The 44,837-nt window shown below is 73.3% G+C and carries 35 protein-coding genes and 2 pseudogenes; 13 read left to right on the top strand and 24 right to left on the bottom strand.

The window, feature by feature from the left end; genetic code table 11:
• Nucleotides 1-279: 279 nt before the first annotated feature.
• A complete protein-coding gene (locus ABTY56_RS34475) occupies nucleotides 280-942 on the top strand; it encodes an NADPH-dependent F420 reductase (protein ID WP_350633322.1) in 663 nt (220 codons plus the stop codon).
• 94 nt (nucleotides 943-1,036) lie between these two features.
• On the opposite strand, the gene ABTY56_RS34470 is transcribed toward ABTY56_RS34475, so the two are convergent.
• The 7 genes from ABTY56_RS34470 to ABTY56_RS34440 all read right to left on the bottom strand — a co-directional run bounded on the left by ABTY56_RS34470 (nucleotide 1,037) and on the right by ABTY56_RS34440 (nucleotide 9,010).
• Entirely contained in the window at nucleotides 1,037-2,173 is a 1,137-nt protein-coding gene (locus ABTY56_RS34470; protein WP_350633321.1) for a LacI family DNA-binding transcriptional regulator, read from the bottom strand.
• 42 nt (nucleotides 2,174-2,215) lie between these two features.
• Nucleotides 2,216-3,934 (bottom strand): glycoside hydrolase family 36 protein, encoded by a 1,719-nt coding sequence (locus tag ABTY56_RS34465; protein WP_350633320.1) that lies wholly within the window; start codon nucleotides 3,932-3,934, stop codon nucleotides 2,216-2,218.
• 5 nt (nucleotides 3,935-3,939) lie between these two features.
• Entirely contained in the window at nucleotides 3,940-4,827 is an 888-nt protein-coding gene (locus ABTY56_RS34460; protein ID WP_350633319.1) for a carbohydrate ABC transporter permease, read from the bottom strand.
• Nucleotides 4,824-5,747: a carbohydrate ABC transporter permease gene (locus ABTY56_RS34455; RefSeq protein WP_350633318.1), complete on the bottom strand. Its 924-nt coding sequence runs from the start codon at nucleotides 5,745-5,747 to the stop codon at nucleotides 4,824-4,826. Before ABTY56_RS34455 ends, ABTY56_RS34460 begins: the two co-directional genes overlap by 4 nt.
• On the bottom strand, nucleotides 5,744-7,087 hold the full coding sequence (locus tag ABTY56_RS34450) for an extracellular solute-binding protein (RefSeq protein WP_350633317.1): 1,344 nt from the start codon (nucleotides 7,085-7,087) through the stop codon (nucleotides 5,744-5,746). The genes ABTY56_RS34455 and ABTY56_RS34450 overlap by 4 nt, the downstream gene beginning before the upstream one ends.
• A 248-nt stretch (nucleotides 7,088-7,335) precedes the next feature.
• A complete protein-coding gene (gene lysA, locus ABTY56_RS34445) occupies nucleotides 7,336-8,793 on the bottom strand; it encodes a diaminopimelate decarboxylase (RefSeq protein WP_350633316.1) in 1,458 nt (485 codons plus the stop codon).
• 37 nt (nucleotides 8,794-8,830) lie between these two features.
• Nucleotides 8,831-9,010 (bottom strand): hypothetical protein, encoded by a 180-nt coding sequence (locus tag ABTY56_RS34440; protein ID WP_350633315.1) that lies wholly within the window; start codon nucleotides 9,008-9,010, stop codon nucleotides 8,831-8,833.
• Between the two features lie 321 nt (nucleotides 9,011-9,331).
• On the opposite strand from ABTY56_RS34440, the gene kdpB reads away from it, so the two are divergent.
• From kdpB to ABTY56_RS34425, 3 genes are all read left to right on the top strand, one after another.
• Nucleotides 9,332-11,518, top strand: coding sequence for a potassium-transporting ATPase subunit KdpB (kdpB, locus tag ABTY56_RS34435; RefSeq protein ID WP_350633314.1), 2,187 nt, complete (start codon nucleotides 9,332-9,334; stop codon nucleotides 11,516-11,518).
• A gap of 262 nt (nucleotides 11,519-11,780) precedes the next feature.
• The gene (locus ABTY56_RS34430) at nucleotides 11,781-12,266 is read left to right on the top strand and encodes a universal stress protein (protein ID WP_350633313.1); all 486 of its coding nucleotides are present in this window, start codon (nucleotides 11,781-11,783) and stop codon (nucleotides 12,264-12,266) included.
• 312 nt (nucleotides 12,267-12,578) lie between these two features.
• Nucleotides 12,579-13,043 carry a hypothetical protein gene (locus ABTY56_RS34425; protein WP_350633312.1) on the top strand — a complete coding sequence of 155 codons (465 nt, stop codon included), beginning with the start codon at nucleotides 12,579-12,581 and terminating at the stop codon, nucleotides 13,041-13,043.
• Here ABTY56_RS34425 and ABTY56_RS34420 read toward each other — a convergent pair.
• From ABTY56_RS34420 to ABTY56_RS34380, 10 genes and pseudogenes are all read right to left on the bottom strand, one after another.
• The gene (locus ABTY56_RS34420; protein WP_350633311.1) at nucleotides 13,037-13,654 is read right to left on the bottom strand and encodes a hypothetical protein; all 618 of its coding nucleotides are present in this window, start codon (nucleotides 13,652-13,654) and stop codon (nucleotides 13,037-13,039) included. The two genes, ABTY56_RS34425 and ABTY56_RS34420, sit on opposite strands and share 7 nt — an antisense overlap.
• 93 nt (nucleotides 13,655-13,747) lie before the next feature.
• On the bottom strand, nucleotides 13,748-14,284 hold the full coding sequence (locus ABTY56_RS34415) for a hypothetical protein (protein ID WP_350633310.1): 537 nt from the start codon (nucleotides 14,282-14,284) through the stop codon (nucleotides 13,748-13,750).
• Between the two features lie 147 nt (nucleotides 14,285-14,431).
• A pseudogene (locus tag ABTY56_RS38910) lies at nucleotides 14,432-14,950 on the bottom strand (wHTH domain-containing protein); the annotation flags it as partial.
• Nucleotides 14,951-16,457: 1,507 nt separating this feature from the next.
• A pseudogene (locus tag ABTY56_RS38905) lies at nucleotides 16,458-17,546 on the bottom strand (HD domain-containing protein); the annotation flags it as partial.
• Between the two features lie 71 nt (nucleotides 17,547-17,617).
• Nucleotides 17,618-18,082, bottom strand: coding sequence for a hypothetical protein (locus ABTY56_RS34405; RefSeq protein ID WP_350633308.1), 465 nt, complete (start codon nucleotides 18,080-18,082; stop codon nucleotides 17,618-17,620).
• Between the two features lie 159 nt (nucleotides 18,083-18,241).
• The gene (locus ABTY56_RS34400) at nucleotides 18,242-19,609 is read right to left on the bottom strand and encodes a nitrate/nitrite transporter (protein ID WP_350633307.1); all 1,368 of its coding nucleotides are present in this window, start codon (nucleotides 19,607-19,609) and stop codon (nucleotides 18,242-18,244) included.
• Nucleotides 19,606-19,965: a nitrite reductase small subunit NirD gene (gene nirD / locus ABTY56_RS34395; protein ID WP_350633306.1), complete on the bottom strand. Its 360-nt coding sequence runs from the start codon at nucleotides 19,963-19,965 to the stop codon at nucleotides 19,606-19,608. The genes ABTY56_RS34400 and nirD overlap by 4 nt, the downstream gene beginning before the upstream one ends.
• Nucleotides 19,962-22,556: a nitrite reductase large subunit NirB gene (gene nirB, locus ABTY56_RS34390; protein WP_350633305.1), complete on the bottom strand. Its 2,595-nt coding sequence runs from the start codon at nucleotides 22,554-22,556 to the stop codon at nucleotides 19,962-19,964. Before nirB ends, nirD begins: the two co-directional genes overlap by 4 nt.
• Nucleotides 22,553-23,743, bottom strand: a complete 1,191-nt coding sequence (locus ABTY56_RS34385; RefSeq protein WP_502893249.1) for an NAD(P)/FAD-dependent oxidoreductase — start codon at nucleotides 23,741-23,743, stop codon at nucleotides 22,553-22,555. The genes nirB and ABTY56_RS34385 overlap by 4 nt, the downstream gene beginning before the upstream one ends.
• A 110-nt stretch (nucleotides 23,744-23,853) precedes the next feature.
• Nucleotides 23,854-26,016, bottom strand: coding sequence for a molybdopterin oxidoreductase family protein (locus ABTY56_RS34380; protein WP_350633324.1), 2,163 nt, complete (start codon nucleotides 26,014-26,016; stop codon nucleotides 23,854-23,856).
• Nucleotides 26,017-26,208: 192 nt separating this feature from the next.
• Between ABTY56_RS34380 and ABTY56_RS34375 the strand changes: the two genes are divergently transcribed.
• Together ABTY56_RS34375 and ABTY56_RS34370 are read left to right on the top strand one after the other, a co-directional pair.
• A complete protein-coding gene (locus ABTY56_RS34375) occupies nucleotides 26,209-27,333 on the top strand; it encodes a uroporphyrinogen-III synthase (protein WP_350633303.1) in 1,125 nt (374 codons plus the stop codon).
• Nucleotides 27,333-28,046 carry a sirohydrochlorin chelatase gene (locus tag ABTY56_RS34370; RefSeq protein WP_350633302.1) on the top strand — a complete coding sequence of 238 codons (714 nt, stop codon included), beginning with the start codon at nucleotides 27,333-27,335 and terminating at the stop codon, nucleotides 28,044-28,046. The genes ABTY56_RS34375 and ABTY56_RS34370 overlap by 1 nt, the downstream gene beginning before the upstream one ends.
• Nucleotides 28,047-28,145: 99 nt before the next feature.
• On the opposite strand, the gene ABTY56_RS34365 is transcribed toward ABTY56_RS34370, so the two are convergent.
• Nucleotides 28,146-30,212, bottom strand: a complete 2,067-nt coding sequence (locus ABTY56_RS34365) for a phosphocholine-specific phospholipase C (RefSeq protein ID WP_350633301.1) — start codon at nucleotides 30,210-30,212, stop codon at nucleotides 28,146-28,148.
• A 175-nt stretch (nucleotides 30,213-30,387) separates the two neighbouring features.
• The gene (locus ABTY56_RS34360; protein ID WP_350633300.1) at nucleotides 30,388-31,290 is read right to left on the bottom strand and encodes an alpha/beta fold hydrolase; all 903 of its coding nucleotides are present in this window, start codon (nucleotides 31,288-31,290) and stop codon (nucleotides 30,388-30,390) included.
• 58 nt (nucleotides 31,291-31,348) lie between these two features.
• On the opposite strand from ABTY56_RS34360, the gene ABTY56_RS34355 reads away from it, so the two are divergent.
• The 3 genes from ABTY56_RS34355 (at nucleotide 31,349) to ABTY56_RS34345 (ending at nucleotide 33,138) form a co-directional block, all read left to right on the top strand.
• Entirely contained in the window at nucleotides 31,349-31,957 is a 609-nt protein-coding gene (locus ABTY56_RS34355) for a TetR/AcrR family transcriptional regulator (RefSeq protein ID WP_350633299.1), read from the top strand.
• A 108-nt stretch (nucleotides 31,958-32,065) separates the two neighbouring features.
• Nucleotides 32,066-32,581, top strand: coding sequence for a hypothetical protein (locus ABTY56_RS34350; RefSeq protein ID WP_350633298.1), 516 nt, complete (start codon nucleotides 32,066-32,068; stop codon nucleotides 32,579-32,581).
• A gap of 158 nt (nucleotides 32,582-32,739) precedes the next feature.
• Complete coding sequence (locus ABTY56_RS34345) at nucleotides 32,740-33,138, top strand: hypothetical protein (RefSeq protein WP_350633297.1); 399 nt, start codon at nucleotides 32,740-32,742, stop codon at nucleotides 33,136-33,138.
• A 77-nt stretch (nucleotides 33,139-33,215) separates the two neighbouring features.
• On the opposite strand, the gene ABTY56_RS34340 is transcribed toward ABTY56_RS34345, so the two are convergent.
• The gene (locus ABTY56_RS34340; protein WP_350633296.1) at nucleotides 33,216-34,070 is read right to left on the bottom strand and encodes an S-methyl-5'-thioadenosine phosphorylase; all 855 of its coding nucleotides are present in this window, start codon (nucleotides 34,068-34,070) and stop codon (nucleotides 33,216-33,218) included.
• Between the two features lie 218 nt (nucleotides 34,071-34,288).
• On the opposite strand from ABTY56_RS34340, the gene ABTY56_RS34335 reads away from it, so the two are divergent.
• Entirely contained in the window at nucleotides 34,289-34,939 is a 651-nt protein-coding gene (locus ABTY56_RS34335; protein WP_350633295.1) for a transglycosylase family protein, read from the top strand.
• 199 nt (nucleotides 34,940-35,138) lie between these two features.
• Here ABTY56_RS34335 and ABTY56_RS34330 read toward each other — a convergent pair whose 3' ends face one another.
• The 3 genes from ABTY56_RS34330 to ABTY56_RS34320 all read right to left on the bottom strand — a co-directional run bounded on the left by ABTY56_RS34330 (nucleotide 35,139) and on the right by ABTY56_RS34320 (nucleotide 39,669).
• Nucleotides 35,139-36,950 carry an APC family permease gene (locus ABTY56_RS34330; RefSeq protein ID WP_350633323.1) on the bottom strand — a complete coding sequence of 604 codons (1,812 nt, stop codon included), beginning with the start codon at nucleotides 36,948-36,950 and terminating at the stop codon, nucleotides 35,139-35,141.
• Between the two features lie 419 nt (nucleotides 36,951-37,369).
• Nucleotides 37,370-39,013, bottom strand: coding sequence for a multicopper oxidase family protein (locus tag ABTY56_RS34325; RefSeq protein ID WP_350633294.1), 1,644 nt, complete (start codon nucleotides 39,011-39,013; stop codon nucleotides 37,370-37,372).
• Nucleotides 39,014-39,123: 110 nt separating this feature from the next.
• On the bottom strand, nucleotides 39,124-39,669 hold the full coding sequence (locus tag ABTY56_RS34320; RefSeq protein WP_350633293.1) for a hypothetical protein: 546 nt from the start codon (nucleotides 39,667-39,669) through the stop codon (nucleotides 39,124-39,126).
• A gap of 266 nt (nucleotides 39,670-39,935) precedes the next feature.
• Between ABTY56_RS34320 and ABTY56_RS34315 the strand changes: the two genes are divergently transcribed.
• A complete protein-coding gene (locus ABTY56_RS34315; RefSeq protein ID WP_350633292.1) occupies nucleotides 39,936-42,344 on the top strand; it encodes a collagenase in 2,409 nt (802 codons plus the stop codon).
• Nucleotides 42,345-42,429: 85 nt separating this feature from the next.
• On the opposite strand, the gene ABTY56_RS34310 is transcribed toward ABTY56_RS34315, so the two are convergent.
• Entirely contained in the window at nucleotides 42,430-43,326 is an 897-nt protein-coding gene (locus ABTY56_RS34310) for a LysR family transcriptional regulator (RefSeq protein WP_350633291.1), read from the bottom strand.
• Nucleotides 43,327-43,452: 126 nt separating this feature from the next.
• Here ABTY56_RS34310 and ABTY56_RS34305 point away from each other — a divergent pair, with 126 nt between their 5' ends.
• Entirely contained in the window at nucleotides 43,453-44,499 is a 1,047-nt protein-coding gene (locus ABTY56_RS34305) for a YncE family protein (protein ID WP_350633290.1), read from the top strand.
• A 132-nt stretch (nucleotides 44,500-44,631) separates the two neighbouring features.
• Nucleotides 44,632-44,837 (top strand): YccF domain-containing protein (locus tag ABTY56_RS34300; RefSeq protein WP_350633289.1); only part of this gene is annotated, 206 nt, incomplete at its 3' end.

The following is a 44,837-nucleotide window of genomic DNA, read 5'->3' as shown; positions in this document are numbered from 1 at the left end:
TCCGGCTACCGCTACGGGCAGCGCGCCTACCTCATCCAGCTGCGCCGCGCGGGCTCCGGCTCCGCCCTGATCGACCCGATCGCCTGCCCCGATGGTCCTGGCAGGACCAGGCACGAGGGGCCGCGGGGCCGGGCTCGGGCAAAGACCGCCCGGTTGCGGGGAATCGGAGCGGGAGGCCCGTCGTTGGGCCAAGGCGACGAGCCAGTAACGGAACTCGCGGAACGCACGGCACGCGCAGAACTCGCAGAACTCGCAGAACTCGCAGACGAGGGGCTTCCCATGAAGATCGGCATCATCGGCGCGGGCAACATCGGCGGCAACCTGACCCGGCGGCTGACCGCGCTCGGGCACGACGTCTCGGTGGCCAACTCGCGCGGCCCGCAGACGCTGACGGCCCTGGTCGAGGAGACGGGCGCGAAGGCGGTGCCGGTCGCCGAGGCGGCACGGGGCGCGCAGGTGGTGGTCGTGACCGTCCCGTTGAAGAACGTGCCGGACCTGCCCGCCGGGCTGTTCGACGAGGCCGCCGAGGGCGCGGTCGTGATCGACACCGGCAACTACTACCCGAAGGAGCGCGACGGCCGGATCGACGCGATCGAGGACGGCGGGCTCACCGAGAGCCGGTGGACGGAGCAGCACCTCGGCCACCCGGTGGTGAAGGTGTTCAACGGCACCTACGCGCAGGACCTGCTGGAGCGGCCGCTTCCGGCGGGCGACCCGGAGCGGCTCGCCGTCCCGGTCGCGGGGGACGACGAGGCGGCCAAGCGGGTCGTCCGGGCGCTGGTCGACGAGCTGGGCTTCGACACGGTGGACGCGGGCGGCCTCGACGAGTCCTGGCGCCAGCAGCCGGCCACCCCGGTGTACGGGCTGCGGGCCGGCGTCGAGGCCGTGACCCGGGCGCTCGCGGAGGCGTCCCCGGAGCGCCCGGCGGCCCACCGGGCCTGAGGCCTCGGGCGGACGGGCGGACGGGCGGACGGGCGGACGGTGTCGGCGGAGCACGGGTCGTCCCCTCACCCACTGCTCCCCCGCACCGGCCCCCTCACCCGCTGCTCCCCCGCACCACCAGCTCGGTGGGCAGCTCCAGGCCCGCCGCCGGTGCCGCCTCCCCCCGTACCCGGCCCAGCAGCCGGCCGACCAGCGCCCCGGCGATCGCCCGCAGCGGCAGCCGGACGGAGGTCAGCGCGGGGTGCAGGTGGCGGCAGAGCGGCGTGTCGTGGAAGCCGGTGACGGCCACCCCGCCGGGCCCGACCGGCAGCCCCTCCGCCCGGACCGCCTCGTACACGTCGAGCGCGAGCAGGTCGCTGCCGGCCGCGAAGGCGGTGGGCCGGTCGGGCCCGCGCAGCAGCGCCCGGACGGCGGCGACCGCGGAAGGCGCCGCGGGCTCCTCCCGTCCGGCCCTCGCCGCGGGCCCGTCCGCCGGCCGGTCCGAGGCCACGTCCGCCGGTCCGTCGTGCACCACGGGCGCCGGCCCCGCCTCCCCCGCCGCGCCGGGGAGCGCCACCGCGGACAGGCCCAGCCGCCGGGCCTCGGCGAGGAAGCCCGCCCGCCGGGCCGCCATCCAGGGCAGTTCCTCGTCGACCCCGAGGTAGCCGATCCGGCGGTGGCCCAGCGCCGCGAGGTGCCGCACCACCGCCGCCATCGCCGCGTCGTTGGCGATGTCCACCCAGTGCTGCGGCTCCCCCGGGCCGGTGCGGCCGAAGCTGACGAAGGGGATGCCGAGCCGCGCGACGTGCGCGATCCGGGTGTCCTCGGCCAGCACGTCCGCCAGGACCAGTCCGTCCACCTGACGGGCCGCCACCAGTTCGTCGATCGCGGCCACCGGGTCCCCGGCGGGCGGGGCGGGCCGGAACAGCAGCACCCGCTGCCCCTCGGCACCGGCCGCGTCGACCAGGGCCTCCAGGAAGCCGGCCATCAGCGGGTTGGGGTCGAGCGGGTCGTCCACCGGGGCGAGGTAGCCGAGGGTGCGCCGGGCGCCGCTGCGCAGCGAACGGGCCGACTGGTCGGGCTGGTAGCCGAGTTCGCGGATCGCGGTGGTGACCCGGTCGAGGGTCTCGGGGCGGACCCGGTGCGGGGCGTTGAGCGCGTTGGAGACGGTCTGCCGGGAGACCCCGGCCGCGCGGGCGACCTCCTCGATCGTGGTGGCGCCGCGGCGCGGTCGCTGCGGTCCCTCGGGCATCCGGTCTCCTCCAGGCGTGGTCGGCTGCGGCTCCGGGCGTGGTCAGCTGCGGCGCAGGGTCAGCAGCCCGCCGCGCGGCACGGGAACCGGTTCCGCACGGTCCAGCTCGACCTCGCCCTGCCGGACGATACGCCCCCGGGCGTCCTGCACCGTCATCGCGGCCGTCCCGCTGCCGCCGGTGAGCCGGACGTCCGGGTCGGCGTCGGCGTTGGCCACCAGCAGGGTGTGCCAGCCGTCGCCGGAGGCGTCCACCGGCAGTGCGGCGTAGCGGGCGACGGCGACGGTGTCGGCTCCGCGCGCGGTGACCATCGGGTAGCCGAGGTCCGGCCGGGCCGGGAGCAGTTCGCCGAGTTGCAGGGTCGCGGTGTGCTCACGGAAGACGCCGAGCCAGAAGGCGATCGCCTCGCGCTGCCCGTCGCTCTGCGCGGTGAGGTCGACGGAGATCTGCGGGACGGAGAACAGCACGTTGATCAGGTGGCAGGCGACCTGCTCCGGCGGCTCGGCCGGGTGCCACATCAGCATGTCGGCGTGGACGGGTACGGGCCCGGCGGCGAGCCGCACGTCGATGGTCCGCTGCCGGTTCTCCTGCGGGCTGAGCGGGCAGTCGGTGGCGCGGACCATGGTGACGTACGGCCACAGGCCGGGGCTGACGTACGGCTGGCGGTGCTCGATCATGGCGTCGGGGTTCGCGGCGGTGATCCGGCGGCGGATTCCGGCGAGCAGCCGCTCGACGCCCTCGTCCACGCTCGCGCAGTCCGCCTCGGGGCCGGCCGCCGGCGCGCCGTCGCGGTCCCGGGCGAACCAGTCGACGAAGTCGACCTTGAGGCCGTCCATGCCCCACTCCTCGACTGCGCGGGCGAGCCGGTCGGTGAGGAAGGCGCGGACCTCGGGGTAGCGCGGGTCGGCGACGACCGCGCCCATGTGGGCGGCGTCGGCGAGCGCGTAGTGGCCGATCCGCTGGTACGCGGCACTGTCCTTGCCGACGAACGGCAGCGCGTACCAGAGCAGGTAGCGCACGCCGAGTTCGTGGACGCGTCGTACGTGGGCGGCGGTGTCGGGCAGCGAGACGGGCTCCCAGTCGCCGCAGTGGGCGTAGCCGCGGGTGCGGTCGGCGGTCATCCAGCCGTCGTCCACGATGATCACGTCCAGGCCGAGTTCCTTGCCGAGCGCGGCCTGGGTCTCGACGCCCTTGGGCGAGACGTCCTGGTGCAGGGAGTACCAGGTGGAGTACGCGGGGCGGCGGGCGGCCTCGGGGATGTCGGCGGTGCGGTCGGCGCCCCACCAGGCGGCGAGTTCGGCCAGGCTGCGGGCGTAGTGCCGGCGGGAGGTGTCGATCCGGACCGTGAGCCGGTCGGTGGCCTGGGCCCAGAACCGGAACTCGCCGCTCTCCTCGACCACTCCGGCCCCGGCCAGCACGTCGGGGCGCCCGGCGGCGAAGGCGCACAGCGCGACGTCGCCGGTGCCGACGAGCGCGGCGATCGGCGCGCCGCGGGTCAGGCCGGTGCGGCGCGGGGCGCTCCAGGCGGCGGGCAGCCAGCCGGTGCCGCGCGGCTCGGGCGTCCACAGGGCCGTGGCGTCGACGCAGGGCACCCGCCACTCGATCCGGACCTCGCCCGCGCCCTCGGCGCTCACCTCCAGCACCCCGTCGGCGATCTCCCGGGCCGTGGCCGCGCCGCTGACCCGCAGGTCCAGCCCCTGGGCGTGCAGCGGACGCAGGCCGCCGGCGGCGGTGGGGGCGTGCGGCTCCCAGATGTCGGTCACGGTCGTCATCCCTTCGTGGCGCCGGCCAGCAGGCCGGAGATGAACTGCCGTTGGAGGACCAGGAAGAGGACCATCATCGGCAGGGTGGACAGCGCGGTGCCGGAGAGGATCGCGCCGTAGTCGGTGTTGGACTTGTTGCCGTGCAGGGTCGCCAGGGCGACGGGCAGGGTGTGCATCTCGGGGCTGCGCAGGGCGATCAGCGGCCAGACGAACTGGTTCCAGGAGCCCAGGAAGAGGAAGATCGAGAGGGCCGCCAGTACCGGCCGCATGACCGGCACGACGACGCTCCACAGCACCCGCAGCTCACCCGCTCCGTCGACCCGGGCGGCGTCCAGGAGTTCGTCCGGCAGACTGCTCAGCGACTGCCGCATCAGGAAGATGGCGAAGGGCACGCACAGACCGGGCAGGATCAGCGCCTGGTAGGTGTCCAGCAGGCCGAAGTCCGTCATCATCTTGAACAGCGGTACCAGTACGACCTGTTCGGGCACCACGAGGGTGGAGAGCAGCAGGGCGAACAACAGGGTGCGGCCGCGGAAGCGGAACTTGGCGAAGGCGTAGCCGGCGAGCAGCGCCACGACGAGCGCGCCCAGCGTCTGGACCCCCGCCACCAGCAGGGAGTTGCCGACCACCCTGAACAGGCCGATCTTCTGCTGGAGGTGGCTCAGGTTCTCGCCGAGGCTCCCGCCGGGCAGCAGCTTGGGCGGCCAGTCGAAGACTTCGGTGTCCTTGCGGGTCGCGGAGACCACCAGCCAGTAGAAGGGGGCGATCGACAGCCCGGTGATGCCGGCGAGGAGGAAGGTCAGCGGCCAGCCGCGCAGCTTCTTGAGGGTCGTGCTCTTGAGGGCCGTGCTCTTGAGAGTCGTGCTCTTGGAGGTCGTGCTCTTGGAGGTCACTTGTCGCGCTCTCCCATCAGGCGCATCTGGACGGCGCCGAGCACCGACACGATCAGGGTGAGCGCGTAGGCGATCGCGGAGGCGTAACCGAAGTCGAAGTACCGGAAGCCGTTCTGGTACAGGTACATGGAGACGGTCAGGGTGGCGTTGTCCGGCCCGCCGCCGGTCAACACGTAGGGTTCGTCGAAGAGTTGGAGGGTGCCGATGGTGGACAGCACGACCGTGAACAGCAGCACCGGGCGCAGCGCGGGAACGGTGATCGAGGTGAAGCGGCGGATCGGGCCGGCGCCGTCGACCATCGCGGCCTCGTACAGCTCCCTCGGGATGGACTGGAGTCCGGCGAGGTAGATGACGGCGTTGTAGCCGGTGTAGTGCCAGGTGAGCACCACGACGACGGCCATCCGGGCCCAGACGGGCTGCCCCAGCCAGTCGACGGAGGGCAGACCGACGGCGTTGAGCGCCCAGTTGACCGCGCCGTCGTCGGCCTTGAGCAGGTAGGCGAACATCACGCCGGTGGCGACCAGGCCGGTGACCGAGGGCATGAAGACGCCGAGCCGCCACACCGTGCGCCAGCGCACCAGCGCGGAGTTGATGCCGACGGCCATCAGCAGGGCCAGTCCGAGCATCAGCGGGACCTGCACGACGAGGATCTCGCCGGTGTTGCGCAGGGCCGTCCAGAACAGCGGATCGTCCATCAGGCGGCGGTAGTTGGCGAGCCCTGCGTTGCGGGTGGCGGTGCCGGAGCCGGTGGTGAAGGAGAGCAGCAGCGAGTCGATGACCGGGTAGGCCTTGAACACGCCGAAGGTGAGCAGGGCGGGGGCGAGCAGCAGGTACGGCAGTGCGGTGCGACGCCGGCGGGCGGTGCGGTGGGCCCGCGCGGCGTTCTTGGCAAGGGTGACGGACGGAGTGGTGGCGGTCATGCGATCGTGCGTCCGGTCTGCTGGGCGAGCTGCTTGGCGGCGTCCTGGAGGACGGCGGCCGGGTCGGCGCCCTTGAGGAGGACCTTGGTCTGGGCGTCGCTGACGAGCTTGAGGGCCCGGGCGTAGTCGCCGGAGTAGTTGGTGGGGTCGCCGCCGTCGGTGGCGAGGTCGGCGAAGGTCTTGAGCACCGGCTGGCCGCCGTAGTAGGCGCTCGGCGCGGAGTACAGCGGGTCGGTGTAGGCCGTGGTGAGGGCCGGGAAGACGCCGCCGGCGTTGAACATGGCGTTCACCGAGGCGGTGCGGGTGAGCGCGTACTCGACGAACTTCCAGGCGGCGCGGCGGCGCGGGCTGGAGGCGGAGACGGCCAGGTGGGTGGAGTTGACCAGGGCGGTGCGCTTGCCGCCGGGAGTCACTGCCGGGGGCTTGGTGAGGCGCCAGTTGCCGCTCTGGTCGGGGAATTTCTTCTCCAGGTAGTGCGCGACCCACGCGGGCATCGCGGCCACCGCGAGCTTGCCCGACTTCATCACGGGCACCCAGCTCTGGACGCCGGGGGTGTCGCCGATCAGTCCGGCCTCCTCCAGCCGCTTGACGATGGTCAGGGCGCGCACGGCCGGTTCGGAGGCGACGGTGATCTTCCCCTGGAGGTCGAAGTAGAAGGCGCCCTGGAGCTGCATCAGGCCCTGGAGGAAGTCCAGGTCGGGGGTGGGATTGGCGGCCTTGTTGAGGCCGATCACGGCGATGCCGGGGTTGGCGGCCTTGAAGCGGTCTGCGGCGGCGATCAGGTCGTCCCAGGTGGTGAGGGACTCGGGATCGATGCCCGCCTTGTCGAAGTAGTCCTTGCGGTAGAAGAAGCCGAGCGGGTTGACCTCCCACGGCAGTGCGTAGGCGTGGCCGTCCTTGCCGGTGACGACCGGCCACAGGCCCTTGGCGAACTCGTCCTTGTGCGCGTCGGCGCCGAGCTCGGAGAGGTTGGCCAGGCCCCCGGGGAACTTCTCCATGTAACCGGGCAGGTAGTCGCAGCCGATGTGCAGGACGTCGCCGAGGCCCTGTCCGCCGGCCGCCAGGCCGACGGTGATCTTGTCCCAGATGGCCGGTTCCCCGATGTCCTGGACGTCGACCTTGATCCCGGGGTTGTCCTTCTCGAAGGCCGGGACGATCCCGCGCAGGGCCTCGGCCGCGGTGGCCCAGGACCAGACGGTGACGGTCCCGGTGTCGGCGTCTCCGCCGGAGGCGCTCCCCGAGCCGGAGCCGCCGCAGGCCGCGAGGGTGCCGCCGGCGGCGAGGGCCAGCAGGCCCGCTCCGGAGGTTCGGAGCAGGTCGCGGCGAGAAAGGTGTGACATTGCATTCCTCTCGGTGGGGCGGCACTGAAGGGAGGGGAGGGGGAGGGTGGGCGGGGCTCGCCCGGGCCGTGAAGCGTATTGAACGATTTGAACGTTCAAACACACAAAACAAACCAGAACCAAACAGGCTCCAACGGGCGGGACACAGCAAACGCCCGCCCTCCCCGTGCCGTCAAGAGGTGCGCACGGGAAGGGCGGGCTCCGCAACCGTTCCGTTATCAGCCGCTCGGTGCCCTCGCTCCGAAGAGCTAGCGCCCCACCTCGCGCAGCCGGAAGTCCTCCACCGTCTCCCGGCGGATCAGCAGCCGCGCCCGGCCGTCCCGCACCGCGGCGACCGCCGGGCGGCCGACCAGGTTGTAGCCGGAGGCCATCGACAGCTGGTACGCCCCGGCCGCCGGGACGGCCAGCAGGTCCCCCGGCCGTACGTCGGCGGGCAGCACCGCGTCCCGCACCAGCACGTCCCCGGCCTCGCAGTGGCGCCCCACCACGTCCACCCGGGCCGCGCCCGCCTCCGAGCGGCGGCCCACCAGGCGCACGCTGTACGGCGATCCGTACAGCGCCGGACGCGGATTGTCGCTCATCCCGCCGTCCACCGCGACGAAGCAGCGGCCGTCCGCGACGTGCTTCACCGACAGCACCCGGTACACCGCCACGGCGGCCGGGCCGGCCACCGCACGGCCCGGCTCCACCACCAGCCGGGGCACCTCCAGCCCGGCCTCCGCGCAGCGCACCGCCACCCGGTCGGTCACCCGCACCGCGAACTCGGCGAGGTCCAACTCCGCGTCCCCCGGCAGGTACCCGATGCCGTGGCCGCCCCCGAGGTCCAGCTCGGACAGTTCCACGCCGTGGCGGTCCCGGATCTCCGCCAGCAGGCCCACCAGCGCGTCCACCGCCTGCAGGTACGGCTCCACCTCGGTGATCTGCGACCCCACGTGGCAGTGCAGACCGGCGAGTTCGAGCCCCGGCTGGTCGAGCACCCGGGCGACCGCGTCGGCCGCGTCGCCGCCCTCGATCGGGAAACCGAACTTCTGCCCGCCGACACCGGTCCGCACCGCCGCGTGGTGCCCGGCCGCGATCCCCGGAACGACCCGGACCAGCACCTTCTGCGGGGTGTCGGCCGCCACCAGCGCGGCCAGCCGGGCGATCTCGGCCGGCCCGTCGATGACGATCCGCCCCACCCGCAGCCGCCGGGCCAGCCGCAGCTCCTCCGGGGACTTCGCGTTGCCATGCAGCAGGATCCGCTGCGCCGGGAAGCCCGCCGAGACCGCCAGCCACAGCTCGCCGGACGAGCAGACGTCCAGTCCCAGGCCCTCGTCGGCCACCCAGTCGGCCATCGCGCTGCACAGGAAGGCCTTGGCCGCGTACAGCACCTCGGCGTGCGGCAGCGCCCGCCGGTACGCCCGCGCCCTGGCCCGCACCTCGCCCTCGTCCAGCACGTACAGCGGGGTGCCGAACCGCTCGGCGGCCTCGGCCAGGCCGACCCCGCCGACCAGCACGTCGGCTCCCCGGCCGGGCCGCGCCGAGGCCGGCCAGGGGGCGCCGAGGTGGTCGACGGCGGAGGCATCGGTGGCGTCGTTGGCGGTGGCATCGGTGGCGGTGGCGTCGTTGGCGGTGGCGGAGGCGGAGGCGTCGGTGGCGGGAGCGTCCGCAACGGGAGCGCCGGTGGCGGATCGGCCGGCTGCGGGAGGGGCGAAGAGCTGGGTCATGGGGATGCTCCTGGCGGTGGGTCGGGGTGGCGGCCGGTCAGTCCTCGTAGTGCATCGCGAAGCGGCAGTGCGACGGGCGGGCGCGGACGCGGTCACGCTCGTCCACCGGGGCCGGATCCGGCGGCTCGGGCCGGTCCTGGCGCCCTGCGGCGGACACCAGGCGGACGGTGCGCTCCAGCGGCCGGTCGACGTCTACGACGAGGGTGGCGGTGGTCATGGCGGGTCCTCTCGGTGGTGGGCCGTGCGGCTCGCCCCGGTGGCGGGCCGCACGGCCGTTCACCTCCAGTGGAGACCCTCCGCACACCGACCGCACCCGTCCTTGACGGATGGCCTACGCCCCCGCCGCCGACCTTGACGTTCCCCTGACAGTGCCGCAGCCCCGGTGTCAGGGAGCTGTCAAGGAAGGCCGTCCCGCCGCCAAGCCTGCGTCAAGAGCGGCATGGCGCGCGGTCCGGCGGTGATGGGCTGTCCGCCGTCCCCGCCGATACCCGAACCGCCGCCCCACCCGACCGGGCGGCCCGGAAGGTCCCCCGAGACGATGCGCCGTTCGGCCCTCACCACCCCGGACACCACCACCGACCGGCAGAACTGGTTCCGCCGCCCGGAGCGGACCCCGACGCCGGCACCCGAGCCGCCGCCGAGCCACCGGCCCACGTCACCGAGCGGCCGACGCCGGCTCATCACCCGGCAGCAGCTGGCCGAGGCGCTGCCCGCCGCCGTCCGCAAGCTGCACCCGCGCATGATGATGCGCAACCCGGTGATGCTGGTCGTCGAGACCGGCTCCGCGCTCACCACCATCAGCGCCGTCATCCACCCGGGCGTCTTCGCCTGGGTGATCTCGTTCTGGCTGTGGCTGACCGTGCTCTTCGCCAACCTCGCCGAGGCCGTCGCCGAGAGCCGCGGCAAGGCGCAGGCCGATTCGCTGCGCAGCGCCCAGGCCGGCACCACCGCCCGGCGGCTGCTGCACTGGCGGGTCGGCATCCGTGACCACCGCCACGAACTCATCCCCGCCGAGCAGTTGCTGCTGCACGACATCGTCCTGGTGCAGGCCGGTGAGGCGATCCCGCAGGACGGCGAGGTGGTCGAGGGCGTCGCCACGGTGGACGAGTCGGCGATCACCGGGGAGTCCGCGCCGGTGATCCGCGAGTCCGGCGGCGACCGCACCGGCGTCACCGGCGGCACGAAGGTGCTCTCCGACCACCTGGTCGTCCGGGTCACCTCGCGGCCCGGGCACAGCTTCGTCGACCGGATGATCGCCCTGGTCGAGGGCGCCGACCGGCAGAAGACGCCGAACGAGATCGCGCTGAACATCCTGCTCGCCTCGCTGACCATCGTCTTCCTGCTCTCGGTGGTCTCGCTCCAGCCGATGGCCATCTACGCGAACGCGCCGCAGACCACCATCGTGCTGGTCGCGCTGATGGTCGCGCTCATCCCGACCACGATCGGCGCACTGCTCTCGGCGATCGGCATCGCCGGCATGGACCGGCTCGTCCAGCGCAACGTGGTCGCCCTCTCCGGGCGCGCCGTCGAGGCCGCCGGGGACGTCGACGTGCTGCTGCTCGACAAGACCGGCACCATCACCCACGGCAACCGCCGGGCCGTCGCCCTGCACCCGCTGCCCGGCGCGACCACCGAACAGCTCGCCGAGGCCGCCCAGTTGGCCTCCGTCGCGGACGAGACGCCGGAGGGGCGCTCGCTGGTCGAGCTGACGAACCGTCAGTACTGGGTGCCGCCGCGCTCCCCCGGCGAGCTGGGTGAGCAGCGGCCCGTCCCGTTCACCGCGCACAGCCGGATGAGCGGGGTCGACCTGCGCTGGCCCGACGGCACCAGCTGCCTGATCCGCAAGGGCGCCGCAAGCGCCGTCGCCCGCTGGGTGGTGGACTCCGGCGGACGCCTGCCGATGGAGGCCGAGCCGCTGGTCGGCCGGATCGCCGAGGCCGGCGGCACCCCGCTGCTGGTCGCCGTCCACGACCGGCACGGCGCCCGCGCGCTCGGCGTGGTCGAGCTGAAGGACGTGGTGAAGGAGGGCATCGCCGAACGCTTCGCCGAACTGCGCCGGATGGGCATCCGCACGGTCATGGTCACCGGCGACAACCCGCTGACCGCCAGGGCGATCGCGGAGGAGGCCGGCGTGGACGACTTCCTCGCCGAGGCCACCCCCGAGGACAAACTCGCCCACCTGCGGCGCGAACAGGCCGCCGGGAACATGGTCGCGATGACCGGCGACGGCACCAACGACGCCCCCGCCCTCGCCCAGGCCGACGTCGGCGTCGCGATGAACTCCGGCACCCCGGCCGCCAAGGAGGCCGGCAACATGGTCGACCTCGACTCCAACCCGGCGAAGCTGATCGACATCATCCGGGTCGGCAAGCAACTGCTCATCACCCGCGGCGCGTTGACGACCTTCTCGATCACCAACGACGTGGCCAAGTTCTTCGCGATCATCCCCGCGATGTTCGCGAACGCCTACCCTGGGCTGCACCACCTCAACATCATGGGCCTGCACAGCCCCACCTCGGCGATCGCCTCCGCGATCATCTTCAACGCACTGATCATCGTCGCCCTGATTCCGCTCGCGCTGCGCGGCGTCCGCTACCAGCCCGCCTCCGCGACCGACCTGCTCCGGCGCAACCTGCGGGTCTACGGACTGGGCGGGCTGGTGCTGCCGTTCCTCGGCATCAAGGCGATCGACCTGCTGATCCGGTTCGTACCCGGACTCGGCTGAGCACCGTCGCCGGCCCTGTCAGGAGGCCGTCAAGATGGGTGCGACCGGCGTCATGGTGGTGTCAGCGCCGGTACGGACGGGTCGGTTCCGGGGTTCACTGGAGGCGTCCGCAGCGCAGCGAGGAGAACCGAACCGGCGAATCCCACCGGACCCACCCGCGGGACGGGCCACCGGACGGACAGGCCGCTGGACAGGCCCGCCGGACGGACCACCGGACGGACAGACCACCGGAGCGAATCCGGAGAGACGGAGGCGAACGGCCATGACCGGGACCACCCGAGTGATCGTCGGCCTGAGCGGATCCCTGAGCAGTCTGGCCGCCCTCTACCACGCCGTCGGCGAGGCGGCCCGGCACCAGGCGGTGCTGGTGCCCGTCGCCGCATGGCCGGCCGGCGAACGGGACGCGCTGCGCCCGCGCTTCGAACTGGAGCACGCCGCCCGCCGACGCCTCGACGTCGCCTTCGACCAGGCCTACGGCGGGTACCCGTCCGGCCTGGTCATCCACCCGCTGGTGGTCAACTCCGACCCCGGGCGCGCCCTGGTCGGCGCCGTCACCGGCCCGGACGACCTGCTCGTCCTCGGCGCCGCCGGCCGCCGCCGGTTCGACCGCCTGCGCCACGGCTCGGTCGCCCGCCACTGCCGCCACCGGGCCGGCTGCCGGGTGGTCGAGGTCTCGCCCTCCGCACTCCTCACCCGCCTCGAACTCCCCGCCCGCACCGGCGCACCGCTGCCGCTCCTGGCCCGCTGACGCCCGGACCCCCGCTCCCGCCCGGGCACGGCCCCGCCCGGGCGCAGCCGTACGATCGGATTCCACAACCTCGACCACGCCGCCGCCTTCGACCTGCCCCGACCGACTGCGCCGACTGGGAGCAGCTTCCGAAACGAGTGCCGCCAACCCGTGGGACAGACACCTCTATTGACGATGCGTCAACTCCGCTCCCGGGTTTCACCACCAGGCCTCTCGCGGCGTGCCCCGGGACCGGCCGCCACCGTTGTACGGGAGGTGAATCGCCGCGCCCGCCCGAAAGCCCCGGTCGCCCCGCCGAGGAAGAGGTTCCGCATGTCGACGTCCCGGCTCCATCCGCGCCCCGGAGAAGCCGCGGCGCTGCTCACCGTGCTCGGCCTGCTCATTCTGGAGGAGATCACCCTGGGCGTGGCCGAGGAGGACGAACGCCCCGTCATCGGCGGCATCCTGATCGGCGCCTCCGGAACCGGACTCCTCGTGGTCGGCGCCGTACTCCTCACCCGCTGGCTCGACGCCCGCCGCCCGCTCCCCCTGCCGCCGGTCGGCCCCAACGGCCGCGAGTACAGCGCCCGTGCCCTCGAAGGCTTCCCCATGGAGGCCGTCCGCCCCCTGCTGCTCGCCGAGAACGCCCCCGAGCTCGACCGGCTCTACTCCGCCTGGGTGCTCGCCCGCTCAGGCCGCGCGGCCCCCTGGATCGCCCGTCGGCTCGACATCCCGCTCGCCGCCGCCCACCTCCTGGTCGACGCCGCCCGCTCACCTGAGCTCGATCAACGTCACTGACCCGGCGCCGCGTTCGCCTGCGCCACCAGGTACGGCACCAGAGCGCGCTCCACCAGCGCCACCCGCCAGGCGTCCCGCGCCCGCAGCAACTCCCCCGCCCCGTCTGCCTCCTCGGCCGCCGTCTCGGCGGGCCGGGCCGCCGCACCCAGCAACCCCAGCCCGCCGACCAGCAGACTCACCGCCGCCACCGCGGCCGCGACCCACCCGGCCTCCACCAACGCGTGCGCCGGGACCGCCAGGTCCTCGACCAGGTTCAGCGCGAAGCCCAGCAGCAGGAAGATCACCGCCGCCGCCCCGGCGATGATCGGCACCACCACCCCCAGCACCCCCCACCACCCCGACGCCCGCTCCCGCTCCGGCTCGTCCACCGGCAGCCGCGCCACCGCGTCCGCATCCGCCCGCAGGGCCGCGTACCGCTCGTACTCCGGTGCCGCCGCGGCCAGCACGAACTCCGCGTCCTCCCGCGCTGCCCGCCGCAACGACTCCACCCCGCGCGCCTCACCGCCGGCACCCCGCAACGCCTCCCGCACCTGCGGCGCGGCGAGGGCCCGCCCGAGCGCCGTCTCGAAGTCCGCCCGATCCTGCTGCGGCAGCCGAAGCGGCTTGTGCATGTCGCGTCCCCGTTCACCGGTCGTGATGTTCTACAGAACTGTAGAACATCACGCCGCGCCCCAGCAGCCCCGGTTCAGAGGTGGCTCCGGAAGCTACGAGGGGTCCACCAACGGCACCCGGGCAAGCGCCTCGCGAATCCACTCGGCGAGATCGGGCACCGGGAGACCCCACGAGCGGTACCACTCGACGATCTTCGCCATCGGGTGCCCGGTCCGCAGCGACAACCTCAGCAAGTCCGCCAACGAGAGGTCCTCGACCCACAACAGGCCCATCGACCAGGACCCAGAGCGTTTGAGGAGCTCCAACGCCTGTTCCATCGTGAGCCCGTCCGGCAGGTCGTCGCTGGACGGAACGATCCCACGTGCCCTCAGGTGGCCGGCCAACTCGGCCGGACGCCGCCGAAGAAGGCGAGCCGCCAAGATCAACCGGGCGAACGGCACCGGATCCCCCAGCCGCAGATCACCCCACTCCATCACACCGTCGGGCGAGAAGAGTTCCTCGTCCAACCGGGTGAAGTCCTCCGGCAGGACGATCGGGAGCTCCGCACCGTAGGCCCCGAGCCGCTCGATCACCTCACGCGGCGAGGTCTTCCTCGCCGCCGCCAGGGCGAAGAGCCGCTCGTAGGTCATCTCGGACACGTCGCTCCACCACGTGCCCTTCCGCTCGAAGAGCTCCAGGTCCCGGACACAGGCGTCCTCCGGAACACGCGGCACCCGGAACCCGACGGTCCGGAGCACCTCGGCAGCTCGCTCCGGCGTGATCCCGATGTCCTGCGCCGCGCGCAGCAGGTGATCCGCTGGTACCGCCTTGGACCGCTTCAACCAGGGACTCCAACCGTTGAGGTTCAGGCTGAGCAATGCCAAGGTCTCGTCGGAGGGGAACGGCGGCAGGCCCGTGGCGTCCCCGGCGAGGCCGTGGCATGCCACCGCCGCACAGACCTCGTCGATCGGGATCCCGAGCACTCGACCGGCCCTGACGAGATGGCCGGGCTCGACCGCTCCCCCCCGGCTCGGGGCCGCTCCAGAAGGTCCCTTTCCCGGACCGCCTCCAGAGCAGGACGGGATCGGTGTCGACGGCAATGGCGAGGTCCACGACCTCGCGCGCGACCGTCCGGCCCGCAGCGACCCAGGCGACCGCGGCTTCCGCCACGGGGATTCCCCCACAGTCCGCCATGACCAGAAGATTGTTGACCCGCGCGGGCTCACGATCCGGCGACGGCACACCGAGGCGCAGGTCGCTGCGGCGCGACACACCGAGGTCGTCGGCCCGGGCCCGGGCGGTCTCCGGTGTGACATCCAGGATCCGCGAGAGTTCCGAGATCCAGTCGTCGCCCAGGTGCGCCAAGGCCCACGACCTGTTGTCGAAAAGGCGATCGCGTGGCGCGAGCACGGCGATGTCGGAAGGCATCGCCGGACGCACATTCCGCACCTCCGCCAACTCCGGGCAGATTTCGACGAGTTCACGGAAGCGATCGTCCAACCCGTGCGCCATCGCCCGCCACAGCAGAACGTGGTCGGGCGGGCTGCCCGGAACGATCCCGTTGGGGAACTCGTCAAGTGTCTCGAACGACCGGAGAATCCCGTCGTCCGCCAGGAAGCAGCCGGTGCGACGGGTTTCGTACTCGACACCCTGGTGTTCGAGTTTGCGGTCCTGAGCAACGACCTCAGCAGCCACCAGATCGGCGACGTGGTAGTTGCTTTCCGTCACCCGGTGGATCCACTCCATGCCCAACACGGCGGAGTCGTGGCTCACGAACTCGTTCACCGCCGCCTCCAGCAGTTCCCGGACCACCTGCGACAGGTCGCTGATGACCCGCCGCCGATCCACCGACAGCTTGCCCGGCGACAGTTGCCCGGTGAGGTTCACCACGACCCCGTCCAACCCGCCGCGCGAGACCACCCCACGAACGACCTCCGGCTCCACCACCAGCCCGTCCACCAGGAGCGCCCCGCCGTGCTCGCACCATGTCACCTGCGCGCCCTTCGGGGCGTCGGCCCATGTCGACATCCGCCCCCAGGCGTTGAAGCCGAAGGCTTCGCCTTGCGGTGCCTCCCGACGGCCCACAACTCCGGATGTCCATACCGCCTCCCGGTCACCCTGAACCGCGGTCGTCCGGAACTCCCCGACGGCCAGGAGGCGTTCGAGTACTTCGACGACTGACCAGGACGTGTCGAGGTCGACGTCGTCCCGCAGGTAGAGGCGGACCGTGGTGCCGGGCTCGCGCCCGACGGCCGATCGTTCGACGATGCGGAAGAGGTGGCCGGGGCCGTGGATGGAGACCTCCAGCAGCGGGCCCCGGCGGCCGGTGGCGTCCATCCGGCAGGTCGTCACCCGGATCTCGTCGGCGAGCATGAAGTAGCTCAGTACGCCGATGCCGAAACGGCTGTTGGGGTACAGCTCGACGGGTGGGTCGGCCTTTCGCCACTCGGCGCGTTCGAGTTTGAAGTCCAGTTGCTCGGCGAAGCGGGCGCCGGCATTGGAGAAGACGCCCCTCAGCTCCGCCTCGCCCATGCCGACGCCGTTGTCCTGGCATTCCAGGTAGGCGCGTCCCTCCCCGTCCACGCCTTGGCGGAAGTCGATGCGGCCGTCGTAGGTGAAGCTGGCGCCCAGGGTGTTGGTACGGTCGAGGTATTCGGTGCGTGCGCGGCGGTAGCGGCAGGCGTCGAGGGCGTTCTGGTAGAGCTCGCGGACGGCCAGGTCCCGGTCGCGGTAGAGCTCGACGCCCATCAGCAGGCTGCGCACCCGGCGTTCGTCCAGCCGGAACCGCGCCCAGCCGGTGAAGGCGCCGCCGGCGGGGGCGGCTTCGTCGGAGGTGAGGCGGGTGGGGAGTGGGTGGTTCACCAGCACGCGGCGGATGGAGTGGAGGAGTTCGTCGGCCCTGGCCGTGTACTCGCGCAGGCCTTCGACGACCGCCTCGTGGTGACACTCCGCGCGCAGCACGGGCAGGTCGTACGACCCTCCCCACGCCGCCTCGTCCAGGGTCCGTCGCAGGGCGGCGAGGTCGACCTCGTGCGGGATGCCGAGGTGTTCGGCGACGATGTCGGGCAGGGCGGTGGTCTCGATGGCGGTGCCGTAGGCGAGGGCCAGCAGCAGGGCCAGTCTCGGCTCCCGGACGTGCTGTTCGCCGGGGGCCCGCAGGTGGTCGTCGGCGCTGAGGCCGGCGAGGTAGTCGCGGTTGGTGACGTCGGGGCCGCGGCGGAGGCCGTGCAGGAGGGCGCAGACCCGCTTCACCGAGAAGGTCTCGCCGAGTTCCGCGAGCGGCGGCAGCGCGTCGAGGAGTTCACGGACGCCGTCGGGGTCGGCGAGGTCCTCGTGCTGGTCGAGCCAGCGGTGGTACAGCCACCAGCCGAGCGGCGTGGCCGAGTGGGGCCGGGTGCGGGCTCGGTGGGTGAGCAGGTCGTGGGCCTCGATGGACTGCTCGTACGCCGTGCGGTCGCCGTCGGAATCACCCGACGCCTGCAGGTCGGTCGGCCGGACGGATGCCCGGGCGGCGGCCAGGCCCAGTGAGCGGACCCGGTAGAGGAACGGGAGTACGGTCAGCAGTGCCGCCTCGGCCGGGTAGAGGTCGAGCGGCTCGTCTCCGAGCAGCCAACCGACCCGCGAGGCGAAGCGGACCGCGATCCCGGGGTCCTGCCAGGGGTCGTCCGCGAGGGCTTCCGTGAGGGCGGCCCGGTCGCGCAGGCGGGCCAGGCGGCGGACGGCTGCGAGCGCCGCCCGCCGGTACGGTTCGGTGTCCCGGTCGGACCGGACGTGGTGCCAGGCCCGGGATTCGGCGGCGGCGTGCGCCCAGGGATCGTCCGCGTCGGTGACGGCCGGGGGACGCCGTCCGTCCAGGTAGACGTTTCCGATGTACCCGGCCTGGACGGCGTCCCCGTGCACGGTGCCGTTCATCGTGTTCGAGCTGTCGACCACTGCTCGCGCCCCTCCCCGTGTGCAGGGCACGAGCGTAGGGCAGTCCCGGGTCAGCTCGTGGTGGCGGCGGGGGCGGCCGGCGCGGTGGTGAGGGTGACGCGCTTGGCGTCCGCCGCGGCCGGCGGGGTGGCGCCGAGGTTGGAGACGGTGGCGGTCAGCACGGCGTCGACGTCGGGGATCCAGTTGAAGGTCTTGGACTGGACGACGATCTGCCGTTGCTGCTGCGTCCCGTCGCAGACCACGTCCGCCTCGGCCGTCCGGCTGGAGCCGAAGGCGATCGAGGAGGAGTCCTGCGGGTCCTTCTGCTCGACGGAGACGGTGAGCGAGCGGGCCTCGTCGGCGACCGAGCAGAGGTAGTCGACGTCGACCCGGACGCGGCCGGGCAGTTTCGGGTCGATCTTGGCGTCGCCGAGGGTGACGACGGTGGTGGCGGGGACCGGGTCGTCGGCCTGGGCGGGTGCGGCGAGGCCGGTGAGGGCCGTGGTGACGACCGCCAGGATGATCCACCGTTGCACTGCAACCTCCCTGTGGTGAGGACGTGTTGCGGCCGACGCTAACCGCCCGGCCGGAGCACCGCGCGTCGAGGCGGTCCGGCCGTCATACCAACGGCCGAGCCCGACAGCCGGCCCGCCGCGCGCACCCACCGCCCGCACCCGCCCCGGGCCACCTCGGGGTCACCGCCGCCGGAGCCAGACCGCCCAGGTCAGCACCGAGCAGAGCACGTACGCCGCGAGGAACCCGAGGTACGCCGCGTCGCCGTTGTGGCTGGCGAGGAAGGACTGCCGGAACGCCAGGTTCACCAGCACTCCGCCGAACGCCCCGATCGCCCCCGCGAGCCCGATCAGCGCGGCGGAGCGGCGGCGGGAGTCGGCCTCGGCGGCCTCCGGGTCGGCGCCGGCCGCGACCGCCGCACGGGCGACGGCCTGGTAGTGCGCCGGGATCATCTTGTACGTCGAACCGTTGCCGAGGCCGCTGAGCACGAACAGCGCGATGAACCCGGCGAGGAACAGCGGCAGCGAGCCGGCCCGCGAGGCGAGCAGCACCACGCCCGTCCCGGCCCCCATGGCGAGGAAGGTGCACAGCGTGACCACCGCCCCGCCGTACCGGTCCGCGAGCCGGCCGCCGACCGGCCGCAGCAGCGAGCCCAGCAGCGGCCCGAGGAAGGTGAGCGCGGCCGCCTTGACCGGGGTGTCGAAGCGTTCGTGGAACTGCACCTGCAGCACCTGCCCGAAGGCGAAGCCGAAGCCGATGAACGAGCCGAACGTCCCGATGTACAGCGTCGAGACGGCCCAGCCGTACGGATCGCGGGCCACCTCCCGCAGCGCCCGCCCCTCCCCCGACGGACCGGACGAACCGGACGAACCGGACGAACCGCCGGACGTCGTCGCCAGGTTGTCCATCCGCCACCACGCCCCCGCAGCCGCGAGCACGACCAGCGGCAGGTAGAGCAGCGGCAGCAGCCGGGGGTGGGCGACGCCGGCGGTGGCCAGCACCAGCAGCCCGAGCAGCTGGACGGCCGGTACGCCGAGGTTGCCGCCGCCCGCGTTGATGCCGAGGGCCCAGCCCTTGAGCCGGTGCGGGTAGAAGGCGTTGATGTTGGCCATCGAGGAGGCGAAGTTGCCGCCGCCGACGCCGGCCACGCAGGCGACGGCCAGCAGGGTCCCGTACCGGACTCCGGGCTGCAGGACGAGGGCGGCGAGCCCGGTGGGGACGAGCAGCAGCAGGGCGCTGATCACCGTCCAGTTGCGCCCGCCGAAGCGGGCGACGGCGAAGGTGTACGGCAGTCTCAGCAGGGCGCCGAGTGCGGTCGGGAGGGCGGTGAGGGTGAACTTCCCGGCAGTGTCGATGTGGTATTCGGGGCCGAGGAAGAGGACGAGGACCGACCAGAGGCTCCAGACCGAGAAGCCGATGTGCTCGGAGAGCACGGAGAACACCAGGTTGCGGCGGGCGATCCGGGCGCCGGTCCGCGACCAGAACTCCTCGTCCTCCGGGTCCCAACCCGCCAGCGGGGCGGGCTTTCTCGCGTCGAGGACCGTGGTCATTCGCCACCTCCGGACATGGCCACCCGCACCGGCCAGCGCCGCAGTACGGCGGGGGCGCCGTCGGGCGTGGTGTCCTCGTCCAGGCAGCGGCCGTCGGTGAGGTCGTAGACCTGCTTGTACATCGGCGAGATGAGCGTCGGCCTGTCGCCGCGGCTGCCGAGCAGGCCCCGGGAAAGGACGGGCGCGCCGCTGAACGGGTCGAGGTTGTCGACGGCGTAGAGCGTTCCGGCGCGGTCCCGGAAGAGCGCGATCTGGCCGGTCGCCGGGAGCAACACCGCGACGCCGCGGCCGGGTTGCAGGTCGGTGAGGGCGCAGACGGTCTGCCAGCGGGCGCCGTCGTGGATCTGTACGGTCACGGGGTGAGCACCTCCAGTCGGGTTCCGGCGACGAGCACCGGGGAGTCGAGGGTTCGGCCGGCCTCGCCGGGGCGGGCGGGGCGGATCTGGCCGCGTTCGGGGACGAAGGTCACGGCGGGGTCGGGGGTTCCGGGGGCGTTGACGAAGGAGGAGAAGCGCCGCAGCCGCTCGGGGTCGGCCAGCGTCTCGGCCCATTCGTCGCGGTAGCCGCCGATGTGACGCTCCATCAGGTCGTCCAGTTCGGCGGCGATGCCGAGCGAGTCGTCGACGACGACGGCCCGCAGGTGGTCGAGGCCGCCGTCCAGCCGCTCCAGCCAGACCGAGGTGCGCTCCAGCCGGTCGGCGGTGCGGATGTAGAACATCAGGTAGCGGTCGATGGTGCGGATGAGGGTCTCGCGGTCGAGGTCGGCGGCGAGCAGGTCGGCGTGCCGTGGCGTCATGCCGCCGTTGCCGCCGACATAGAGGTTCCAGCCGGCCGAGGTGGCGATGATGCCGAAGTCCTTGCTCTGCGCCTCGGCGCACTCGCGGGCGCAGCCGGAGACGGCGGCCTTGAGCTTGTGCGGGGAGCGCAGACCCCGGTAGCGCAGTTCGAGTTCGATGGCGAGGGCGGTGGAGTCCTGGACTCCGTAGCGGCACCAGGTCTCGCCGACGCAGGACTTCACGGTGCGCAGCGACTTGCCGTAGGCGTGCCCGGACTCGAAGCCGGCGTCGACCAACTTGTTCCAGATGACCGGGAGTTGGTCGACGGTCGCGCCGAACATGTCGATCCGCTGGCCACCGGTGATCTTGGTGTAGAGGCCGTGGTCGCGGGCGATCTCGCCGATCGCGATCAGGCCCTCGGGGGTGATCTCGCCGCCGGGCACCCGGGGGACGACCGAGTACGAGCCGTTGCGCTGCAGGTTGGCCAGGAAGTGGTCGTTGGAGTCCTGCAGGGCGCCCTGCTCGCCGTCCAGGATGTGACCGTTGCCGAGGCTGGCGAGGATGGAGGCGACGGTCGGCTTGCAGATCTCGCAGCCCTCGCCGCCGCTGCCGTGCCGGGCGAGCAGCTCGGAGAAGCCCGCCACCCCGGTGACCCGGACGATCTCGTACAACTCGGCGCGGGTGTGGGCGAAGTGCTCGCACAGGCCCTTGACGGTGCTGACCCCGGCGGCCTCCAACTCCTCGGTGACGACGGTGCCGAGCTGCTTGAGGCAGCTGCCGCAGCCGGTGCCGGCCCGGGTGCACTTCTTGACGGCGGCGACGCTGTCGCAGCCCTGGTCGCGGACGGCGGCGCGCACCGCGCCCTGGGTGACGTTGTGGCAGGAGCAGAGCACCGCGTCGTCGGGCAGCGCGACCGCCCCGGCGGAGGCGAACCCGGCGGGCAGGACGAGCTGTTCGGGGGCGACGGTGAGCGGCTTGCCGCCGACGGCGAGCGGGCGCAGGGTGCCGTAGCCCTCGGTGTCGCCGACCAGGACGCCGCCGAGCAGCGCGCCGTCGGCGCCGATGACGAGCTTGCGGTAGACGCCGCTGCGGCTGTCGCTGTAGAGCACGTCGAGGGCGCCCTCGGCGGTGCCGTGCGGGTCGCCGAAGCTGGCGACGTCCACGCCGAGCAGCTTGAGCTTGGTGGAGGTGTCGGCGCCGGTGAAGCCCTCGCCCGCCCGCTCCGCGAGGGTGCGCGCCGCCGTCTCGGCCATCTGGTAGCCGGGGGCGACCAGGCCGTAGACCCGGCCGTCGACGGCCTGGGCGCACTCGCCGATGGCGAGGATCGCCGGGTCCTCGGTGCGGCAGTGCGCGTCGACCACCACTCCGCCGCGCGGGCCGACCGGCAGTCCGCACTCCCGGGCGAGCTGGTCGCGGGCGCGCACGCCGGCCGAGAACACCACGAGGTCGGCGGGCAGTTCGCGCCCGTCGGAGAGGGCGAGGCCGCGGACGGTGCCGTCCGGGCCGGTGAGGACGCCGCTGGCGCCGGCGCCGGTGTGGACGGTGACGCCGAGTTCCTCGATCTTGCGGCGCAGGGCCGCGCCGCCGCCGTCGTCGACCTGGACGGCCATCAGCCGGGGCGCGAACTCCACCACGTGGGTGTCCAGTCCGCCGGCCCGCAGCGCGCCGGCCGCCTCCAGGCCGAGCAGTCCGCCGCCGACGACGATGCCCGTCCGGGCGGCCACGGTGTCGGCGCGGATGGCGTCGACGTCCTCGATGGTCCGGTAGACGTGGCAGCCGGCGGCGTCGGTGCCGGGCACCGGCGGCACGAAGGGCACCGAGCCGGTGGCCAGCACCAGGACGTCGTAGCGGACTTCCGAGCCGGAGCGGGTGCGCACCAGCTGCCGTTCGCGGTCGATCGCGGTGGCCGGGTCGCCCAGGCGCAGGTCGATGCCGTGCTCGGCCGGGAAGCCGGCGGGGCAGAGTCCGAGGTCGTCGGCGGTGCTGCCGGAGAACAGCGCGCTGAGGTGGACCCGGTCGTAGGCGGGCCGGGGCTCCTCGGCGAGCACGGTGACCCGCCAGGCAGCCGCGGCCGGCTGCTCGGTCCAGGCCTCCAGGAAGCGCTGGCCGACCATGCCGTGGCCGACCAGGACGAGATCCCGGACAGTGCGGTCGCGGTCGTCAGGGGTCATCGCGCTACTCCAGTCATGGCAGTTCCTCGGGTGAGCAGGTGCAGGGGGTGGCCGGCGAGCGTGCCGCCGTCGGCGAAGGCGCCGGCCAGCGCGTCCACGGTGGCCAGGTCGCCGAGCAGGATGGCGCCGACCAGCCGGTCGCCGCGCAGGACGAGCTTCTTGTAGCTGCCGCGGGTGGCGTCGGTGAGCCGCAGGACGTCCAGGCCGGGGTCGAGGGTCTCGTCCACGGTGCCGAAGGCCGCGTACTCCAGGTCGCCGGTGCTGAGCCGGGCGCGCGGGCTGGTGCCGGGGTAGCGGGCGTCCGGTTCGGCGCCGGAGAGGCGGCGGGCGAGGACGTCGGCCTGCTCCCAGGCGGGGCCGGCCAGGCCATGGACGGTGCCGCGGTGCTCGGCGCAGTCGCCGATCGCGGACACGTGCGGGGCGGCGGCCAGCCGGTCGTCCACCAGGATCCCGGTGTCGACCGGCAGTCCGGCGGCGTGGGCCAGTGCGGTGCGCGGGCGGGTGCCGCAGGCGAGGACCACCAGGTCGCAGTCCAGCCGGTAGCCACTGGCCAGCTCCACGGCGCCGACCTTCTCGCCGCCGTGCACGGCCCGGGCGCGGTTGCCGGTGTAGCAGTCGACGCCGAGCAGCCGCAGCCGCTCCCGCAGCACGTCGGCCGCTTCCGGGTCGAGTTGACGCTCGATCAGATGTGGTGCCTGGTGGACGATTTCGGTACGGACCCCGAGTGCGGCCAGCGCCCGGGCGGCGCTCACCCCGAGCACCCCGCCGCCGATCACCACCGCCCGCCTGGCGCCGACGGCCTCCTCGGCCAGCCGGGCGCAGTCCTCCAGGGTGCGCAGCGTGTGCACGCCCTCGACCAGGCCGTACCCGCCGGGGCGGCGCAGTCCGCGGACGGGCGGGAGCACCGGGTTGGCGCCGGTGGCCAGCACCAGCTCGTCCCAGGGCTCCACGGTGCCGTCGGCCAGTCCGAGGGTGCGGGCGCCCGGATCGAGGGCGACGACCTCGCAGCCGGGCCGGGCCGTCGCCCCGCCGAGCGGCAGGGCGATCGACTCGGCGTCGTAGCGCCCGGTCAGCACCTCGGCGAGCAGCACCCGGTTGTACGGGGCGCGCGCCTCGGCGCCGTACACGGTGACCGTGCCGGGCCCGCCGAGGGCGCCGTAGCGCTCGGCGAAGCGGGCGGCTGCCATGCCGCCGCCGACGACGGCGATCCTGGGGGCCGCAGGGCCCGCCGGGCTCGCAGGGCTCGTGGGGCTTGCAGGGCTCATCGGGCTTGCAGGGCTTGCAGGGCTTGCAGGGCTCATCGGGCGACCTCCGCTCGTTCGACCCGCATCGGGCCGCCCCCGGCGACGCCGCCCGCCCGCTCGACCCGCACCGCGCAGAGCTTGAACTCCGGCATCCGGGAGACCGGGTCCAGCGCCGGGTTGGTGAGGCTGTTGGCCCGGCCGGCGCCCGCCCAGTGGAACGGCATGAAGACGGTGTCCGGCCGGATGGCGTCGGTGATCCGCGCCGGGGCGACGGCCCGGCCGCGCCGGCTGGTGACCGCGACCGGTTCGCCGTCCGCGATCCCGAGCCGCTCGGCCAGCCGCGGGTGCAGCTCGACGAACGGGCCGGGGGCGGCCGCGTTGAGCTCGCCGACCCGGCGGGTCTGGGCGCCGCTCTGGTACTGGGAGAGCACCCGGCCGGTGGTCAGGAACAGCGGGTACTCCTCGTCCGGCTCCTCACCGGCCGGGCGGTGGGTGACCGCGGCGAAGCGGGCCCGGCCGTCCGGGGTGGCGAAGCGGTCCAGGAACAGCCGCGGGGTGCCCGGGTGGTCCGGCGTCGGACAGGGCCAGAACACCCCGTCCTCGGCGGCGATCCGCCGGTAGCTGATGCCCGCGTAGTCGGCGTCGCCGCCGGCCGAGGCGCGGCGCAGCTCGGCGAAGGCCTGCTCGGCCTCGAGCGGGAAGCCCTCCGCGACGCCCAGCCGGGCGGCGAGTTCGCGCAGTACCCACAGCTCGCTGCGCACCCCCTCGGGCGGGTCGACGGCGCGGCGGCGCAGGATCACCCGGCCCTCCAGGTTGGTGGTGGTGCCGTCCTCCTCGGCCCACTGGGTGACCGGCAGCACGACGTCGGCGAGCCGGGCCGTCTCGGAGAGCACCACGTCCGCGACGACCAGCAGGTCCAGCGCACGCAGCCGTTCGGTGACGTGCCCGGCGTTCGGCGCCGAGACCGCCGGGTTGGAGCCGGCCAGCAGCAGCGCCCGGACGCCGCCGCTCTGCCCGAGGCCGTCCAGCAGCTCGTACGCCGACACGCCGGGGCCGGGCAGGCTCCCGGCCGGGACGCCCCACACGGACGCGACGTGCTCCCGCGCCGCCGGGTCCTCGATCGAACGGTAGCCGGGCAGTTGGTCGGCCTTCTGGCCGTGCTCGCGCCCGCCCTGGCCGTTGCCCTGGCCGGTCAGGCAGCCGTAGCCGCTGTACGGGCGGCCGGCCTTGCCGGTGGCCAGGCACAGGTTGATCCAGGCGCCGACGGTGTCGGTGCCCTTGCTCTGCTGCTCCGGGCCCCGCGCGGTGAGCACCATGCCGGTGTCGGCCTGCCCGAACAGCCTTGCCGCCTCGCGCAGTCGGTGGGCCGGCACGCCGGTGATCCGCTCCACCCGGTCGGGCCAGTGGGCCATCGCCGACTCGCGGGCCTGCTCGAAGCCGTGGGTGCGCCGCGCCACGAACGCGCGGTCCACCAGGCCGTCCGCGATCACCAGGTGGAGCAGGCCGAGGGCGAGCGCCAGGTCCCCGCCGGGGCGGGGCTGCAGATGCAGGTCGGCCAGCTCGGCGGTGCGGGTGCGGCGCGGGTCGACCACGATCAACGTACCGCCGTTCTCCCGCAGTTCGCGGAAGTAGCGGACGGCAGGCGGCATCGTCTCGGCCGGGTTGCCGCCGACCAGGATCAGGCAGCCGGTGTGCGGGATGTCCGCGAGCGGGAACGGCAGCCCACGGTCCAGGCCGAAGGCCCGGCGGTGCGCGGCGGCGGCCGAGGACATGCAGAACCGGCCGTTGTAGTCGATGTTGGCGGTGCCCAGCACCACCCGGGCGAACTTGCCCAGCAGGTACGCCTTCTCGTTGGTGAGCCCGCCGCCCCCGAACACGCCCACCGCGTCCGGTCCGTGTTCGGCCCGGGTCGCGGCGAGCCCGGCGGCCACCCGGTCCAGCGCCTCCGGCCAGCTCGCCGAGCGCAGCGGGGCGCCGGGCCGGTCGCGCAGCAGCGGACCGGTCAGCCGGACGTCCCGGTCCAACAGGGCGGGCGCCGAACGGCCCTTGCCGCACAGCGCACCCCGGTTGACCGGGAAGTCCGGGCGCTCCAGCACCTCGACCGGCACGTCCGTGCCCGGCGACAACCGCATGCCGCACTGCAGCGAGCAGTACGGGCAGTGCGTGTCGGTGGCGGCGGCTGCCACGGCTGCGGCCTTCGGGCTGGTCAACGTCATGCCGAGAAAGGTGACCGTCCGCTGTTTCGCGATCGGGTCGGCGATGTTGCGGGCGCGGTACGCCTCGCTCACGGCACCCGGCCGCCAGGGTGCACGGCCGGACATCTGCCGTAACCGGAGCGGCACTTTCGCTTACCGGCAGGTGACGGCCGGGCAATGCCCTCGTAACACGTGCACCGCACGCTGGCGGGCATGGCAGCAACCCTCACCCCGCCCGGGCCGCTCACCGGCTTCACCGTCGGCGTCACCGCCGCGCGTCGCCGCGACGAGCTCACCGCCCTGCTCACCCGGCGCGGCGCCCAGGTGGTCGAGGCCCCGGTGCTGCGCATCCTGCCGCTCGCCGACGACCTCGCCCTGCGCGAGGCCACCGACCGCTGCCTGGCCGCCCCGCTCGACTACGTGGTGGCCACCACCGGGGTCGGCTGGCGCGGCTGGATGAGCGCCGCCGAGGGCTGGGGCCGGGGCGCCGCGCTCGCCGACGCCTGCCGCGGCGCGGTGGTGCTCAGCCGCGGGCCCAAGGCCACCGGCGCGGTGCGGGCCAGCGGGCTGGGCGAGGAGTACTCCCCCGGCACCGAGGCCACCGACGAGCTGCTCACCTGGCTGCTCGCCCGCCCGCTGGCCGGGCGCCGGATCGCCGTCCAGGAGCACGGGATCCGGCTGGACACCTTCGCCGCGGCGCTGCGCGAGCGCGGCGCCGAGGTGATCTCCGTCCCGGTCTACCGCTGGGCGCCTCCGGAGGACCCGGGTGCGGTGCGCAGACTGCTCGACCAGACCGTCCGCCGCCAGGTGCACGCCCTCACCTTCACCAGCGCGCCCGCGATCACCGCCCTGCTCGCCACTGCGGAGGCCGAGGGGCTGTACGAGGCGCTGATCGACGCCCTGCGCGAGGACGTCCTGCCGGTCTGCGTCGGCACCCTGTGCGCCCGGCCGCTCACCGAGCTCGGACTGCCCGCCGTCCATCCGGAGCGCGGCCGCCTCGGGTCGCTGGTCCGACTGCTGGCCGACACCCTGCCGGGCCGGGCTCGGCGTGAAGTCGCGCTCTCCGGGCAGGTGTTGACGCTGCAGGGGAACGCCGCCCTGGTCGACGGCGAGAGCCACTGGCTCAGCCCGCGCGGCGCGGCCGTGCTGCGGGCGCTCGCCGAGCGGCCCGGCCGGGTGCTCAGCCGAGCCGACCTGCTGCGCGCCGCCTGGCCCGACGCGACGGCCGACGAACACGCGGTGGAGGCGGCGGTCGGACGACTGCGGGCCGCACTGGGGCCGCACGCCGCACTGATCCGCACCGTCCCCAAGCGCGGCTACCGGCTGGCGGCGGGCTGATGGCCCCGGTGGCCCCGGTGCTGCTCGCCGTCGCCCACGGCAGCCGCGATCCGGCAGCCGTCACGTCAACGCGCGCCCTGCTGCGGCTCGTTCGCTCGATCCGCCCCGAACTGGCCGTCCGCTGCTGCTTCCTGGACCTCGCCGAGCCGTCCCTCCCGCGGGCCCTCGCCCGACTCGCCGACCGGCAGCCGATCCTGGTCCCCCTCCTCCTCGGCAGCGGCTACCACGTACGCGTCGACATCCCCGCCGCCCTCGCGGACGCCGGCCTCCCGCACGCCCGCCTCGCCGCCGCCCTCGGCCCGCACCCGCTGCTCGCCGAGGCCCTCGCCGACCGCCTCACCGAGGCCGGCGCCCCGGCGGACGCCCCAGTGGTGCTGGCCGGCGCCGGTTCCTCCGACCCCACCGCGCTCGCCGACACCGCCCGGATGGCCGGGCTGCTGGCCGCCCGCCTCGGCCGCCCGGTCACCCCCGCCCACCTCTCGGCCGCCGCCCCCACCCCCCACCGGGCGGTCGCCGACCTCCGGGCCGCCGGCCACCCCGGGGTCGCCCTCGCCACCTACCTCCTCTCCCCCGGCTTCTTCGCCCGCCGCGCGGCCACCACCGCGGCAGCCTGGACCGGCGCCCCGCTGGCGGCCCACCCGGCCGTCGCCCGCCTGGTGCTGCACCGCTACGACGAGGCCCGCGCCGTCACCGGGCTCCCCGCGGCCGCCTGACCTGCCGGAAGCGGCCGGCCTGGCAGCCGCGGTGCCGAAGGGCGTACGGCCCCCGGCCCGGTGGGCCGGGGGCCTCGTCACGGCCGCAGGAGGGTGCGGTCAGCCGGTGATGCTGGCGGCGCCGGTCTCGATGTGGCCGGTGGCGCGCCGGCTCCAGGCGGGGTCGCTGCTGACGGTGACGGTGAAGTCGTACCAGCCCTGCGCGATGGTGACGGCGTTGAAGTAGTCCTTGACGGTGGCACCGGGGGCGACCTGGTAGGTCCACGTGCCGGTGCGGTAGTTGGTGGCGGTGATGGTGAAGGTGACGGTGCTGGTTCCGGTGTTGGTCATGGCGAACCAGAGCGCGGGCTTCCCGGTGTCCGGCGCAGGCGCGTACGAGGTGGTGGCCTCCGCGGTCCTGCCGGCCGTGGTCGCGTTGCCGGCGAAGCGGCGCAGCGAGCGGTTGGGACCGAGCACGGTGAGGTCGTACTTCCCGTCGCCGAAGCCGGCACCGATGTTGAAGAAGTCGCTCGCCCTGCCGTCGGCGCCGGCGCCGGCGTCGTACGGGGCGACGGTGTACTGCCAGGGGCCGCCGTCGCGGTAGGCGTTGGCGTAGACCGCGTGGTGCGCCCAGGAGGTGGCCTGCGGGCCCTGGTTGGCCATGGTGAGCCAGAGCAGGATCTTGTTGTCGGTGCCGTACTCGATCCGGTCGACCCAGGCGTTGGGCTGGTAGGGCAGCGCGCGGGCGGGCTTGGTACCGGGCTCCTGGGCGGGCATCGCGTTGGTGCCGGGGCTCGGGTTGATCTGCACGTTGGCGGCGGCCTGGCTGATGGTGGCGCTGGTGTCGGGCAGCGCGGGCACGCCGTAGACGGGCCTGGTGAAGTCGAAGGCGCCGGTGAGGTCGCCGCACACCTGGCGGCGCCAGGCGCTGATGTTGGGGCAGACGGCGGGGGTGCCCAGGGCGGCGGTCCAGGTCTCCAGGAAGCGGATGACGCTGGTGTGGTCGTAGACCCGGGAGTCGACCCAGCCGCCGCGGGTCCACGGCGAGACCACGACCATCGGTACGCGGAAGCCGAGGCCGATGTTCGTGCCGCTGTAGAACTCCCCGGCGGTGCCGGCCGGGGCCACCGGCGGGGGCACGTGGTCGAAGAAGCCGTCGTTCTCGTCGTAGTTGAGGAACAGGGCGGTGGAGTCGAAGACCTCCGGGTCGGCCGCCAGGGCCTGCAGCACCAGGTTGACGAAGTGCGCGCCGTTCTCCGGCGGGCCGTCCGGGTGCTCGGAGAACAGCTGGTTGGCCACCACCCAGGAGACCTGCGGCAGCGTGCCGGCCAGCGCGTCGGCCTTGATCGCGGCCGCGATGTCGTCCGGGGTCGAGCCGGTGCCGGGCACCGAGGCCATGCCGCGCTGGGCGAGCGGGCTCGAACTCGGCGCGCCGGTGAACTGGTTGAAGTAGGCGAGGCCGTTGTCGCCGAAGTTGTCGTCGGCGTTCTGGTAGACCTTCCAGCTGACGCCCGCGTTCTGCAGGGCCTCGGCGTAGGTCTGCCAGCGCAGGCCCGACTCGGAGCCGCCGTCGTAGGCCGGACCGCCCGCGGTGGCGCCCGGGTCGATCGTGCCGGACCACAGGTAGGTGCGGTTGGGGCCGGTGGCCGAGAGGATCGAGCAGTGGTACGCGTCGCAGACGGTGTAGGTGTCGGCCAGCGCGTAGTGGAACGGTATGTCCTCGCGGGCCATGAAGCCCATCGTCCGGTCCGACCACTTGGCGGCGATCCAGGAGTCCATCTTCCCGTTGTTCCACGCCTTGTGCTGGGTGGACCAGGAGTGGTCGAGCGAGCCGTCGCACTGCGCCAGCTGCTCGGCGCTGACGCCCCACCACCAGGTGTTGGTCTTGCTGAGCTGCCAGGGGTACTGCCGCCCGCTGCCGTTCGGCTGGTTGAAGACGCTGTTGCCGCCCGCGATCTGGACGGCGGTGCGGTCGCCGAAGCCGCGCACGCCCTTCAGCGCGCCGAAGTAGTGGTCGAAGCTGCGGTTCTCCTGCATGAGCACCACGACGTGCTTGACGTCGCGGATCGTCCCCGTCGTGGCGGCGGACGCGCTCGGCGCGGCGCCCGGCAGAGCCGTGTCGAGCCCGATGGCCGCGCCGAGGGCGGCGGCCGAGCCGAGGAAGGTGCGACGGGTGACGGGTGACACGGGAGGCCTCCGAGAAGTATGGACAACTGCGACGCCGGCGACTGTCCGCTGGCCAGATGGCTACCGATCGGTAGCCGGGTGTCGGACACATGACGCATGGCCGACGATCCGCTGAAAGCATCACGTCTTGATCATGTGGGCCCGCGACGACCACCACACGCCCCGCCCGCCCCGACTACGTCGCGCTCGGCTCCCGCCCCACGGCGCCGATGAAGCCCAACAGCCGCTCGTTGACCACGTCGGGCCGTTCCAGGTTCAGCCCGTGACCAGCCCGGTCCAGGATCTCGGCCCGCACACCCGGGATCAGGCGCGTGACCCGCTCCACCACCCGGCGCGGGCGCAGCAGGGCACTGCGCCTGCCCACCAGCACCAGGGCGGGCAGCTCGATCGACCCCAACTCCTCGTCCGTGAACGGTCGGGCCGCCGGGCGGCCGCCCGGCTTGTAGCCGCGCATGCCGAGCATCAGCGGAGCGATCATCTCGCGCGGCGCACTGAGCGCCGGATTGGCGAGCAGCCGCCCCACCGCCGGACGCAGCGGCCTCGGCGCCAGCATGCCGAACAGGCCGCCGATCATGCCGAGGTAGAACCGCGCGGGGACCTTCTCGATCCCGCCCGGGTCCAGCGGCGCGACCGAGGCGAGCCGTTCGGGCGCGTGGATCGCCTGGTTGAGCGCCAGCCAGCCGCCGTACGAGACCCCGACCAGGTGCACCCGCTCCAGCCCCAGACCGGCGAGCACCTCCCCCAGCCAGGCCGCGTTCTCCTCCGACCCCGCCGCGACGGCGCGCTGCACGCTGCGACCGGGGTCGTCCAGGGTGTCGATCGCGTAGACCGGGTGGCGCTCCCCGAGGGCCGCGACCTGCGGGTACCAGTTGGACGGGTGCCCGGCGTGCCCGTGCAGCAGCACGATCGGCTCGCCGGTCGCCACGCCGTAGCGGTGGACGTGCACGCTCCCGTACGCGGTCTCGACGTCGAACTCCTGCCGCGGACTCGGCCACAACTCCATCGCGCGGTCGTACGCCTCAAGGAACTTCGCCCGAGCCGCCTCACTGACGAAGTGTCCGACGCTGGTCCTGGTCATGATCCCCTCCCGGTTTTGATGGTATGGTTGTACCACAAAAACGTTCGAAGGGAACCCGATGCCCAAGCTGGTGGACCACGAGGAGCGACGGGCCCACATCATCGACGCCCTGCTCCGCTCGGCGGCGAACGACGGCCTCCACTCCGTCACCATGCGCTCAGTCGCCACCGAGGCCGGCATCTCCGTGCGACTCGTTCAGTACTACTTCGACACCAAGGAGAAACTGCTCCTCGCCGCCATGACCCGCCTCGCCGGCCGCATGGGCGAACGCGTCCAGCGCCGCGTCCGGGCGACCGGCGCCGGCACCGACCCACGCGGCATCATCGAGGCCGTCCTGCTCGAAGCCGTCCCCACCGACGACGAGAGCCGCGCCTTCCACCTCATCCACACCGAGTACGCCGTCCTCTCCGTCACCGACCCCGCCCTCGCCGGCCAACCCTTCCTCGCCGCCCCCAACGAGATGGAGGCCTTCCTCGCCACCCACCTCGCCACCGCCCGACGATCCGGCGACACCGACCCCACCCTCGACCCCCACCAGGAAGCCGCCGTCCTCCTCGCCACCTCCGCCGGCCTCGGCCTGAGCGTCCTCCTCGACCAACGCACCCCGGACCAGGCCACCGCCACACTCCACTACCACCTCAACCGGATCTTCCCCACCCGCATGTGAGGGTCAGTCATCCACCTCCCGGCAAGTCGTCCCGTTCGCCCGCGCCCCCGCCCACCCGCTCGTTAACGTGAGAACCAGGACGACACTCGGGCACGGGGGAGCTCTGACGTGACACTCGCGAACTCCGGTGACAGGCCGTGGATGCGGTGGCTGCTGGGTGCGTTCCTCGTGCTGTGTGTGCTGATCACCGTGGGGTGCGTCTGGTGGGGCGTGGCAGGGTTCCTCCGGACCCGCAATCCGCCCGACACCGACGCCACGCGCGCGGAGCGGCTGGCCGGCCTGCGTTTCAGGACGGACGCCGGGTTCGGGCGCTACTACATCCCGGCGGACGTCGTGCTGTCCCGGGCTGCCGACGGGTCGCGGGTCGCCTACCTGCACTACGGGATCGCCGGCGGCGACAATGTCAACGTCGAGGACTTCCTCGACACCTACCGCCTGCCGAGGACCGGCACCCTCGCCCCGCTGCCGGAGGACCTGCGGACCGCGCTGCCCGGCGATGAGCCCGCCGAGGGCGTGCTGCTGACGGAGGGGCAGGCCGGGCGGCAGATCTTCGTGGTGGAGCGGCCCTCCGACACGTTCACCGAGGGCGCGGCCGACGTCTACGTCAGGGCCACCGGTCCGTGAGGAGGCCGCCGCGCATGGCAGGCCCTGGAGAAGGCCGGCGGCACCACGTATGTGCGCACCGACAGTCAAATGACTGATGGCACACGTATGACGTCAACGGGACAGTGGAGGCGCTCCGAGAGCAGACATGCCGGAACCACACCACAGGGGTTGTCACCATGAAGAAGATGTCGGGCACGCTGGCGAGGACGGCCGGGGTCCTGGGGCTCGCCGTCGCCGCGCTGACCACCGTGTCGGCCTCCCCGGCCACCGCGAGCACCTCCGCCACGGCCGGCTGCACTAAGTACTACAAGCTCGACAACGTGCAGGTCCAGGTGGACAACTGCTCGGACGGCTGGGTCTGGATCTACACCGGCGACGGCACCTACTACACGGGCAGCGTCCGCGTCACGGACAGCTTCGGCCACGACCGGGGGGAACAGCGGGCGGACCGGGGCAAGTCCACCGCGAACAAGTACCAGGCGGTCAAGAGCATCAAGATCTGCGGCACCAAGTACCTCGGCTGGGCTCCGCCTCGCCCGTGGTGGACCGACTGCACCAACGAGATCTACGTGTGACCGTCCGGTCGTGATCGCGGAGGCGTCCGTCGACGGTGTCGGCGGACGCCTCCGCTGTCTCCGAAGGCTCGGACGGCTCAGTCGGCGGCCACGCCCGGCAGGCCGGTGGCGACCCCGTCCAGGGCGTGCGAGCAGACGCAGTCCCGCTCGGCGGGCAGGCTCTCCAGCGCCTTGAACAGGACGGTCCGCAGCCGGTCGACGTTGCCCGCGAAGACCTTCAGCACCTCCGTGTGGGTGACGCCCTCGCCGCTCTCCACCCCCGCGTCGAGATCGGTGACCAGCGCGAACGACGTGTAGCAGAGCCCGAGTTCACGCGCCAGCACCGCCTCCGGGTGGCCCGTCATGCCGACCACCGACCAGCCGTTGGCGGTGAACCAGCGGGACTCGGCGCGGGTGGAGAAGCGCGGCCCCTCGATCACCACCAGGGTGCCGCCGTCCACCGGCTCCCAGGCCGCGTCGCGTGCCGCGTCCAGGGCCGCCCGTCGCCCGGTCGGGCAGTACGGGTCGGCCATCGACACGTGCACCACCTCGGGCACGGAGCCATCCGGCAGCGGCAGGCCGTCGTAGAACGTCTGTACCCGCCCCGAGGTCCGGTCGACGAACTGGTCCGGCACCAGCAGCGTGCCCGGCCCGTACTCCGGCCGCAGCCCGCCCACCGCGCACGGCCCGAGCACCTGCCGCACGCCCAGGGAGTGCAGCGCCCACAGGTTGGCCCGGTAGTTGATCCGGTGCGGCGGCAGACCGTGGCCGCGCCCGTGCCGGGGCAGGAAGGCGACCCGGCGCCCGGCCACGTCCCCCACGAACAGTGCGTCGCTCGGTTCGCCGTACGGCGTGTCCACGCGCACCTCGGTCACGTCGTCCAGCAGCGCGTAGAGCCCCGAGCCACCGATCACGCCCAGTTCGGCGCGTGCGGCGCCTTGATCGATCGTCATCGTTCGCACCCTTCTCCGAGGAACGTCCGCGGTCACTCTAGGGCGGTGGGTGAATCGGGGGTACGGCCGGATGGCCGCGGGCCGCCGGGGTGGCGCCGGGCGGCCGTGCGGGTGACCTTCCGGACGTGTCGGCGGCGGAACACCCCACCGGTCTGCGTCGGTGGAAGTGCGCCGTCTCCGGGCGGCGCGTGTCCTGTCCCCGGATCTGAGAGCCGCCCATGCCTCCCACCGCTCGTCTCCGCCGCCTCGTCCCGACCGCGCTCTGCGCCCTGACCGTGGTCCTCGCCGGCGCCCCCGCGGCCCACGCCGCACCCCCGGGCCGCGACGGCGGGTCCGACCCCGGCCGGGCGGACGGCAGCCGGTACGACTGGGACGGCGTGGCGGCCTGCGAGAGCAGCGGCAACTGGCGCGTCAACACCGGCAACGGCTACTACGGCGGTCTCCAGTTCGACCAGCCCACCTGGCGCGAGAACGGCGGCCTCGCCTACGCTCCGCGCCCCGACCTCGCCACCCGCGAGCAGCAGATCGCCGTCGCCCAGCGCCTCGCCGGCCGCCGCGGCCTCTCCCCCTGGCCCGTCTGCGGCGCCCGCGCCGCCCACCGCCACGACCGTGGCGACGCCCTCCCGCCCCCGCCCCCGGCCCCCCACGCCCACGCCCACGCCCACACGTCCGCCCACACGTCCGCCCCCGAACCCGCCCCCGAGAGGGACGGCACCTGGACCGTCCGGGAGAACGACACCCTCGCCGACCTCGCCGAGCGCCTCCGCGTCCCCGGTGGCTGGCCCGCCCTCTACGCCCTCAACCGCAGCACCATCGGCGACGACCCGGACCTCATCCAGCCCGGCATGGTCCTGGATCTCCCCTCCTGACCCCACCCCCTCCCGATCCGCCGCCCACGCCCTCCCCTCCCGGGCGTGGGCGGCGCCACGTGCTCACGGCGTCACGTGCTCGCGCCGCCCCGCCCCCGGGAACGCCGACGGGAACGCCGACGGCCCCCCCGCTCACCGGGAGCGGACGGGCCGTGCAGCAGAGGCGGTCAGGGGCAGGCGCCGAGGCACCTGCCGGGGGTCAGCCGACGTGGACGCGCGGGCGGCGCGAGCGGTCCGGCTCGGCCTCGCGCAGCACCTCGCGGGTGACCGGCGCGACCTCGCCCTGGCCGAACAGGAAGAACCGCAGGAACTGGGCGAAGGGGTTGCCCTCGGTCCACTCGAAGTAGAGGTGCGGCCGCTGGCCGGTGCGGTCCCGGACGGTGAGCGCCAGTGCGGCGATCGCGTTGGGGATGCTGGAGCTCTCCAGGGTGAGCACCCGGTAGCGCCCGTGGAGGACCTCGCCGCGCACGGTCAGCTCGGCCTCGAAGTCGGAGGCGTCGCGGACGGTGACCTCGACGAAGACCAGGTCGTCCTCGCCGGGGATGTCGTTGTCGGCGCGGATCTGGCGGATCTTGTCGCGGTACTCGGCGTTGTCGCGGCGGCTCGGCTCGTTGGCGATCAGCCGCAGCGGGCGGTGCGCGTAGTCCCGGATGAAACGTTCCGCCACCTCGTCCAGGACCACGTTCGTGACCCGCAGCTCGAAGGCGCGGCGCAGCCGGGACGCCAGCGAGACCAGGATGATGCCGGCGATGAAGCAGGCGCCGATCTTCAGACCGTCCGGCCGCTCCATGCAGTTCAGCACGGTGGTGTAGAGGAAGATCGCCGAGATCGCCGCGAAGGCGACGGTCCAGCCGCGCTCGCGCTTGCGGTACGCGGCGATGGTCACCGCGATGGCCGCGGAGCTGATCAGCACCAGCACACCGGTCGCGTACGCGCCGCCCTGGGCGTCCACGCTGGCGTCGAAGATCCAGGTGACCAGGAAGCCGATCAGGGTCAGCACGATCACCATCGGGCGCACCGCGCGCGCCCAGTGCGGGGCCATGCCGTAGCGCGGGAGGTAGCGGGGCAGCAGGTTGAGCATGCCCGCCATCGCGGATGCGCCGGCGAACCAGAGGATCGCGATGGTCGAGAGGTCGTAGACGCTGCCGAACGCACCGCCCAGGTACTCGTGCGCCAGGAAGGCCAGGGCGCGGCCGTTGGCGTCACCGCCGGGCTTGAACTGGTCGGCCGGGATGAGCAGCGTGGTGATGAAGCTGGTGGCGATCAGGAACACGCTCATGATCACGGCGGAGGTGGTGAGCAGCTTGCGGGCACCGCGGATCCGGCCGGTCGGGTTCGCGTCGGTGTCGTCGGGGTCGCCCTCGATGTGCGGCATCACGGCGACGCCGGTCTCGAAGCCGGACAGACCGAGCGCCAGCTTCGGGAAGGTCACCAGGGCCACGCCGACCATGATGATCGGGTTCCCGTGCTGGGCGGTCAGCGCGGCCGTCCAGTCGGTGACCACGTGCGGCGCCTCGATGATCTTCCACAGGCCGACGGCCACCACGACCACGTTCAGCAGCAGGTACGCCCCGACCAGGAACACCGCCAGGCCGATCGCCTCGCTGAAGCCCTTGAGGAAGACCGCGCCGAGCAGCGCCACCAGGATCAGCGTGATCAGCACCTGCTTGCCGCCGAGCATGCCGGTCAGGTGCGGGTTCTCCACCAGGTGCGCGCTCGCGTCGGCGGCGGACAGCGTGATGGTGATCAGGAAGTCCGTCGCCGCGAAGCCGAGCAGGGCGAGGACGAACAGCTTGCCCTTCCAGAACGACAGCAGCCGCTCCAGCATCGCGATCGAGCCCTCGCCGCGCGGGCTCTCCTTGGCCACCCGCCGGTAGACCGGCAGCGCGCCCAGCAGGGTGACGATCACCAGCACGATGGTGGCGATCGGCGACAGCACACCCGCCGCCAGGGCGGCGATGCCCGGCTGGTAGCCGAGCGTGGAGAAGTAGTCCAGGCCGGTCAGGCACATCACCCGCCACCAGCGCTGGCCGACGTGCGCACCGTGCGCGGCGGTGTCCCCCGCCGCCGCGCCCTCGTGCGACGCCTCCGGGCCGCCTGCCGCGTCGGACGCCTCCGCGGGCTTCGCCGCGCTCACGTCCTCCAGCAGCCAGCTCCGCAACCGTATTCGCGCCGACGACGAACCCTCCGTCGCCGTCCCCGTCGAACCCGACGAAACCACGTGACACCTCTTGTTAAAGACCCCGCAAAAGCGCCGTCGGGCGACGGCAGTGCGCCAGGCTATGCGACGGGCGTTAAGGACGTGTCATCGGCCCGCGTTAAGAAAACGTCATGAAGCCGCAGGTCGGCGCGGGTGGCACGGCGCGGCGGGGCGGGAGCCGGGGCGAGGGGGACGTTCCCCGCCCCGGCGTCTCGAAACGTGGACGAGGGTTACGCCCGGTAACCGAGGACGGTCATCATGCCCGTCTCCGCGTGGTACACGTTGTGGCAGTGCACCATCCACAGCCCCGGGTTGTCGGCGTCGAAGTCGACGGCCAGGGTCGTGCCGGGCAGCACGATCGCGGTGTCCTTGCGCGGGCCGTCGCCGGGCAGCGCGAAGCTGTGCCCGTGCAGGTGGACGGGGTGCCACATGGCGGTGCTGTTGCGGAACTCCAGCCGTACCCGCTCGCCCGCGGCCACCGGGTAGCGCTGCGCCGGGTCGTACCTTCGGCCGTTGAACGCCCAGTCGGCCTTGGCCATGCCGCCGGTGAGCTCCAACCGCACCGTGCGGTCCGGGGACTTGGCGGGCAGTCGGACGCTCGGGTCGGCCTTCAGCCGGCCGGCGGTCACCAGCTTTCCGTCCAACTCGGCCGGGCGTACCGAGGCGTCGGGCGCGGCGCCGCCGCCGGTGCGCAACAGGGCGAGCGCGGTGGCGTCCTTGCCCTCGGCGAGCGCGGTCAGCGGGAAGACGCCGTCCGCGGCGGTGACCAGCACGTCATAGCGCTCACCCATGCCGAGCAGCAGCGCCTGGGTGGTGGCCTGTTCGACCGGGAAGCCGTCGGTGTGGGTGACGGTCAGCTCGTGACCGCCGAGGGCGACCCGGTAGGCGGTGTCGCCGCCCGCGTTGATCAGCCGGATCCGGATCCGGTCGCCGGGCTTGGCGGTGAAGGTCTCGGGCGCGGTCGCGAGGCGCCCGTTGACCAGGTGGAACGGGTGGGCGACGTCGCCGGCGTCACCGCCGAGCAGGGGGCTGCGGGCGCCCATCAGCATCCGGGCGGGCCCGGCGGGTCCGCTCGCCGTACCGCCCGCCCCCGTCCCCGGCGCCCCCGACATGCCCGACATCCCGGGCATTCCCGGCATCTCGTGGCCGGAGCCGCCCGAGTGGTCCATCCCGCCCATGCCCTTGGCGAGCTCGGCGAGGACGGCGTCCGGGGTGCTGCCGTCGACGCCGTCCACCCAGTCGTCCAGGACGACGACCCACTCCTTGTCGTAGCGCAGCGGCTCCCTCGGGTCCTCGACGATCAGCGGCGCGTACAGGCCGCGCTCCTGCTGAACGCCGGAGTGCGGGTGGAACCAGTACGTGCCCGGGTGGCCGAGGGTGAAGCGGTAGTCGAAGGTGGCGCCGGCCTTGACGGCGGACTGGGTCAGGCCCGGCACGCCGTCCATGTCATTGCGCAGCGCGAGGCCGTGCCAGTGCAGCGAGGTCGGCTGCGGCAGGTGGTTGGCGAGGGTGAGGGCGAGCGTGTCGCCGACGGTGGCCCGGATCTCCTGGCCGGGCAGGCGGTCGCCGTACGCCCAGCTGCGGACGGTGCGGCCGCCGAGGTCGAGGGTGGTCTCGGTGGCGGTGAGCGCGACCTTGCGCTCCGGGCCGGGGTTGCGCCTCGCCTCGGCGGCGGCGACCTCGGGACCGTTCGGTGCGACGAAACCGGCGGGGGCGGCGGAGGCGGCCGGGCTGCTCGCGCCTCCCGTGGCGCCGTGGTTCACGGACGCGTGGTCCATGCCCTTCATCGAGTCGGACGAGCAGGCGGTGAGCAGGCCGGTCCCGGCGGCGGCGAGCGCGGCGGCGAGGACGGTACGGCGGGTGGGTGTGCGCATGACGGAGTGCACCTCGTGCGGTGGTGGTGTGGGCGTGCAGGACGTCGCGTCGGCCGTTCCGCACGCGGGCGCTTCGCAGCGCGCGCGAGCACGGGACGGCCGGCGCGCGCCTACTGACGCAGCACCGAGAGCCGGGCGAGGAGGATCCGTCCGCCCTCGGGCGGAGGCTGTGCGCGGACGGCCCGCAGCAGACGGGCCCGCACCTCGGCGGCGGCGTCCCCGCCGGAGCACAGCAGCGGGCCGACGACCAGGAGCACCAGGATCCAGCCGGCGAGCACGGCGAGGCAGACCGCCATCGGGTCCATGCCGCCGGGAGCGGAGGGGTCGACGAAGGCAGGGGCAGGGGCAGCGCCGAGGCCGGGGCCGACGTCGGCGGTCACGAACCGCGCGGGCGAGGCCCGGACGGGCTCGGCGGCCATCGCATGGTGGCCCGACGCCTGCGGCGCCGCAGCCGAGTGCGCCCCGACGTCCCCGCGCCCGCCGTGCCCGCTGTGCCCGCCGGCGGCCGGATGGCCGAGCGTGTGCATCGTCACGATGCCGAGCAGCAGTGCGACGAGCAGCAGCAGGCGAGGCGCCCACGGCACCGAGGGGCCGAACGGCCGCGGCTGCGGCTGCGGCTGCGGCTGCGGCTGCGGCTGCGGCTGCGGCTGCGGCATCCTCCGCCTCCCTACCGGGTCCGGTCCGCCTGCGTGTACCCCCGCAGGGTATCCCGAACTGCGGGGGCGGACCGACTCGGAGTCAACTCCGTTCACCCTCTTGGCAGGTGCAATTTCACATTGCTATGTTACGCCTCACTCAACCGAGGGCGGCCCCAACCCCGCAACGCCCGCCCTCGCCCCCTGGCAGTCCCGGCAGTCCCGGGCCGGAACCCACGGCACTGCCGCCTCGCACCGCCCTGTCACTTCCCCCTCCAGGAGATCCGGTGTCAACTTCCCGCGTAGCCCGGCGAGTCCTGCTCGCCTCCGCGATGGCCGTCACCCTCACGCTGCCCACCCTGCAGACCGCCCAGGCCCTCAGCCCCGCCGCCGCGACCCCGGCCCCGATATCGACGCCGGCCTCGTCGACGGTCGCCACGCCCGCCCCCACCCCGGCCGCCGCCGACCAGCGCACCGCCTACGACGACGTCGACCACCTCGGCACCGACACCGCCAAGCCCGGCGCCCCGGCCCCGGCTCCTGGCGGCGGCTCGCTCGGCAGCACGCTCATCCCCGGGCTGCTGCCCGACCACGTCGGCGCGCCCGCGCCGACCGCGGACCAGGTCGCCACCACCACCGCCACCGCGCCCACCACCGGCGCCGGCGTGCCCTGCACCGTCGACGGGCTCACCGGCCTCGGCGCCGACCAGCTCGTCGCGTTCCTCACCGATCCGGCGGTCACCGCCGACGGCTGCCTGAACACGATCCTCTGGACCTGGGACGCCCGTTTCACCACCACCATGGACAACGCCCACGTCCAGGCGGTCGCCGACCGGCTCGCCCGGCTGTCCGCCACCGACGACGGCACCGGGTCCTCGCACGTCTACGAGCTGTGGACGTACCTGCACGCGACCGTCTACCACGCCTTCACCCACCACGAGCTGAACGTCTCCGACCCCGCCACGCTCGGCTCGGTCCAGCGCGCGATCACGGCGTACGCGGGCAGCGCGCACGCCTTCGACCGCACCGACCTCGCCGCGAACATCCTGCGCGAGACCGCCATCACCGCCGGCGCGGACGGCCTGCGCCAGAACAACCTCGGCCTCGCCCGGCGCATCCTCGGCGTGCTCGCCCCCGGCACCACGGTGGCCGACAGCGCCGCCTGGGGCAAGGCCGTCCTCCAGGCGCTGAACCTCAACTACCTGGGCATCTACAACCAGGACCCGGCCTTCCTCTCCGCCGTCGCCGCCGACGCCGACTACCGCGCCGCGTTCCGCGCCTACGCCTCCTGGGGCCACCTCAAGGGCACCAAGAACGCCTGGACCGCCCGCGACGCCGTCGCCGAGTACGGCCGGTTCGGGCAGGTGCCGGCCCTGCACGACGCCACCGTCGCCGACCTCGGCCGGCTGATCGACGCCACCAGGACCGCCTTCGGCGAGTGGTCCGACCCGTGGGCCAAGGCCATCGGCTGGGCCGCCACCTACGGTGTCTGTCACCAGTACGGCGTCTGCATCTCCGACCTGGAGGCGAAGCTCTTCCCGAACACGTACACCTACGACAACGGCGCCATCGAGGTCCGCACCGCCCTCGACAAGGCCACCGTCGACCAGATGTACTACGCGAGCAAGCAGGTCAAGTCCCAGTACTTCCGCGTGCTCGGCACCGACCAGCCGCTCGCCGGGGACGTCAACTCCACCCTGCACATCCACCTGTACGCCTCGCGCGCCGACTACGAGGTCTACCAGCCGATCCTCACCGGCTACAGCACCAGCAACGGCGGCATGTACATCGAGCGCGGCGCCACCTTCTACACCTACCAGCGGCGCGTCCCGCAGGATTCCCAGCTCACCCTCGAAGAGCTGTTCCGCCACGAGTACGTGCACTACCTCAACGGCCGCTGGGCGGTGCCGGGTTACTTCGGCGACCCGCGCTGGTACGCCGACGACAAGACCACCGCGATGGACGAGGGCACCGCCGAGTTCTTCGACGGCTCCACCCGCGACCAGGGCATCCTGGTGCGCAAGTCGCTGGTCCGCAAGCTCGCCGCCGACGAGGCCGCCGGCATCCCCCGGATGACCATCGCCCAACTCCTGCACGCCCGTTACACCGACACCCCGGCGTTCCACTTCTACAACTACGCCGGCACCTTCTTCGAGTTCCTCTGGCAGCAGCACCCCTCGCTGCTCCGCGAGATGTACGGCTACCAGCGCGCCGACGACCCGGCCGGCTTCGACGCCTGGCGCGACCGGGTCGGCGCCGACACGGCCCTGCAGAAGGAGTACTCCGCCTTCCTCGACGCCCAGATCAAGAACGTCGACAACCTGTTCGTCCCGTCGACCTCCTTCCTCGCGAACGGCTCCCTCGACCTCGCCCGGGCCGGCGACGTCCAGAAGAAGTTCGCCGCGGCCACCGGCGCCACGCCCGACTGCAAGGACAACGGCGACCGGACCAACAAGCCGATGCGCTTCGTCTGCACCGGCCGCATCACCGCCAACCTCTCCGACTCCACCGACCCGGACAAGGTCTTCAAGGACATGTCCGGCACGGTGGACTACTTCATCCTCACCCGCACCAAGGACGTCAACGGGGCGAACAACCTCAACGACATGAACTGCAGCTTCGGCACGGTCGACGTCTGGACGGGCGGCAAGGCCGGCACCGCCGACTACACCTGCGAGGGTCCGCTCCGCCGGTAGCCGCCGAGCACCCGGTGGCCACCGGCCGCCGGGGCCTCCGATCACCGGGCGCGGTACGGACAGTGGGATCCGTACCGCGCCCGGCTCACTCCTCCCCCACCCGCCGGACGGCCGCCGCCAGATGCTCGCGGAACCAACGGTGGCCCGGGTCGGCCGAGTTGCGCGGGTGCCAGGCCATCCCCAGCTCCAGCGGGTCGAGTTCGAGCGGGATCGGGAAGGTGCGCAGGCCCAGCGCCGCGACCGTCTCCGGCAGCCACTCCGCCACCCCGAGCGCGACCAGGTCGCTGTCCCGGGCCAGCAGCATCGCACTGGTGTGGCTCGGCACCACCACCGCCACCCGGCGCCGCAGCCCGCGCTCGGCCAGCGCGCCGTCGATCGGCCCGAGCCGCCTGCCGCGCCGCGAGACGCCGATGTGGTCGGCCGCGGCGAAGCGGCGGGCGGTGATCCGCCCGTCGAACAGCGGATGGCCGCCGCGGGCCACGCCGACCAGGGGCGCCCGGACCAGCGGCCGGGTGCGGATCTCCGGATCCAGCTGCCCCAGCACGCCCACCTCGACGTCCACCAGCCCCTGCCGCAGCGCGGGCCCGCCCTCCAGCGCCTCCGGCAGGAACACCACGTCGACCTTGGGCGCCTCCGCACGGATCCGCTCGGTCAGCGGGCCGGCCACCCGGACCAGGACGACGTCGCTGGTCTGCACGGTGAAGGTCCGCTCCAGGTGCACCGGATCGAACCCCGCCCCGGGCCGCAGCACGTTCTCGAAGTCGCGCAGCAACGCGCCCACCTCCTCCCGGAGTTCGAGCGCCCGCGGGGTCGGCACCAGCCCCTGTCCGGCCCGCACCAGCAGCGGGTCGCCGACCGCCCGGCGCAGCCGGGCCAGCGTCCGGCTCACCGCCGCCGGCGAGCTGCCGAGCCGCTCGGCGGCCTTGGTCACGCTGTTCTCCTGGAGCAGGGCGTCCAGGACCCGCAGCAGGTTGAGGTCCATCCGTGGCTCCTGAGCTGCATCTTTGCGTTCCGGTCAACTATCCCGTGCTCATCTTTGCATTGTTCCGCCGCTCCGGGCCGCGGAGAGTGGAGACGTCCACCAGGAAGCCCGCTTCAAGGAGCACCGTTGTCCACCACGTCCCGTTCCCACCTCGCCGGTGACGTCCTCGCCGTCGTCAGCCAGAGCGGCCCGACCGTCTCCTTCTTCGACGCCGCCACCGACCGGCTCCTCGACACCGTCGAAGTCCTCGCCGAGCCGCACGAGTTGTGCTTCGACCCGACCCGGCGCCTGCTCTGGTGCACCAGCGCGTACCACTCCGGCTACTACCACGCCAACGGCGGCCGCCGCACCGAGCTGACCGTGATCGACGCCGACACCCGCCGGATCGTCGAGGTGATCGACCTCGCCCCCGAACACGGCCCGCACGGGCTGGCGCTGGACACCGCCCGCGATCGCCTCTACGTCAGCGTGGAAGGCGGCCCGGACCGTCCCGGCGGCGTCGTGGTCATCGACACCGACGCCCGCCGCCCGATCGGCCGGATCGACACCGAAGCCCCCGGCCCGCACTGGTTCGCCGTCTCCCCGGACGGTCGCACCGGCTTCGCCACCAACAAGGAGGCCCCGTTCGTCTCGATCGTGGACCTCGACAAGGGTGTGCTGACCGCCAAGGTCGAGGTGCCCGGCAGCGAGGGCCTCGCCGTCTCCCCCGACGGCACCCGGGCGTACGTCGCCGGGCCCTACCTCGGCTTCGCCGCCCGGCCCGACGCGACCCCCGGCATCCGTGTCATCGACGCCCGCACGGCCTCGGTCGTCGCCACCCTCCCGACCGGGTCCGCCGCGCTCCCCGTCCACCTCACCTCCACCGGCAAGCTCCTGGCCGGCGAGGTCCGCTCCGCCCCCGACCCCGACTCCCCGCTGGGCCGCCAGCTCCCCGGCCGCCTCACCGTCTTCTCCACCGACGACCACCGGCACCTCGGCTCCGTCGAGGTCGGCCTCTTCCCCCTGACCATCACCTCCTCCCCCGACGGCCGCCTCGCCTACGTCTCCTGCGTCGTCTCCTCCACCGTCGACGTCATCGACCTCGACACCCTGACGCCGGTCTCCCACCTCACCCTGCCCAAGCGCGCCGAACCCGGCGCCCACGGCCTCGCCTACCTCCCGCGCCCCGCCTGACCCACCCCGCACACACCGGGCCCCGCCCCCGGTCATTCCCCCACATGCGACCCCTAAGGGCGTGGACACGCCCGTTCACGGGCATCGACAGGTCGTAGCTGCAGGCACATGCGACGTGAGAAGGTACGACCCATGAAGGCGATCAAGCTCATCCTCAATGTCATCTGGCTCATCTTCTGCGGCATTTGGATGGCGCTTGCCTACGCGGTCGCCGGCATCATCTGCTGCGTCCTGATCATCACCATCCCCTTCGGCATCGCCTCGTTCCGGCTCGCGGGCTTCATCCTGTGGCCGTTCGGACGGACGGCGGTGGAGCGGCCGGACGCCGGGGCGGCGTC

Source organism: Kitasatospora sp. NPDC097691 (assembly GCF_040302665.1).
GTDB lineage: Bacteria > Actinomycetota > Actinomycetes > Streptomycetales > Streptomycetaceae > Kitasatospora.
Note: the sequence above shows the minus strand (reverse complement) of the source record. Positions and strands in the feature narration are given on the sequence as shown.

Coding starts and splice junctions, on each gene's coding strand:
- ABTY56_RS34420 (WP_350633311.1), bottom strand. CDS start 13,654: ATGCACAAGCCGCTTCGGCTGCCGCAGCAGGATCGGGCGGACTTCGAG.
- ABTY56_RS34310 (WP_350633291.1), bottom strand. CDS start 43,326: ATGGACCTCAACCTGCTGCGGGTCCTGGACGCCCTGCTCCAGGAGAAC.
- ABTY56_RS34325 (WP_350633294.1), bottom strand. CDS start 39,013: ATGCGCACACCCACCCGCCGTACCGTCCTCGCCGCCGCGCTCGCCGCC.
- ABTY56_RS34330 (WP_350633323.1), bottom strand. CDS start 36,950: ATGTGCCTGACCGGCCTGGACTACTTCTCCACGCTCGGCTACCAGCCG.
- ABTY56_RS34375 (WP_350633303.1), top strand. CDS start 26,209: ATGGCAGCAACCCTCACCCCGCCCGGGCCGCTCACCGGCTTCACCGTC.
- ABTY56_RS34370 (WP_350633302.1), top strand. CDS start 27,333: ATGGCCCCGGTGGCCCCGGTGCTGCTCGCCGTCGCCCACGGCAGCCGC.
- ABTY56_RS34430 (WP_350633313.1), top strand. CDS start 11,781: ATGACCGGGACCACCCGAGTGATCGTCGGCCTGAGCGGATCCCTGAGC.
- ABTY56_RS34440 (WP_350633315.1), bottom strand. CDS start 9,010: ATGACCACCGCCACCCTCGTCGTAGACGTCGACCGGCCGCTGGAGCGC.
- ABTY56_RS34455 (WP_350633318.1), bottom strand. CDS start 5,747: ATGACCGCCACCACTCCGTCCGTCACCCTTGCCAAGAACGCCGCGCGG.
- ABTY56_RS34415 (WP_350633310.1), bottom strand. CDS start 14,284: ATGACCTACGAGCGGCTCTTCGCCCTGGCGGCGGCGAGGAAGACCTCG.
- ABTY56_RS34335 (WP_350633295.1), top strand. CDS start 34,289: ATGCCTCCCACCGCTCGTCTCCGCCGCCTCGTCCCGACCGCGCTCTGC.
- ABTY56_RS34380 (WP_350633324.1), bottom strand. CDS start 26,016: ATGACGTTGACCAGCCCGAAGGCCGCAGCCGTGGCAGCCGCCGCCACC.
- nirB (WP_350633305.1), bottom strand. CDS start 22,556: ATGACCCCTGACGACCGCGACCGCACTGTCCGGGATCTCGTCCTGGTC.
- lysA (WP_350633316.1), bottom strand. CDS start 8,793: ATGACCCAGCTCTTCGCCCCTCCCGCAGCCGGCCGATCCGCCACCGGC.
- ABTY56_RS34425 (WP_350633312.1), top strand. CDS start 12,579: ATGTCGACGTCCCGGCTCCATCCGCGCCCCGGAGAAGCCGCGGCGCTG.
- ABTY56_RS34385 (WP_502893249.1), bottom strand. CDS start 23,743: ATGGCAGCCGCCCGCTTCGCCGAGCGCTACGGCGCCCTCGGCGGGCCC.
- kdpB (WP_350633314.1), top strand. CDS start 9,332: ATGCGCCGTTCGGCCCTCACCACCCCGGACACCACCACCGACCGGCAG.
- ABTY56_RS34450 (WP_350633317.1), bottom strand. CDS start 7,087: ATGTCACACCTTTCTCGCCGCGACCTGCTCCGAACCTCCGGAGCGGGC.
- ABTY56_RS34475 (WP_350633322.1), top strand. CDS start 280: ATGAAGATCGGCATCATCGGCGCGGGCAACATCGGCGGCAACCTGACC.
- ABTY56_RS34470 (WP_350633321.1), bottom strand. CDS start 2,173: ATGCCCGAGGGACCGCAGCGACCGCGCCGCGGCGCCACCACGATCGAG.
- ABTY56_RS34355 (WP_350633299.1), top strand. CDS start 31,349: ATGCCCAAGCTGGTGGACCACGAGGAGCGACGGGCCCACATCATCGAC.
- ABTY56_RS34360 (WP_350633300.1), bottom strand. CDS start 31,290: ATGACCAGGACCAGCGTCGGACACTTCGTCAGTGAGGCGGCTCGGGCG.
- ABTY56_RS34400 (WP_350633307.1), bottom strand. CDS start 19,609: ATGACCACGGTCCTCGACGCGAGAAAGCCCGCCCCGCTGGCGGGTTGG.
- ABTY56_RS34345 (WP_350633297.1), top strand. CDS start 32,740: ATGAAGAAGATGTCGGGCACGCTGGCGAGGACGGCCGGGGTCCTGGGG.
- ABTY56_RS34320 (WP_350633293.1), bottom strand. CDS start 39,669: ATGCCGCAGCCGCAGCCGCAGCCGCAGCCGCAGCCGCAGCCGCAGCCG.
- ABTY56_RS34340 (WP_350633296.1), bottom strand. CDS start 34,070: ATGACGATCGATCAAGGCGCCGCACGCGCCGAACTGGGCGTGATCGGT.